The sequence below is a fragment of the Marinobacterium profundum genome, from assembly GCF_001528745.1.
Lineage (GTDB): Bacteria > Pseudomonadota > Gammaproteobacteria > Pseudomonadales > Balneatricaceae > Marinobacterium_A > Marinobacterium_A profundum.
This window is the reverse complement of record NZ_BCNS01000175.1, coordinates 1-57,671: the sequence shown is the minus strand read 5'-3', so window position 1 is coordinate 57,671 and position 57,671 is coordinate 1. Positions and strand designations below refer to the sequence as shown.

Genomic DNA, 57,671 nt, shown 5'->3' with positions numbered 1-57,671 from the left:
TGGGCTGGTCGGCTTGGCCCATCCGCGGGCAGAACGCACTCTCAACTGGGAAGATCACGATCTGCTGAAGGCGCTCGGCTCCCAATTGGCTGCTCTGATCACTCTAAGAGAAACGACCGATCAGCTTGCGGCCAACCATCAGTTCGAAGCCTATTATCGTTTTTCGGCGTTTGTTGTGCATGATATTAAGAACGTGGTGGCTCAACTTTCAATGGTCGTCAAGAATGCCGAGCGGCACAAACACAATCCTGAATTTGTGGACGATGCTCTGGATACTTTGGACAACGCAGTACAGCGAATGAACAGGATGTTGAGCCAACTCAAGCAGCAAGGTGCGCTTGCGGCACACGCCGAAGTCGTCAATGCGCTCGATATAGCCAGGGCTGTCGAGCAAAACCAGAAGAGCCAGCAGCCAAGGGTGGAGTTAGTGATTCCTCAGGGGCTGGATACGGCGTTAAAGCTCAAGGTCGAGCGTGACAAGCTCGTCTCTGTACTTGGTCATCTTGTTCAGAATGCTCAGGAGGCGACCCCCGCGGAGGGTTTTGTCCGTTTGCTGGTAGACAACCAGGATGGTATGGCTATCTTTAGTGTGATGGACAATGGCTGCGGGATGAGCGAGCAGTTCCAACGCGAGCGGCTTTTCAAGCCCTTTGATACCACTAAGGGGCGCGCGGGGATGGGGATCGGCGTTTACGAAACCCGTCAGTTCGTTGTTCAGAACCAGGGATCCCTTAAGGTAAGTAGTGCGCTTGGGCAGGGTAGTGAATTTCGTGTAGCACTGCCAGCGTATAAGGTACATGGGGGGCTGGAATCAGAGATAGGTAAAGCGGTATGAGCAATGGCCGGGAAAGGGACAAGAAACTCCTATTGGTTGTCGAGGATGACATGGGGCTGCAGAAACAGCTCAAATGGGGTTTGGAGCAGTACGAACTGGTGTTCGCGGCCGACCGGGAATCCGCCATAGCGCAATTAAGGCGATACGAACCGGATGTGATCACTCTGGATCTGGGTTTGCCGCCCGATCCTGCCAATGCCTCGGTGGGAATCCAGGTACTGCAGGACATTTTACAGCTTCAGCCTGAGTCTAAGGTCATCGTCCTCACCGGCAATGACGATAAGGTCAATGCGGTGAATTCGATTGGGTTGGGTGCTTATGACTACTGCCAGAAGCCCATGGATCTGGATACGTTGGGTTTAATACTGGAGCGGGCTTTCCTGCTCCACGAGCTGGAAAAGGAGAATCGCAAGCTTACGGCTATTCGATTGCAAAAGTCGCCATTACAGGGTGTGATCGCATCCTCGACGGAGATGCTTGAGGTCTGCAAGCTTGTTGAACGCATCGCGCCAGCCAATATCAGCGCTCTCCTGCTGGGCGAAAGCGGTACCGGCAAGGAGGTTCTGGCCACAGCGATTCATGCCCTGAGCGATCGAGCCAGCCAGCGCTTTGTTGCGATCAACTGCGCTTCCATTCCGGAAAATTTGTTGGAAAGCGAGCTTTTCGGTTACGAGAAAGGTGCCTTTACGGGGGCCGTCAAACAGACTCCGGGAAAGGTTGAAAGCGCGCACCGTGGCACGCTGTTTCTGGACGAAATTGGTGATATGCCAATGCCGCTTCAGTCCAAGCTGCTGCGCTTTCTGCAGGAAAGACGCTTCGAACGACTCGGTGGGCGCCAGGAAATTGAGGTGGACGTGCGGATTATCAGCGCGACGCACCAGAACCTGGAAGAGATGACCCGCGACGGTCGTTTTCGGGAGGATCTTTACTACAGGCTCAGTGAGTTTGTGATCACCATTCCCCCACTACGGGCACGTCCTGGCGATGCTATACTCATTGCTCGCACCTTCTTCAACCGCTACTGCGACGAGCTGGGGCGGCCGTTGAAAGGCTTTAGCGAGGAAGCTTGTCAGGCGGTGGAGGAATACGGCTGGCCTGGAAATGTGCGGCAGTTGGAGAACAGAGTTAAACGCGCGGTGATCATGGCCGATGGTGGCCAAGTCACGGCCAGTGATCTAGGGTTATCACTGGGGGAAGCACAGAATGTCTGGCCCCTGAATCTGAAGCAGGTTCGCGATACTCAGGAGAAGCGAGCGATCGTGAGGGCGCTGGGGTTTACAGACAATAATATTTCCCGGGCCTCAGAGCTGCTCGGTATAACCCGACCCACTTTATATGCGCTGCTAGAAAAGCATGCAATCCAGTGTGACAGGTGACCGGCTTTGTGGTCTGAAGGCCCATGGGCTTGCTAAGGTGTCAGCTTTTATTACAGTGGCAGAGCGCTACTTTATTAAGGTGTTGTTTTTAAAGTGAAATTTATATGGCTTAAATATTGCAAAATAATAAACAGTAAAGATCTAATACTGAAAATTAAGCGTCAGAAGAGCCTCTGCAGGTGACGTGGATTTTCTATTATGGATACCGATGATGGATGCCGATAAGAAACAATCCAAAAAGTCAGACCCAATCCGTCGCCGATTGCTCATCGGGCTTGCCGGTACACCGATTATGGCATCTTTACCCAGCCGGTCAGCGTGGGGGCAGGGGCATGAGTGCACCACTATCTCGGGCATGCTTAGCGGCAATCTTTCCAACCACATGCATGACTGCCCCCCCTTGGGAGATGGCAAGACGCCGGATTACTGGATGACTCATCCCGTCAACTGGCCTGCTGTTTCGGGGCTCGATTTTGGAGTCATGTATAAGCCAAGGCTTACCGGGAACGGGGGGCCACAGAAGGTCAATAAGCCCTGTGATGAGTGCGACATGCAGGGCCGTGTACCATCGAATATCAATTACACCTATGTTGGTGGCACTACTCTCAATAGCTTGATTACACAGGTGCTGGGCACGTCCGGCTCCACTCTCATGTGGCAGAATGATTTTGGTTCCCCGTTAATGGCGTATTTGTTTGGTAGTGACCCTTACGCGAGACAAGTTTGCGCCGCATTACTGAATGCCTTGCACTCAGGTGTCGCTTATCCATATTCGCCCCGCGATATCGCCGAGGCGTTGGTCACTGTTAATGGTGTTTTTATGAAGGAAACCCAGTTGGAGGGAATTTTGTCTACCTTCAACGCAAATAATGTTGAACAGACGGGGCTGAGGCAGCAGTGCTGAAAGTGCTAGGATGGCGATATAGGTCAATACGGAATGGATAAGGTGAAATGGTGCCTTGATTTCAGTTACGCGGAGGCTTCCAAGCACTGGGAAGATGGTGTAGTGGTGTTTCATCCTTTTTCCGGTGATACTTTTGAGCTTAATGAGCTTGCAGACCACCTATTGTGTTGTCTGGATGGCCATCCCCCGCAAACAACCGAGTCGCTGATCGGGCAAGCCGCAGGGTGTGGGGTCGAGGCTGAAACACTGCCGCGGATAGTGGTTGAAACTTTGCAGTCCCTGCAGGAGTGCCAACTGGTGCGAGCACTTTGAGTAATCAGTATCTTTTGGATGCCAACGGGGATAATACATGGCAGTTCGAATTTGGTTCCTTCACGGTCGCACTAACCTCCAGTGTTGATAACGTTAAAAAGTGGACTCCCTTCCTGTATCAGCAGTTTCACAAAGCAGAGCCTCGGCCTGCATTTGTTGACTTTCGAATCCAGATTGAACGGCCAGAGTCATTGCGGCGCTGGGTTCGCCCACAGGTGAATTTTTATCTTGATGGCTTCGCTCCATTCAAGCCTCTGCCGGCTCAACAGGCGGTTCCATTATTCGAATGGGGCTTGAATTGGTGTATCGCCAATCAGTATCACCGGTATCTGCATTTCCATGCGGCCGGTGTCGAAAAAAATGGCATCATGGTGATTCTTCCTGCGCCACCAGGGTCTGGCAAGAGCACGCTGTCAGCGGCTTTGATGCAGCATGGCTGGCGTCTGTTCTCCGATGAAATCCTGATGGTGGAGCCCACAACGGCCCGTGCAATACCTATTGGGCGTCCGGTCAATCTGAAAAATGAGTCAATCGATCTTCTGCAGAAAACATTTCCCCAGGCAGAGTTGACGGAAAAATTTTACGATACAGCCAAGGGTGTGGTCGCACTTATGAAGCCAACGGCAGCTACGGCTTCCCGTGTATCTGAGACAGCGATGCCGACTCATATTATTACTCCCCGTTACGTACCCGGTCGAACTTTGAATGTTCGTGCCTGTCGGAAGCCGGCTGCATTAATGGCGTTAATCGGCAATAGCTTCAACTATCATATTCTTGGGAAATCGGGTTTTGATACGGCTTGCCGGTTGGTGGATCAGTGTGATTGTTTCACGCTGGAGTACAGTCGCTTTGAAGAGGTTTTTGAGTTTTTTGATGGTTTGTGCGAAGGGTCACAGGGTGTTTGAGACGCTGTTAAGTAATCCTTTTCTGGCGAAGGACTACTCAGATGAGCAGTGGGACCAAGCGGTTCGGTTGGGACGATCGGCCAACCTGCTGGCACGGCTATACCAATTATTGGCTGATAGCGACCTACTGAAGGTGGTGCCGCAAAAGGCGCATCATCACCTGGTTTCGGCCTCACTTCAGGCACAGAAGCAACGCATGCAGGTGCAATGGGAAGTAAAACTGCTGGCGAAGGAACTACTGAGTATTGGGGTACGGCCCATTTTATTGAAGGGCGGCGCTTATATCTATGCGAACAAGTCCGCAGGACAGGGCCGCACCCTGGCTGATATTGATGTACTGGTGCGTAAATGTGATTTGTCCAAAGTTGAGCGGCATCTAAAAACAGTCGGTTGGTATTCCGATAAAGTCGATGATTATGACCAGTACTATTATCGAGAATGGACTCATGAAATTCCGCCATTGATTCACTACAAAAGACAGACAGTACTGGATATTCATCACAATATCTTCCCAGTGCTTCGTTTTCGTATTGATATTGAGCGGTTAATGGATAAGGTGTACTTTGATGCTGATGGTGTGGGAACTTTGCAGTTGTACGATATGATTATCCACAGTGCCACGCATCTATTCTTTGAAGGAGAGTTCGAGAGTGGCCTGAGAGATCTTTCGGATATGGATCTCCTCGTTCGAGAGTTGAAGGTGGAGGACTGGCTAAAGCTTAAGCACAGGGCACAGGAACTGCGGCTGGTCAGGCCATTGTTCTACGCTTTAAGGTACTGTCGACATTGCTTGTCCAGCCCGGTACCGGATGATATCTGGACTGCGAGAGATACTGGAACTCCGAACGCTTTACAGCTATATGTGGCAGACCTATTATTCACCCGCGTACTTATACCCCATCATGCTCTGGCTAAAAAGCCGGGGTATAGGCTGGCGAAGTTTTTGCTTTACTGGCGTGGTCACGTGCTAAAAATGCCACTTTCTGTCTTAGTACCGCACCTGCTTCGAAAGTTAACGCGTTCAATTGCAGTCACCAAAGATTAGCGCACTTGGCAGGGAGATTTTCCGGTTTGCGCCGTTCAGTTATCTATCGTAATCTTCCAGCGTCTTGTTGACTTCCTGCTTGAGCTTTTTGTCCAGGGTTTGCAACAACTCCAGCTTATCAGTAACCATGATGCTCAGATATTTGTTAATGAGCGTAATTTTTCTCTGCAGTTCCGATACATCATTCGTAACAGATGCCAGACGTTGATCTGCATTTCCTTCGTTAGAGGTCAGTTGAAGGGGGAGGTTCGATGATAGAGGGGAGAACTCTTCTGCAAGTTCGTCAGCGACGGTAGTGACTGTGTTTTCATCCACCACCGTAAACTCCTCAAGAAAGCAAAGCAGTAACAGGCGATCGCAGAAGACGTTGATCTTTCGTGGTATTCCCTTGGTGTATAGATAAATTTCCTTGAACGCACTATCGCTGAAACTGGGGTTTTCTTTCCAGCCGGCTACCCCAAGGCGCCACAGGATGTACGCTTTGACCTCCGCTTCGCTTAGGGGTTGCAGGTGGAAAGCTGCGATAACGCGTTGCCGAAACTGCTCCATGTTGGGGTCCTGGATAATCGCTCGCAACTCCGGCTGACCGAGCAGAAAGCTCTGCATCAAGGGCGTATCGTTGATCTGAAAATTGGAGAGCATTCGCAACTCTTCAATCGCGCTAGCGGGCAAGTTCTGAGCTTCATCTACCAGTAAGAGGACTCGTTTTTTGGCCTGATGAGTCGATTGCAAAAAGTCCTGAAACTGCTGTAGTAATACCGCCTTTGGCTTGTTTTCCGCAGGTAGTCCGAAGGCGCTACAGATCATGCGCAGCAGGTCATCGGCGTCAAGCCTGGTCGTCACCAGTTGGGCGGTGACGAGATTGTCGCGGTCAATCGTGGTCCAGAGCTTACGCATCAAGGTGGTTTTACCGGTGCCGATCTCGCCGGTAATGACGATAAACCCTTCGCCCTGGTTCAGTCCGTAATGCAGATAGGATAGGGCGCGCTTGTGGCTCTTGCTTGTAAAGAAAAACTCCGTCGCTGGACTCAACTGGAAAGGTTTGGCGGTAAAACCGAAATACGACGTATACATAGGTTAATGCTCGCTAAAAAAGATGGCTGAACCCGAGTGTGATGCGATACTCCTGGAAACCTTGGTTGTCATCTGCAGAGTCCCGTTCGGTGCTCTTTAAGGCGAGGTTGAGAGAACTGTTTGCGCCTAGCTGCCGTACCATGTTCAACGAGAGCGCCCGCTGGTAATCCGCGCTCCCAGAGTCCCCATCCAGGCGAGACCAGGTATAAAGGGTGCTCAGACTTGTTCGTCCTGACACCTGTATCCTCCAGCTGGCACTTGCGCCCATATCTTCCTCGGTACGGGCTTGCACCTGAAATTCTCGCTCCGTTCTGAAAAGGCCCAGGGACCACAGGCTTTTGCCTTTACTTATCACCAGATTGGCGTTCAGGCTTTGTTGGATAAACTGCTCTTCGGAGAGCGTGGGCAACGGCGTGACCAAGGTGATTGCCTGCTCTCCAGGACCAGGCAGAACGGGGGTGTTCCCACTAACCAGCCGGCAGTCGGCAATGCTAAACGAAGCGGTTGACGGGCAGATCAGAGTACCGATTCGGGTGAGTTGCAGCAGCTCCTCACGAACACTGCTGATATTCTTGTTATAGGCTAGCAACCAGTTAGTATGTTTCTGCCGGTGATTGAGAGTTATTCCATAGCCTTGGATGGACTGCAGTCGGCTATTGTAAGACGCACTTAGGGAGGTTCTGGGGCTTGGGTTCCAGCTTAAGTCTGCCCCCCAGAAGCTGCCTGCCTGCGCCTCGGACTGGGTTGGATTGTTGAGGTGGTTGTCGACATAACCATATCGAAGCTTGCCGTCTAGCAGGCGGCTAAATCGATACCCCAGCGCAATGCTCATGCTCTCTGATTGGTTTGTTGCGGAGGTATCGGGTGTAGCCAGATTAGCATCGACATTGAGAGCCCAGTAAACTTTGTTGGGGTTGGACTGGTTGTCGAGGAAAAAATTCGTACTATAACCGTCGCTGTCATCATTGATACCGTCATACCGTACCATATCGTAGGAAAAGTCTGCCCCGAAAGTGGTGTACCGACCCAGCCGCTGTCGCCAGCGGGGGGTGACCTGCAAGGTGAAGGTATCGCTAAAGTTATCGGGGGCGCTCAAAGAGTCGCCTGCACTGGCACTGCGACTGTTGACTAACTGCTGGCTGTAGCTGCTACTGGCATCTAGAAACAGTCGATCGTCGATCAACTCAGCGTTGGCCGATAGACCTAGTTGATGATGGTAGTCATCGCTACCCTGGTCAGATGAATAGTCCAGAAGTTGGAGCCGATAGTCCAGGTTCGCCTGCAGATGAGAGCCTTCTTTAGAGAGGGAAAAACCGGGGCGCACCTCGGTAATCAGACTCGTTTCCTTTGCGCTCGGGCTAAGGTTGAGGTTGCTGGTGTAATGCTCGGTGACCTGTATCCCAGGGGTAAAAGCCCAGTCGCTGGCCTGCGCTGTCGCTATCGGTGTGAGCATGGCTGTGGTTGTTAACCGGATCGCAAGCCAGCGCACCCTGTTATCGCTGAGAAGCGCCGTAATAGCCATAATAATCCTTTTGTCCGGTCCTGGATTTATTCAAGACCAGGCCTATTGCCATCTTTGGCTGGAGCAGGCTCAGTGCCCGTTCCACCTGGCGTTGCGAAGTACGAGCTTCTTCTATGACAATCAATGCCTGTCCTGTCATCTTTGCCAGCACACTGGTTTCACTGGCGCCCAGTAGAGGTGAGGTGTCGAAGATCACTATTCGGTCGCTGTAGCGGCTGGATAGCTCCTTCATAAATAATTTCATTCTTTCACTGGCAATCATTTCAGTCGCATGATGATGGCGAGTACCGGCGGACACAACCTTGAAATTTGGAATACTGGTACTCTGAATGATGTCGCTGACTTCGGCTTTGCCTTTCAGGTAATCCAGTAAACCCAGTGCCTTGTCGGAAATATTCAGCCTGCGACTGAGATTAGGGTTGATCACATCGGCATCTACCAATAATACGCAGCGGTCATGCTCGGTTACCATGCTCAGTGCCAAGTTCAGCGCAGTAAACGTCTTTCCTTCTCCCGCATGACAGCTCGAGACCAGAACGAGGTTGGGGTTAACAAGTTGTTCTGAATTGGCTCCGAAAGCGTTATCTAGTAATGGGCGCTTGATATAGCGATATTCTTCTTTGATTGGGGTGAAGTTTTCGGTGGGCGTGATCAGCCCCATCTGCTCAAGGCGATCTGTATCAATATAGAGCTGTGCAGGGTTGTCCGTCAGGCCAGGGTTGGAGTCGATTGAGTCATCCTCTTGCAATGTGGCGTGGGTGGCGTGAAGAGGAGGTTGCGGCTGTCCGTCGGTTTGCACCGACGGCGGCACCGGTGCCTCTGGCGGAGTGTCGTCGAAAGGGTGGTGGCTATCGACAACACTGATAGTTTCCCGCTTTTTCGCGCCCATCTGCTGACTTTTTTCAAGTGCACGTTCAATTGTGCTCATGAGTCCCCCTAGAAATAGTTGAGAATTCTGTCGGCGAACTGCTGAACCTGGCGGAACCAGGTATTCGGGAGATCGGGAACATAGGCAAGCAACTGTTGATTCGCGTCTGGGAGCATCTGCAAGAAAATTAACATCCCGTAAAACGCTAGCAGTGATCCTGCAATAGCGCCAAAAAGGCGGATTTCCCTGCGTTTTTGGTTCAGAAACTCCTTGTCCTTGATCATGGTGATCACCCCCAATACGGGATAACCGGTGACCTGGAAGAGTTGTTTTGAGTTAAAAAAGACCGGTCTGAGCTGAGAGATGAGAAAGGCAACCGCGATGCCAATGCCGACCGCGCCCGCCAGCACGCCAGACAAAATTAGGGGACGGTTAGGACCTGTGGGGGCTGTAGGCAAGCGTGGCGGTTCGATGATACGAAACTTAATTCCATCTGCACTGGCGTCCGCCTGTTCGGACAGGTGCGCCGACTCGCGACGCGACAGTAGTGCATTATATTGCTGCTGGGTAATAGAATACCCTCGTTGAAGCGATTGAAGCTCTGCTTCTAGCTCCGGGATGGTGTTGGCGTTGTTATGTAGTGAATCCAACTGCTGTTGATAATCAGCCAGGCGCACTTCCAGGGACCGAACGGTGGTTTCTTCATTGGCGTGGGAGAGTTTGAGCTGTTGATAAACCGGGTTTTCGTTCAAGCCTCCGTCTCCTCGTGTAGTCTGAACGGCTTGTAGCGCCTGTTGTCGTTCTTGTCGTTCTTGTGCCCTTTTCGCCTGGAGATCTTTCAGAATAAGTGCTGTCTCTCGAATGCTTGGGTGCTGATCCGTGTATTTCAAGCGCAGCTGATCTAGTTGGTTTTCCAGTGTAGTGATGCGTCCATCGTAACTGGAGACAATATCGTAGGAGAACGGCGTTAATGCTTCATCCATGATACCAAAATTTGGTTCCTCTCCGACTAGCTGTTTTTCCAGCGAACCCAAACGGGTTTTGGCTTCCAGTAGATCCAGCTCTATGGCTCTGGTTTGGCCTTTTAGGCTGTTGATACGGCTATAAAATCCACTATCGGAACTCATCAGCTCATAGTTTCTTTGCTTGAACTCTTTAAGCAGGTTGTCTGCTTCATTCAGACGTGCCTCGTATTCGGCTATCTGCCGGTCCAGAAAGTTGGCTGCGGTTGTATTGTCTTCCCTTGTGTTTCCAAGGGTGTTTTCAACGAGTGTAGTCAAGGTCGCCTCAACGACCTTTTTGGCCTTTTCTGCGGAGTGGCTGGAGTAGGATATAGCATATATGTTTTCCCGGCCCGCCCGGCTCAACTTGAGATTGGCTACCAGCTGAGCAATGATGGCATCGTATTCGGTGTCGTTTTCTGCCTGAATATCGATATCAGCCAAGCGTGTAATTTTTTCCAGGTTGGGACGAGTCAGCAACGTTTTTACAATCAGCTGCACCTGTTGTTCGGAGTTGGTCTGAATGGTCAGGCCCCGCAGTAGCGGTGCCAGCAGAGACTGTGTATCAACGTACACCTTTGCCTGGGCAATGTATTGGTCCGGCATTTTCAGGACAAACGGCCAGCCGATCAGGCAAATAATCCAAAATAGTAGTAAAGCAATCCATTTGTAAATCCAAATCCCGCGTAGGTAGGAGACTACCTGGTCAATAATATCTTGCATGGATAATACTCCGATCGCCTAGAACCACGCTTCCGGGATAATGATAATATCTCCGGGCAGTATATGGACGTTGGCGGAGATATCACCATCCTCAACGAGGTCGTCTATACGGATGCTGTACTGTTGTTGCTTACCGTCCACAATACGTACCACGCTGGCACCGTTGCCGTTGGCAAACTCAGTGAGACCGCCAACTGCAATCATGACATCCAATAGCGTCATATCCTCCCTGTAAGGCAGGGCCTGGGGTTCATCTGCTTCGCCGATAATTCGGACCTGTTCGGAGTAGGGACCTATGAAACCCTGAACTATGACGGTAACGATCGGTTCCTTGATATAGAGGCCAAGGGTCTCCTCGAGTTTTCGCGCGACCTGGGTTGGTGTCAATCCACTTACCGGGACATCTTCAACAAGGGGCGAGGTAATCTTGCCGTCCGGACGCACTGTGACTGTCTGAGATACTTCCGGGCTGCCCCAGACGAAAATATTCAGACTGTCCCCTGGGCCAACCAGATAATTGTACTGGGCGGGGTCTGTAGTAAGAGGGTGTTTTGCAACAGCTGTTGCTAAAGGTGGGTAGGGTTGAGTCGTGCATCCGGTCAGGACGACGAACGAAATGATTACCGCAGTACAAGCCAGCCTCACGGGCCTCATTTCTTTCATAATTCTCTACTCTCCATACTCATGTATACAACTGGAATCTACTCTAAGCCATCACCCATGAAACATAGTCTGCGCCAAGGGTTGCTGCAAGTGTGGACTCTCCTGATGTGTGTAATAGACCGGCTCTGTTAGTCTTATCGCAAAGCCTGATAGGCCAATCGTTTTCCGGGCACATTTTCAAACAGCACACTCCGCATTTAGCGCGTAATCGCCTGCATACAGGTTTTTTGCGTCATACTGTCGGGCAACATTGTCATGACGGCACTTGGCGAGTGGTCGCCTCACCGTTGCGTGTCCGGAATTCACTTTACGTTACTCCAGGCGAGGGGTCGCAACCCAAGAAAGAATGAAATTAACTCAGAGCTCGCACATACCATGGCATAGCTTGGTCAATACCCTCATAAATATGATGCATGGGGGTGTAGCCCAGTTTGGTTTGTGCTTTGCTGATATCTGCCTGGGAGTGGAGTACGTCTCCTGCGCGAAAGTCCCGGTAAACAGGTGCCTTGGTGTAAGTCACGCCGCAGCCTAGCAGGGCGGTTTGCAGGGCATCGAACAGAGTATTCAGGTTGGTTCTGTCTCCCCGTGCCACGTTGTAGACCTCGTTCTTTGCCTCAGCTGGTGCGGTAGCGGCGAGGATATTCAGCTGCACGGTGTTTTCTATAAAACAGAAATCCCGGCTGGTTTCGCCATCGCCGTTGATAAACACATCCTCGTTGTGAATCATTGCTGCCGTCCATTTTGGAATTACCGCAGCATAGGCGCCGTTCGGGTCCTGACGCTTGCCAAAGACGTTAAAGTAGCGCAAACCGATGGTGCTGAAACCATAGGATTTGGCAAACACCTGGGCGTATAGCTCGTTGACGTACTTTGTTACCGCGTAGGGAGACAGTGGCTTGCCAATGTTCTCTTCCACTTTGGGCAGGGTCGGGTGATCGCCATAGGTGGAGCTCGAAGCCGCATAGGTAAAGCTTGTGACCCTGGCATCGCGCGCTGCCACCAGCATGTTCAGGAAACCGGTAATGTTAGTCGCGTTACTCGTGATCGGATCCTCAATGGAGCGGGGAACTGACCCCAAAGCTGCCTGATGCAGCACATAGTTTACTTTCTGTAGCGTCTTGGGGAAGACCATGGCGCAGTGACAGTCTTCAAGGTTGCAGATGTCGCCTTTGATGAATTGAAAGCGAGACCATTGTGTTTGCGAAACCAGGGTCTGGACTTCGTCGAGGTTGCGCTTATGGCCGGTGGAAAAGTTGTCCAGGCCGACAACGTATTGGTCAAGTTCGAGCAGCGTTTCCAATAAGTTTGAGCCAATGAAGCCGGCGACGCCGGTGACCAACCATACTTTTGGGGTAGCTTTAAGTTCGGCTTGCACCTGCTCATAGCGAGTCGCTTTCGTTGGGGGACGTGTTGGCATGGCTGCTCTGGGGGATTGTGTCATGTCATCCTGCATCTGTATTGGACTGCATTCCCTGGGGTGCCCACCGCTGTTTGCATGATTTGCTTTTTGGGCTGGGGGCACAATGTGAATGGGGAACGCTGCCGCATTCCAGTTTTTCTAGGTGTTTATGTTTCATTCTGGTTTCGCCGCGCTTATGCAGGTGCATCTGCAGCTAAAGTGTGGAACTTTGATCATCGGGCTCCTTTGCCAAACAGGATTACTTCAACGGTTTGTACCATGATGATGGTGTCCAACAGGAAGCTGAAATTCTTGACGTAGTAGAGATCGTACTGGAGTTTTTCCAAGGCTTCTTCTTCGTTGCTGCCGTAGGAGTAACAGATCTGAGCCCAGCCGGTCAGTCCCGGTTTGACCTGGTGCCTGGCATCGTAGTAGGGCAGGTTGCGGGAGAGCTTATCGACGAACTCCGGACGTTCCGGGCGCGGGCCGATAAAACTCATCTCACCGTGAAGGATATTAAATAACTGGGGAAGCTCATCGATACGGTACTTTCGAATGAATGCCCCCACGGGAGTCACACGTTGATCGCCCTTTCTGGCCCACACCGCCCCATCGTTTTCTGCGTTGACCTTCATGCTACGGAACTTGAAGATCTCAAATGGCTCGCCCCTGAAGCCAACCCGGGTTTGCTGATAAAGGATGGGGGCTCCGGAGCCGCCTTCGAGTCTGATGAGCAACGCAGTGATCAGCATGATTGGCCAGACCAGTATCAGCAAAAATAGGCTGATAAAAATATCGAAGAGTCGTTTCCCCATTCGTACGACATTGCGGCTGATCCTGTAGCCCCTGCCGCACGCCATCCAGCTCGGAGGCAACAGTTTCAACGGGATTTTTCCGCTCTCGCGCTCGATAAAACTGGCGATGTCTATCACGTGGATCCCGGCCAGTCGGCTTGCAAGGAGCTCTCCCATAGGCAGGCAATCTTCATGCTGATCGGCAGCCAGGATCACCTCTTCTATCTTATGGTGTTGGACAAACTTGAATAGATGCTCGAGATCGACGGTTAATTGGTCCTGTTGTCGAATGCAGCAGGCATCACCTTCAATTTTCACATATCCAAGCAGGTTAAAGCCTTTTCGGTCTGAAGCGCGGCGCAATCCGTCCTGGATGATGCAGGCTCGCTCTCCAGCCCCCAGCACCAAGGCACGGTGCTTGAAGAGGCCAGTGGTGTGGAGCTTGGTAAATCCATAACGCAAGACGCAAATCAATACGAACGACAGGACGAGCGCCAGTATGAGCCCCTGGGGCTGAATATCGCTCATTGGAATCGTATAGAAGAAGATTCCCTCGGCGACGGAGACCAGTGTGAAGCTCAGGAAGATGCGCGCTACCTGTTCACTGGGAGTGCCTCGCTGCCGGGCGTGGTACAGCCCCATGGCGGCCATGCCGAGAAAGCCTATGATCACAAAAGTTATACAGCTCAGGCAGAGCATATGATCAAGAAAACTGTGCATGGAGTTTCGCATGCTCAGGAACAAGCAGGACAACATCACGAACGCTTCGCTAATTGCCAAGAGAGCATAGGAGTGTTTAACGGATATCTTACCTGCCAGTTGTGCAGACATGCCTCAAGCTCCCTGTCGTTATCTGCGGTTGTTTGGGTTGATGACTTCCTGTCAGATTTTTCTTTTTCCGATATTCCTGCAGCGAACTCACAGAGACGTAAGTTCGGTGAATGAAAATCACACTAACGAAATTTTAGATGCGAAATGCCTTACCTTCAAATTTACGATTTGTACGTTTTTTCAGGAAATTTTTACCATGCTTTCAAGACCTGCAGCTCCTATTATAGACGCTTGTGTGCAGTGTCCCTGGGTCCCATTGCCGATTCTCAGACCCCGAGAGTGATAGCCTCAATGTCGATATCCAAGGTCTCGCTACCCAATCAGCACTTCTGTTGCCTGAGGGTGACTCAAAAATTGTTGCGGACTGGCGCTCAAACCATAGGCGCCGGACTGGCGGACGACCACCCAATCGCCCGGTTGCGCTTTTGGCAACATCACTTTTTCGGCAAGGATATCCAGCGGGGTACAGAGTGGCCCGACAATTGTGACCTGTTCTTTTTCCTCCCCCTCAGCGCGGTTGCCGATCAGTACAGGATAATTTTTGCGCAGCACCTGGCCAAAGTTGCCGGAGTTGGCAAGGTGGTGATGCAGGCCTCCGTCGGTGATAAGGTAGACAGTGCCTCGGGATGTTTTACGCTCAAGGACTCTACACACATAGATGCCAGCTTCACCCACCAGGTAGCGCCCTAGTTCCAGAACTAGCGTGGTCTTAGGGGAGACCTGCTGCGTTTGTCTTTGTAGTCGGACCAGTTGTTCGGCGATAGTGGTAAGGTCAAGGGGGGATTCTCCCGGAAAGTATGGGATACCGAATCCTCCCCCGATATTGATAAAGCGCAACCTGAGCGCGAACCGCTGAATAAACTCACAGGCAAGGCATATCGCGGCTTCTTGTGCTTCGCAAATGGCTGTCGGGTTCAAATTCTGGGAGCCGGTATAGAGATGCAGCCCTTCCGGCTCCAGGCCAAGTTCTCGCATACTCTCGAGCAGTTCTGGGAATTGTTCAGTATCAATCCCGAATGGTTTGGCCCCGCCTGTCATGCGCATGCCAGAGGATTTTAGTTCGAACTCCGGGTTTAGCCTGACGGCAATTCGGGGTGCGATCCCCAGTTCGGCACCGGCCCGCGCCGCCTGATCAATTTGAGTGAAAGATTCGGCGTTAAGGACGATGCCGGCGGCGACCGCGGCTTCGATTTCGCGCTGAGTCTTGCCGGGGCCGGCAAAGCTGATCTCGCTGGGTGCTTTACCGCCATTGATCGCCACCAGCATTTCCTGATGTGATGCAACGTCGAAACCATCCACCAGGGGCGCGATGAAATCTACCAATGCCGGCATTGGGTTGGCCTTGAGGGCGTAATGTAGCTCGATGCCAACCGGCAGTCGCCTGCGCAGTTCGGCGATACGTTGCGCTATCAGCTGGCGGTCATACGCGTAAAAGGGGGTTTGGGGCATTTGAGCGGCTAGCCGGGATAGCGGCAGACCGCCTATGTAGAGTTCATTGTGGCGAATATCCAGCCATCGGGTCTTGTGATCTAACGGGGAGTTAACCGTCGGCATGGGTGGGCTCCGAATGATCATTGAATAAATCAGCGTACCGTTGGGCGAGTAATCGACGGTCTATCTTGCCGTTGGGATTGCGTGGCAGTTCGTCTTGTAGGATACATTTATGCGGCACCATAAAATTTGGCAGCTGTTCGCGGCATTGCTGCAGCAGGGCGTCGAGGTCTGACTCCGTGGAATCCGTTGTCGCGGGCACCGTCACTATCAGTAGTATTGCCTGGCCCAGAGTTGCATGGGGCACGCCGACAGCTGCGGCTTCGCGGACAAGACCACTTTGGTAGGCCATTTCCTCAATCTCGTCGGGGCTGACCCGGTAGCCGGAGGTTTTGATCATTTCATCCCTGCGACCGATAAAATAGAGATACCCCTCTTCATCTTGGGTGACCGAATCCCCCGACCAGACCGCCAGTTCCTTAAACACCAGTCCCTCGGCTTGACCGGGCAAGGGCCTGAAGCGCTCGCGAGTTTTCTGTGGGTCGTTCCAGTAGCCTTGACTCACCAGAGGGCCGCGGTGAACCAGTTCCCCGGGCTCATGGGGTTGGCAGGGCGTGCCATCCTCCCTCAATACCAGTACCTCGGCGTTGGGGATTGCTTTGCCTATAGACCCTGGTTTGAAGTCGATCTGGTCCGGAGGCAAATAGGTGGAGCGGAACGCTTCGGTCAAGCCGTACATTAGGAATGGCTGGGCGTTGGGGAAAAGTGTGCGCAGTTTGGCCAGCAAGGGTTGCGGCATATGTCCGCCCGTATTGGCAAAGTAGCGTACTGAGCTTGCTGCATCTTGGCTCCATTCCAGTGAGGCGATCTGGTTCCACAGCGGCGGTACCGCGGTGATTCCGGTTATGCGATGTTGGGTTACCTGGCGTCGCACATCGCTGGGCAGCAGATAGTCCATCAGATAACAGCAGGCACCGGATTCGAATGCCGTCGTGACTTGGCTGAGGCCCGCGTCGAAGCTCAAAGGCAGTACTGCAAGGATACGATCTTGCGGTGAGTTGTCGAGATAGCCCGCAACACTCTGGGCACCGACGATCAGATTACGGTGAGACAGTACTACCCCTTTGGGTTTTCCTGTGCTGCCAGAGGTATAGAGGATGGCTGCCATATCAGCGTCGGTTGCTGAGCCCGGTGACGCGCGGCTGGTCGGCGTGTCCTGGAGCTGATGCCAGGAGTAAACGGAGTAGGGTGCATTCGCTGAGGATGGGTTGTCGTCTACCAGTACCACCTGCTTCAGATCAGTCAGGTGTGCCAGATTTGGGGCCAGTTGTTGCAGCCGTGCGTGGCTGGTGATCAGGATGCGGGCATTGCAGTCGCTGAGTATATGCTGAACCTGTGGTGCTTTCAGGACTGGGTTAATGGGTACGAAGGCCCCCCCCGCCTGCGTGGCGGCGAATATGCTGATGACGGTTTCGTGCTGTTTGGGCAGGTAGATGGCGACTCGTTCATGGCGCTGCAAGCCGAGCTCTCTCAACCCCGCGGCAAGCCGTTGTACTCGGGTAGCGAGTTCGCCGTAACAGGTCTGCTCCTGCTTGTGGGACAACGCCGGTTGTGTTTCGTTTTGCGTGGCCCTGGTTTCGATCAAATGGTGCAGGAGGTAGTGCATGCGCGTACTCATCGTCTGTCCAAAAAATTCAGCGGCTGGTTGCCGTCAGCTCGGGCCAGCTGTCCTTGATAAATCGGGTCAGGGCTGCATCGGCGGTGGGACTGTCCTCATAATCCACCGCCAGCGCGTATGCACTGGCCACTTCATGTGCCCCGCTAAGCTTATTCAGGGCTTGCAGCAGCTTCACCATCAGGGGGTTAGCGACGGGCCGTTTGTAGGCGTAATACCAGTACCAGATTCGCCGCATGCTGCCATCTAGCGTCCGCAGCTCGAGTACATTGACCTTGATTTGGCTGGAGCCGACTGCGACAGTACGACTGGAGCGCCCTGTCGGCGTCCAGGCATTCACGGTAAACCAGCGGTTCAGGCTGTTAATCAGTTCCTTGCCCTGATGTTCGGATTGATAATCGGCGATATAAAGTGCTACAGCGGCGTCGCGATCCAGTCGATAAGTTGCGTGAAAAATACGGTCGGCACCGACAAATTTGGGGCGCCAGTACATTGTTTCGGCGGGTTGTCGAATCCATGGAAGCAAGGAAAGTTGCTGGATTGGCAATGCGGAAAGCTGTGGAGTGTGCTTCATCAACTGACCCCAATTAAAGGTTAGTAGCAAAAGTACTAGCGCGGCTGCTGGAGTCGCATAGGCCAGTGTGCGAGGCCTCTCCACAGTCAAACAGTTTAAGGCGATAGCTTTCTGTGCGGGGTTGAATTTTGGCGCTGGATCTCGCCACCAGCTACCGACCCAGAACATCAGCATCACCACTAGGCCGAAAAACAGCCAACCGTAAATCAGATGATCGACCCCAGTGGCATATTTCATATCCGAGATGTGGGCGATCAGTACGATGAGGTAGGCGCGTATGCCGTTGGCCAGTATAGGTACCAATATGGATGCGGCGATAAAGATCAGACGGCTGCGCAGGCTTCGATAAGTGAGGTGAGCATATAGGGTCCCAAGGGCAATAGAGGCGATTAGGTAGCGCAGCCCGCTGCAGGCTTCAGCAACCTCGAATCGGCCGCTGGGAATTTCGATAAGGAGACCGTTGAAATGTACCGGCACGCCGCTGAGCCTCAGCGCCTGAACCGTAATATCTGCGGTGATCTGCTGCAGGTATGGCGTTAACTGATCGCCAAAGGGGACCGCGAAAATCAGATAAGCCAGGGGGAATGCCAACGCCCGTGCGAGTGGCCTACCCAGGGCGAGGACTACCAGTACAATCAGAACTAAAGTGGTGGCCAACTGTTCCATCGCCAGCGCATCGGCGGCCCGTCCCAGCAACCAGGCAAAACATAATCCCAGTAATGGAATTAGCGCTACCCAATCCGCTCCCATGTCGAGCGATGTCAATTGGGAACGTTTGCGCAAGATCAACCAGAGGCTGATCAGAGGGATCAGCATCCCGTGGGCAAAGGTCTCAGAGCGCCACCAGATCGCGGCCATGGACATCAGGCTGGGCCAGAAGACTGCGGCGTAAACGAGCAGCAGCAGTGTCAGCGTCAACAGTGCTTTGCGTTGTTGACGCCTGAGGCCCAGCGTGTCGCGGTCGATGGCGGGTTCGAACGTGGTCATGCCAAATTTTTCGACAGGTAAGGGCCGAGTTGCTGAGACAGCTTCAACGGCAGGTGCTGCCACAACTTGATAAAGTAGCGGTATTTAGGATTGTTGGGGCTGTTATCCGGTAACTGGGTCGCTCTGACCAAGTGGTACTCATAGCAGAGCGGTTCGGGTTCGAAGCCCCAGTGTCGCTTGTAGTGATAGGGACCGCTGTCAGTTTTGCTGCGCCCGAAGTCGAAGGTCGCAAACCCCTTGGCAGTGACCCGTTGCATCAGGTCCCAGTACATGAAATCCATACTTTTCAGACTGCGTGAATTCGGCATCCCGCCGCCATAGTACGGTAGCACCTCATCACGAAAGTAGAAGCTCATCAGGCTGCTGACAGGCTTACCCTGGTGATGGATGGTGACCACTTCGCAGTCGTGCTTGAAAGCAGCCTGCAGTGCCTGGAAAAAACGCCGTGAAAATACCGGTGTCCCGAGGTTTCTGACGCTGGTGGAGTAGACATGGTAAAACTGATCAAGATCCGTCTCTATGGTTGCGGTATGTTCATTGTTGATCGCCTGTCGGATAACCGCGCGCTGTTTGCGTTTCATCGCCTGCAGATTGCCTTCATCGTTACTCAGAGGACGACGAAAGGTGGCGTGTTTGTGCCTGGTGAGCCAACCAGCGGTTTTAGCCTGGCGGTGTCTGAGTTCGAGGTAGTCGACCCCCAGTGTTTCCGCCAGCGTCTTGGCGTGATCAATAAGCTTGGTAGTCGCCGCATCGCTAATCGACGCCACGCCCCCATAGACGCAAAATGGGGTAGACACTAGTGAATGGCCAAACAGCATGCTTTTAACCTCAACCAGCGGCAAAATGCCACAAATCTGACCATTTTGCTCAGCATAAAGGTAGTAAGGCGTGTGGCCGGTTGTCGACTCGATCACGGATCTCCAGCCAGCCCGATGAAAAAAGGTGGCTTCTTCGCAGGTTTCCACAAACTGATCCCAACAATCTTGTCTCGTCACGTCCAGTGTCTTGATCACAACCATGAAAATCCTTTCACAAATAGCGAGCCTTGGAAACAGATCACATCAGACATAGCAGTGATGTTGATACACAGGTGAGAAAAAGATAGTGCAGGGCGGAGATGTTCGCGAATTTTTTGTTGCTGCAAGTCGGAGGCAAAGATGCGTACTACACTGCGCTGAGTCAAGTGTGAAGTGCAGGAGGAAGGACGCTGCTGATGCCGGATAGCACAGAGTTAGTAAGAGAGACCGCCAATGCTGCGGTTCAGGTCCTCATCAGTGATTCACATGACCTCAGTGCCAGCAACAAGTGGCAACGAGCGTCAGTGCATGGGTGTGAGGTTTACTGTTACGGCCAGCCGCTGCTAAAAGGCAGCAGGGACGCGGCGGCTCCTGAATTGATTGGGCAACTATTTCGCGATCAGGGCGACTGTTTTGTGCACGCACTGAGCGGCCACTACGCACTGGTCATCGATGACAGGCATTCTGGCACCTGCCATCTTTTTGCCGATCGCTTTGCGACCCATCGGCTCTACTACCGATCAGTCTTTAGCGGCCTGATTGTAGCGGACAGCCTTAAAGCACTGCGCGGCGCTGTTACAGAGCCCCTGGCTATCTCCCGGCAGGCGGTGGTTAACTATCTGTACCACCATATGATCCCCAGTCCGAGAACCATCTATGAAGGTGTTTACTGTCTCGGGCCTGCCCAGCGGGTCACTTGGCGTCAGGGTACGTTGTCTCGCGAGACTTGGTGGAAGCCTGCATTTGATCAGCATGCGCCTCAGAGTGAACGGCAGTTGGCTGACGAGCTGTTTGCGCTGATGCAAGCGGTCGTGCCCGATTACTGTGCCAAGGACAATACCGGCTGTTTTCTCAGTGGCGGCCTGGACAGTTCCAGTCTTGCCGGGCTGGCTTCGCAGTCGATCCGAAACCCCGACGCATTCTCCATCGGCTTTCCCATCGCGCGCTACGATGAGATCGGCTATGCCCGCACGGCGGTCAAACACTTCGGCCTCAACGGCCACGAATATTGTATGACTCCGGAAGACGTCTTTGCGACGCTACCGCAGGTGGTTGGCAGTATGGATCAGCCCTTCGGCAACAGTTCGGTCATTCCCACCTATTTCTGCGCACAGCTTGCCAAATCCCACGGGGTCAACCGGTTGATCGCCGGTGACGGCGGCGACGAACTCTTCGCTGGAAACCAGCGCTATGCCACACAGTTGCAGCTGGATCGCTGGCGGCAAAGGCTCACTCCCGTGATTGGAACGCTGGATCTTGCCTTGCTGCGCTCTGGGCTGCCGGACTCTCCCGCGTTACTGGGCAAAGCCAAGAGTTTCGTCCGACAGCTAAAGATGACGGTCCCGGAGAACGTCCAGTATTACAATTTTCTCAATTTGCTTGATCGCAAAGCAATATTTTCGGCCAGTGTAGTCAAGGGCGTCGACCTGTTTGAGCCTGACCGCCAGTGTCAGCAGCTATACGATGCACTACCCAAGGCTGGTCCGCTGGATCGCCTGCTTTACCTCGACTGGAAGCATACCCTGGCGGATAACGATCTGGTCAAGGTCAGCAGCATGTGCCGGCTGGCTGGGGTGGATGTGGTTTATCCAATGCTGGACGATCGTCTGGTGGATTTTTCATTGCGCGTTCCAGCAGATATCAAGTTAACCCGTGGCAACCTGCGCCATCTGTACAAACGCGCGATGGGCGGTTTTCTTCCGGACAAAATTATCCACAAGACCAAGCATGGATTTGGGCTGCCATTTGGGCTCTGGACCAAAGATCAGCCAAAATTGCAAAAAATGGCCTATGAGGCGATTGACTCACTGCAGCGCTACGACCTTTTTGAGAGGACGTTTATTGATGAGGCTATTCACCGTCATAAGAACGGGCACGCCTCGTATTATGGTGAGCTGGTGTGGGTACTGATGGTGTTGGCGTTGTGGCTTGATCGGAATTATTGATTGCAGGGAATTCAAAATATGGATTATGAGACGACTGTAAAAGATCTGCTGATAGCTGTCACGTCCAGAGGCGACATAGCTTCCATGAGTCGTGATGCTCCGCTGCTTGGACATGTGGCCGAACTGGATTCGATGGCCATAGTAACCTTTCTTACCAGCTTGGAGGACGAGTTCGGAATCGCTATCGACGATGATGAAGTCAGTGCTGACAGCTTTGAAACCCTTGGCGCGCTGGTAAGTTTTGTGACAGAGCATTTGGGCAGATGACGTACCAAGGGCATTTTATTACCGGAGGCCAGGCACGCCTTTATTTGGCGACCTTCGGGAACTGCTCCGCCGAGCGCGCTGTGCTTTTTCTGCCTCCTTTTATGGAAGAGATGAATCTCTCCCGTGCAGTGGTGGCCAGGCAGGCCCGAATGTTGGCAGAGGCAGGTTATTTTGTCGTGCTGCTGGATTTTTTTGGTACCGGTGACAGTGAAGGGGAAATTGATGAGGCCACAGTGCCGGTGTGGCTCGATGATATCGCCGCCGCGTTGGCGTGGATCGGGCAAAAGCAACGCTCCTCGGTGACCCTCTGGGGATTGCGACTTGGCGCCTTATTGGCAGCCCACTACGTCGATGATCGTAATGCAGATGTAGTGGACCGTTTACTGCTCTGGAAGCCCGTCATCAATGGTCATCAGTTGATGAGCCAGTTTTTTCGTCTGAAGCAGATGAGCGAGATGATGCAGGGACGAGGAGGCAATCAGATTAACTGGTACAGGCGCTGTCTGGAGGGTGAGCCGGTGGAAGTGGCAGGGTACCTAATGAGTTCAAGTTTGGTCTCCCAAGTCAGCGCTCTCTCTTTGCAGCCTTCGGCCTGTTTGGATGCGGTCACTGTTATCTGGATCGAGGCCGCTAGCGAGAAGGTGCCACTGGTTGTCTCCAGGCTTCACGATCAATGGACAGGTGGCAGGTTAAGTTTGGAGGTGTGCAGCGGTGTGCCGTTTTGGCAAGTGCCGGATTCCTACGATGCGGAGAATCTGAGTGTATTGACGTTGAAATGTCTGCAGGAAGCCGACAGAGTGTGCCATGCCTGAACATGCTGTCTGCTTCACGAGCCAGGGGCAACAGCTGGCGGCTATCCTGCACTCGGTTGACCACTCAAGCGTCGGGGTCGTCATAGTGGTGGGCGGTCCGCAGTATCGGGTCGGGAGTCATCGCCAATTTGTGCACTTGGCGAGGGCGCTGGCAAACCAGGGAGTCCCGGTGCTGCGGTTTGATGTCACCGGGATGGGGGACAGCAGCGGGGATAAGAAGGCATTCGATAATCTGGATGCCGACATCGCAGCTGCGGTCGACTGTTTCCTGCAACATTGTACCGGGGTCGAAAAAGTCGTGCTTTGGGGATTGTGCGATGGCGCTTCAGCGGCACTCATATACGCTCACCGGGATCCGCGCCTGGTCGGCCTCGTACTGCTGAACCCCTGGCTGGAGAATCGCCAAGCAAAGGCCAAGGCTCAAGTCTCCCACTATTACACACGTCGGTTTTTGGATCCGAGTTTGTGGCACAAGTTGATTCGGGGTAAGGGCAACGTTATGGGCAGCGTCTGGGAGTTTGTTTGTACGCTTTGGCAGGTACTGAGCGCCAACAGGGGCGCGACCAAAATAAAAGAATCATATGAAAATTGCTATCAGCAGCGCATGTTCGATGGCTTGAAAAAATACCCGGGAAGGGTGCTTTTCGTGCTAAGCGGCAACGACCTGACGGCTAAGACGTTTTCCCTTCAGCTCACCCAAGACACTGCCTGGGCACAACTCGTCAAAGAGCGATCGGTGTCTCAAGTGTACCTGGAGACTGCGGATCATACTTTTTCGACCCGGCAGGCGAAGGATTGGGTGGCTCGCCAGACTGAGACATTTGTAACGAGCTTCAGGGAGTAGACCACGGACAGGTTCAAACAGACAACGGGAAGACAGCGTCGGCAATGGTTGCAGTCTTTGAACAATGAAAGTGCACGGCAGGAGTTGGAATGGTACTTCCTCAGAACGCACCTTGTGCCTTGGTAGTGGGGCTTTGCAGTCATGGATTGGCTATTGCGCGGTCATTGCAACGCCTGGGAATTGAAGTACACGCCTTTGAAGCCAATTCGTCGATACCGGGGGCGCTGACTAATTCTGCCCGTATCCATTATGTGGAAAGCATAAAGGACGATTCGCTGGTCGATGACCTGCATGCTTTTCGACAACGGATACCATCATCGCGTGACATAGTGTTATTTCCCTCCAACGATAATAATGTACGGGTAATTGCCAGTAATATCGACCGGCTCAGGGGGGCTTATATCCTTAGTTGGGAAGGTTGCGTTGACCAGGTCCAAAAATTTTTGCTGAAAAGCAATATCGAGAGCCGATGCAAGGAGACTGGCCTCAATTACCCGGCTTCGGTGGTGCTGGAAACCAGAGCTGATATAAAAACTCAGTTGGCATTGCTGCAACTGCCATTGATTATCAAGCCTGCAAACCCCCAGTCTGGCTTCAAGGCAATCAAGTGCATGTCCACTGAAGAACTCGAAGCGGTAGTCGACCAATTCCCTGGCGACTATCCTTTTCTCGTCCAGGAGTGGGTTAGCGGTACAGACAAGGATCTCTATTTTTGTGCGCTTTACCTAGAGAATGGCCACCCATTAGTCAGCTTTGAGGGCAACAAGCTGGCATCGTACCCGCCGGCACTGGGGCAGACCACGGTTGCCGTTTCTGTCGACATGCCTGAGCTAACTGACTTAACAAAGGCTTTTTTCAACGGTCTAGGCCTTTGCGGCCCGGTGTCACTGGAGTTCAAAAGGGATGAAGCCGGACGTTACTGGGTTATAGAACCGACGGTTGGACGCACTGATTTTTGGGTGGGTCTTTGCATCCAAGCGGGTTGCGATCTGCCTGCAATCGAGTATCTCAGCTCCACCGGACAGACTGTAGCAATCGCTACAGGGGTTTACACGCCGACAATCTGGTTTGATAGCGAAAGGGACACGTTTGGTCCTGTTAAATACCTTCCTCGGATTGTGTCCGTAAAGGGTAAAATAAAGCGTCCTGTTTTCAGCTTTTTCAGCCGGCGAGATCCAAAGCCTTTTCTACGATGTTCACGCAAGGCGCTTTATCGAATATCGTGCTCCTTAGCCAAGCGTCTGGTGAAAAACCAGAACGAATCCCTCCCCGGAACTGATGTGTCAAGTTATCCGCGTATTGATACCCTGCCCGAGACGTTCCTTAATTTGCTTGAAGGTAAGGAACAGGATTCGATATTTCTGGGGCGTGATTGGTTTGAAAACTTCTGCGATACCGTGGCAATCGGTGCTGGAAATGTTTTCTTCTTGTGCCTTACAGGCAATGATGGTAGCGCGTTAGCAGTACTGCCGATGTGGCGTAATGAGGCACATTTTCATGGTGTGAAAGTACGGAAAATAACTGGATTGTCAAACTACTATTCTCCCATATTTGACGTCATTATTGACAATAACCTAACCACCAGGGAAGATGCTTACAGCCATTTTTTGAAATACCTTTGGAAAGAAGTGCCGGGGTGGGATGTTGTCGACATTTACCCTATTAGTGGCGAATCCAGAAATGATTTAATCAAGATTAATGGGGTTCTAGCTTCAAAATTCGACTATTTTATTACAAAAAATTTCTTTCATGAAAGCTGTGATGATTTTGAAGTTTATTTATCCGGTCGTCCGTCGCGTGTGATTAATACAATCAAAAGAAAATTTAAGAAATTGGATGCGGAGGGTGATTGGGGTATCAGTATTTATACTGATGTCAATGCGATTGAATTGAGAATGAAAGATTACCATAGGGTTTATGAAAATAGTTGGAAGGCCGATGAGCCCTATCCGGGTTTTATTAATGGATTTTCCAGAATGTGTGCTCAAAAAGATAGTCTCAGGTTAGGTATTCTAGAAGTTTCAGGTAAGCCTGTTGCGGTTCAAATGTGGGTTGTAGCTAATAATACAGCTTACATTTATAAATTAGCCTATGACCAAGCTTATAAAAGTGTATCGCCTGGTACGGTACTTACTATGAAAATGATCGAAAGAGTAATAAAGACAGATAAAGTTGAAAAAATTGACTTTCTTACCGGTTTGGATTCTTTTAAAAAGGAATGGATGAGTCAGAGTAAATGTCTATATGGAGTTCAAATTGTTAACCATCGCACCCTTTCAGGTATAGTTGTTTTACTTATCAATGAGTTATCCAAGATGAAGAATTTTCTTGCCAGATTAAAAAGCGCTGCGGAAAATTGAAGCGCGTGTGATAGGAGTCTATTTGTGCGCGATATAATTTTGTTTCTAATAGTCATAGGTACGATACCCTTGATGTTTAAACGCCCGTTCGTGGGAGTTATCATGTGGTGTTGGATCAGTTACATGGCCCCGCACAGGCTGACCTGGGGATTCATGTTCGACTTTCCGGTAGCGATGATGGTGGCCGTTTTCGCGCTTACCGCTTACATGTTGAGCAAAGAACCCAAAAGCATCCCGATGGAGCAACCGGTGATATGGCTGATTCTGTTGTACATCATGATGATTCTATCCTGGTTACTGCATGACAAAACCCCGTTTGTTAACTCATTGGCAATGAAGGTAATGAAGGTGCAGCTGTTTACGTTGGTCATTCTGGCTATGCTGACCACTCGAAAGCGAATTGAGATCGCGCTGTGGGTGGTGGCCTTGAGTATTGGCTATTACGGTATTAAAGGTGGGGTATTTACACTGTTGACGGGCGGTGAATACCGGGTTTGGGGGCCAGAAGGCGGGTTCTTTGAAGAGAACAACGCCATGGCGATTACCAACCTGATGGTGATCCCTGTTTTTATTTACCTCAGTACCACGCTAAAACGTAAATCACTGCGCTATTTGACGCTACTTGGTGCTGGTTTGATGGTGGTCGCCGTGTTTGGATCGCATTCCCGCGGCGCCTTTTTGGCAGTGACTACATGCGCATTTTTCCTTTGGACCAAGAGCAACCGTAAGGCTCTCTCTTTTATACTTATGCTGGCAATGCTACCCGCCATATATAACTTTATGCCTGAAAATTGGCACCAAAGGATGGCAACTATATTTGTTGACGAACAGCAGGGCGAGGAGCGAGATGCATCGGCCAACAGTCGCCTGAATGCTTGGCAGGCGGGCATCAATATGTCGTTTTCTCATCCTTTTTCTCGGGGGTTTAACGCTGAAACCCCAAGTAACTTCAAGATATATGCGCCTAATCCAAATGATTTTGTTGCGTTCCACAGCAACTATATTCAAGTGTTGGGTAAGCACGGCTGGTTGGCTCTGATCTGCTACCTCATGGTGTTCTTCACCACTTGGCGAATGTGCAGCAGAATTACTGCTAAGACCAGACATATTGAGTCTCTACAATGGGCTGGATTGATGTGCCGCTATCTGCAGGTGTCGATCGTGGCTTACATGGTCGGAGGAGGTTTTTTGTCGTTGGCATACTTCGATCTGCCCTATCATTTAGTGGTGACGGTAGTTGCGGTGAACAGTATCGTTCAGCGGGAGCTGGGCAAGAAGGAAGCAAACAGAACAGCAAGTAGCAGCCTAACATGCGCCGTTATGCGGGACGGTAAGCGCCTGATGGTGAACTATGGAAACGATTGAGCGAGCCGCGTTAGCTATTAGCGTTGTCATCCCTTACTATCAGCGAGAGTCAGGGCTGTTAAAGCGGTGTGTCGAGTCTGTTCTGGCCCAACGGGGTAACTTTCCCGTGCAGGTGATCGTTGTTGACGATGGTTCTCCGCTATCTGCAATGGAAGAGTTGGCTGGATTAGATGGGTATGACCCAAGGGTTACAGTTATCTGCCAGGCTAACGCTGGACCCGGGGCAGCACGAAATAATGGCTTGGATCATCTTCCTAGCTCTACTCGATATGTGGCGTTCCTTGATTCTGACGACTATTGGAAAGATGATTTTCTCCTACACGCCATGGAGGCTATGTCTGAGGGGCACGATCTGTTCTTTGCCAATAGTTATCGAGTTGGATTTGAGGATTCAAGGTTCGATTGGCACGCAAAGGATGGACTTAATCTAGTCGCTAATGAGCACCAGCGGCTGCCAACAGACCGAGCCCTTTACCGCTTTGTAGGTAATTTTTTCGACTACGCGCTCGTTCGTAGCAATATTATCAGCACCTCTGCCTTGGTTTACCGCTTGGCAGTGGCGCCTGAACTACGATTCAGTACCACCCTGTTTAATGGCCAGGACAGACTGTTCAAACTGGCACTTTGCCAACACACTGATCGCGTTGCGTTTTATCCCGAAATCCTGGTGGAGGAAGGCAGTGGCGTTAACATCTATGACAATTCCCGGTGGGGAGCGGATCGTTCAATTATATTGGTATCGAATTACATCCGACTGTCCAAGGCGATTATGCTCGAGATAGTGCTGACTCCACAGCAACAAAGGGTAATCGAGAAAAAACTTGACCAATCACGTTCTGACTTTTTTGCCACGCTAATTCATCTCTTGGGGCGGCGAAAACCGGTCGGCTGGAGGCTCATTTTAAGCACTGTTAAAGATGATCCGCGGGTATTGAAGGCGCTTTTTCCATCGCTTTTTCGTGCATTAGACGCACGCCTGAAACAGGTGCGGTCTTGATGATGCCGAAGGATAGCATGTATGACCCAGTCAAATTACCAAGAGAGGCACCGATGTCGTCTGAGCGTCTCTCGGTTTCAGTAGTGATACCTTGCTTTAATGCAGCTAAATATATTGCTGAGACACTCGACTCGCTGCTCCGGCAAATTGTAGTTCCCGATGAGATTATTGTCGTCGACGATGGCTCAGGTGACGACAGTGCAGCGATTGCGGGAGCTTATGGGCCCCCTGTTAGGGTGGTTGAACAGTCTAATGAGGGGGCGGCAGTAGCACGTTACCAAGGGGCCTTAAATGCCCAGATGGATCTTATTTTATTTGTTGATGCCGGCGACTTTTGCCCACCCCATAAAGTTCAGACCCTACGGGATACTTTGATTGCTCACCCCCAATGCATCTGCGCGTTTGCAGAAAGTTGGAATCGCGCCAAGCCGCAACCAAAGCTGGCGCGATTTTCTGGCGAGCCTTTAGATGGAAAGTGTACTGTCGTTGATGACCCCTTCAGGGTGTTGCTGAAGCAAACTTATCCCCTTGCGTCTGCCATGAACATCGCGGTGAGGCGTGAATTTGCAGTACTGGGTAGCAATGTGGGAGCTTGCTTCAAGGCTGGCAACGACCACGCCTTGCAACTGAATTTGGCGCGGTTTGGACCCTTTGTCCACGTAGCACTGATTACCCAAGAATTTGATATTCTGCCTGGTGGTCTATCAACAACCTATGGTGGAAAACTGCAGATGACCTATTCGCTGCTTGCAGCAAATAAAATATACGGTGAAATGAGCCCGAAAGATAAACAGAAATATGAACAGGATTATCGGAGAAAAGTAAGTAGATACTGGCCCATGGTTGTTGGCTATCTTTGGAAAAGGTCAAGACGTACTCTACTCAAAAAAGTGCTAGCCATCGCATTTAGAGATGGTTACTGGTTGGAGTCGGCCAAGTCTGTTTATTGGAACTTTAAGAGGCCATTGAAGGCCCAGAGTAGGTGGTTTTATTATGATTGAACAGCTGAATAGCATGGGCTTCCTATGAGCCAAGTTATCGGTGCGGCGTTCTATGCCATGGGCACACGTTATTTATCTATGCTGATTCAATTGGCATCGGTGATGGCTGTGTCGCGATTGCTAACACCTGAAGAAATTGGTATCTACTCCATTACCGCATCCATATTTGGCCTGGCGTTGTTGATTCGTGACTTCGGGATCGGCTCTTATCTTATTCAAGAGAAAAACGTGGATGGCGAGTTGGCGGCGTCAGCGTTTTCCATGTCGCTTCTCTTGTGTTGGCCATTGGCTTTAGTTGCGTTTATTTGTGGGCCTTACATCGCTGCCTTTTACGAATTAAAAGGTATGTCAGATGTTTTTAATTTTTTAGCAATCAACCTGATCATTATTCCTTTTGGTTCCATTACTCTTTCTTTGCTAAAGAGAGAGATGAAATTCAATAAAATAATGGTTATTGATGTCGGAAGTTCCCTCGCTAGTGCTTCGGTCACTATCTCCTGTGCACTCACTAACTTCGGCTTTATGAGTTTAGCCTATGGTTCAGTAGCCGGCACCCTGGCCACAGTCTGTCTTGCAACCGTCTATAGACCAACGTGGTTACCTGTTTTACCCAGTGTCGGGCGACTTAAAGATATTGCTTCTTTTGGTTGGCGTATTAGTGGATCTAACCTGTTTACTCAGCTGAATACGAGCAGCGCCGATATGATCCTTGGGAAAGTTCAGGGTCCTGAAGTCGCCGTTTTCTTTAATAAGGCTGTATCAGTATTTAAACTTTTTAACCAAATTTTTCAGAACTCATTGCGAGTTGTATTTCAGTCGCATATTGCTGTAGTTAGTAGAGAAAAACGGAGTGTTATCGATACGGTTTACAAACTAAATGGACTGTACCTTCTGGTTGCATGGCCATTTTGTTCTCTACTGTTCTTTCAGGCGGATGCTGTAGTATTTATTCTTTTTGGTAGTCAGTGGAACGCAATTGTTCCTCTGGTTAAAATAATGTGTTTAAGTTATTCAATAAGCAGTATTTTTGTTTTTCACCAAGGCACACTAGCCGGTTTGGGGATGGCTAACTATGTATTAAAGATGACAGCTATATTAAGTGTCGTACAAATATCGGTCATATTTTTTTATAGATCATTTGATTTGACTTTTATATTTTTTGCATTGATATCTGTATCTTGTATCCGTGCACTGATTGTTTGGAATCAAATGGTTAAGCTGATGAATGCTACATTTATAGATATGTTAGTCAGTATGCTATTTCCAGCAAAGTGTGTTTTTGTTTTGTTGGTTCTTAACTATTTTTGTGATCGTCTTCTAAGTTATTCTGTTGGGGTTTTGGTGGAGTTTTTATTTGTATCCTTGATGACTGCCGCCGTATTGTTGCTAATGATTATCTATAGTGATAATCCAATGAGGCCTTTGCTGAAACATGTAATGAAAATTACATTTAGGTGGCCTTGAGTCGTGAATAATTTCGATTATGATGAAGGTTTTTTGATGGATAGGGTGCTTGTTTGTGGTTATTGTGGGGGAGTAAATGTTGGCGATGAAGCTATAGTTTCCACGCTGGCAAATTTTTTGTCTGATCAGTTCGGATACCGTGTAATTATTTTGTCAGGTGATCCAGATCTCAGCCGCCATTACATTGGGGGGCAGTTTGATTACGTCCAATCTTTTTATCCGAGAAAAGCAGGCTCGCAGCCATCCTTTCTTGCGCTCGTACAAGCCGTCAAGTCATGCAAAGCTGTCTTCTTTGCAGGCGGAGGACTGATCCAAGATGTGCACAGTACCAGTCTATTAGAGCACGTTACTTTGGTTAGTGAATTGGCACATAGCTTTGGTATGCCCGTTTTTTCACTGGGTATTGGTGCAGGGCCTATCCACACAACGAAAGGTAAGGCACTGGGGAAGAGGTTTTTGTCTGTGAATAGCTGTATTTATCTTCGAGACGAGTACTCAGCGTCCTATCTACGTGCTCTATATGACGATTTCGATTATGGTTTTTTTAAGGTCCAATTCGATACAATAACGCTCCTAGGCCCTCAAGATCGTGATTTAAATAGCAATAAGCTTATCGGTATTTGTTTTAGGGAATGGAAAGGATTTAATCGGGAGTGGTTGCTTTCCATCTGTGAAAAACTTGTCGATGATGGCTTTAAGTTGGTTTTTATGGCGTATGAAAAAGGTGATACGGAAATATATTTTTTTTTACGAGAGCGCTTAGGCGAAGCTATCATTGTTTCTGATGAGTCTACTCTCGAAAAAAGCCTGAATACGATAGCGAAATTGGATGCGCTGCTGTCGATGCGTCTTCATGCGAATATACTCGCCATGTTGCATTCCATACCTTTCGTAGCCTTATCCTACGATGAAAAATTGAGATCGGTATTAGGGCAGTTCGGCTTTGGCGATAGAGTTCTATCATTAGGCTGTGATGAAGATCAGGTTTTAGACCTTCTGAAACATAAAGGCGAGCTACCAAAGGATGCGCTGTTCAAGTTAAAATTAGATCAGGCGGCTGTTGTTTATGGTTTGGTAGGCAATATGGATTTATACTCAAGCTCCGGTTCAATTATTAGGCATGCATGGGTTTTTTTATCTTGGTGGTGTCATATTTATGCAATACCCGCTATTCGTAAATTTTCTTTGAGATTTCTTTCACGATTTTCCATGTTTATTCCTGAGGGTGTGAAGCGTGATTTAAAACGCCGGTTAGGAATCAAGTGGTAAGCCAAAGGAGATATAAATGAATATCGGTATTGTGACTACTTGGTTTGAGCGAGGTGCCGCCTACGTCTCCAGGCAATTTTTTGACAGGCTGAACGCCAATGAAAGCATAGATGTATTTGTTTATGCCAGGGGGGGCGAGTCTTATGCAAAGGGGAATATGGACTGGGATGCCGGGTATGTGACATGGGGAAAACCACCGAAGTCCTACGCATCTACAGATGTTCATTTAGATGATTTCAAAGAATGGTTAGAAAAAAATAATATAGACTGCGTCCTTTTTAATGAGCAGCTAATATGGGCACCGGTACTGATGTGTCGAGATTTAGATGTAATTTGTGGTACCTATATAGATTACTATACTGAAAAAACAGTCCCAATGTTCTGGATTTATGACTTTATTATTTGTAATACGCAACGACATTACTCAGTCTTTAAAGAACACTCTCAATGTATATATATACCTTGGGGGACTGATATCAATACCTTTAAACTGCCAGAAATATTGGAGTCGAGCGGTGTCGTTCGTTTTTTCCACTCTGCGGGAATGAATCCCTATCGCAAGGGAACCGACCTGGTTATTGAGGCTTTTCGAAACGTCCAAGGACCCGCAAAGCTAATCGTTCATAGTCAGGTTAAGCTAGCTAAAGCTTTTCCCGCACTTAAGGGTATATTGGCTGAACTGACAGCCCAAGGGAGGCTGGAGGTTATAGAAGGGACAGTTTCCGCCCCTGGCCTCTACTACAAAGGTGATGTTTATGTGTACCCGTCTCGCCTTGATGGAATCGGCCTGACCATCGCTGAGGCAGCGTCATCCGGCCTTCCCATCATTGTCCCTGATAATCCACCCATGAGCGAGTTTGTAATTGATGGCAGCAATGGGAGAGCTGTACGCGTAGATAAGCTGTGGAGCCGTTGGGATGGATACTATTGGCCTCAGTGCGAGGTAGATCGACAAGAGTTGACCGATGCAATGCAGTACTACGTTGACAAATACCCCTACATGGCAGAGTTTAAGCGTATATCAAGACAGGTGGCTGAGGAAAATTTTAACTGGTTTAAAAACACTGAAAAACTGGCGGATACGTTTCTAGATTTTAAACGACTGTCTGATTCTACTGTGTGGGACTACCGAGCGTTGGCGGAAAAAAATGATCTGAATAGAGTGCGTAATGCAATGAAGGGCCGAATCGATAGAATGAGAGATTCATTAAAATATTTTCTTCAAAAATGACTTGAAGAAGAGCACATATGTTTTGGTTTCATTGATATTAATAATGTATTTTAGAACTCGTGCGTATTCTGGGGGCGTAGCCGCTTTGCACACTACATTCACGCTGGAGCTATGCGCTGATCGGATCCCGATCCATCAATCGGGACGGTGGCAAGCGGAGTGACTTTTTGTAATGGCCCCCTCCTCTCAAAATGAGTCGATGGGCACAGTGCAACAACCGCTCTAGGATGGCGGCCCCCAGCGTGGCTGAGTCTATGTAGTCCTGCCCGTATTCCGTCGGCAGTTGGCTGGCGATGAGGGTAGAGCCGCGGCCATAGAAATCAGGATTGATCGGAATACTCAACTCGTCTACAGCATCGATGCTATAATTGTTTGCGTTAAGTCGTGTGCTACAGATTACTTTTTTATGGGTCCAATTTTGAGAAGTCGATTATTTATAATCTGTTTGGATTTTTATCAATTTAACGGTTTTTAATTTTGAAAAGTCTGGGGTGGATAAAATGAGAAAATGGTTATTATTATTGTTGTTTCCCCTATCTCCGCTGGCCTACTCTGCGAACTGCGGTAGCGTTTTTGATGTTCAATACGGCCCCTATGATTATACTTCGGTATCAGATAGTTCTACCCTTAGAGTAGTAGAAAGACGTCATTTTACAAAAAAAGTTGAAATGCTTATTTCTGGCGAGTCATCCTCGGAAATAATGGATGATTTACACTACACTTTGAATAAATTCCCTAATCATTTTCGAGCACTATTGGCACTAATTAACTACGAATCAATGAAAGAGGGTGGGTTGCCTCAAACAGGTGCGCCTTTTTACCAAAGTGTTGAATGTTACTTCTCGCGTGCCTTTCAATTTAAACCGAAAAGTTGGCAACTTCATAATATTTACGGCATTCATTTCTATAAGCGCGGAGATTATCAGCGGGCCATTGAAGAATTTTTGGTTGCTGAGGGTATAAACTCAACTGCTGAAATAAATTATAATCTTGGTTTGTCTTATTTTAAAATTGAAAGCTTTGATAACGCTAAGTTATATGCCAGTAAAGCATATAAAAACGGCTATCCGCTCCGTGGATTAAAAAATATGCTGCATAGAAAAGGAATAGAAATTATTTTAGCAGACTGAACTATTATTTTATTGGTTTTTTAGAATTTTTTCTATAGAAGGGATTGCTGGAGAAGGCGAAATCGATAATACTTCTCTATTTTCGAACAAGAGATTATCTCCTGCCTCGAGTCCGCGAATTTCCCCAACTCCTACATTGTTGAAGATGGCTAACTGTGCGGGAGCGTCTCTTATTGATATCAGGTTTGATACGGCCTTGTCCGAGATAAACAGGTTACCGACGATTTCTATAGAGCCCTGGGGGTGAAGTTTGCCTTCGACACCCCAGCTCAGCAGGTCGTGATTTTCGCTGAAGGGACCTTCGATGAAAATGTTGTTTTTCAGGATAAGTACGCCGCCCTGGGAAACATCGACCAAGCGACTGTCTCGGCTTTGCGCCGCCGCGACTACTGATCCGGTAATTTCGGTGTAGAAGGAGCGGGACTTTATTTCGTGAGCTCCGTTACGGTTGTTGAGAAAGCGAGAGTTGCGGATGATCAGGCGGGTTGGAGACAGGCTGTAGACTCCGTGGGAGAAAGACTCGGAGCCCAAGTGTTCGAACAGGCTGTCCTCGATGACGATATCGCCGCCTTTACGCGAGCCGAGGATGCCGCCTTGGGCGTGGTGGAAATAGACATTTCGTAACGTTACGCCCTTGCCTTCCAGACGGATGCATTTGCCGTTACCGTCCCGTACGCTGATGGAATGGCATTCCAGTCCCTCAATGGTTGTATTGTTGCCCTTGAGTACCAACGCGGCCTTGCCTTCGACGGCACGGCCATAGAGCACGGCGCCTTTTTCTGCCCGAATGGTGACGTTATGGGCAGTTAACACTGCCGCCTGCCGGTAATGACCGGCACTTATCTCAATAAGGTTGTTGTCTTTGGCTCGCTTGAAGGCGGTGGCGATGTTGGGCATCGGTTGGCTATTTAGCATTATTTGGCCTGGTTTCGCGTCGGCAGGCACCGTGGCGACCGAATCATCAATGGCAAACTGAATGTCCGGCTTTGCAAGGTTCGTGGCCAGCGTTTGCCAATGCTGTTCTTCACCGAAAAGGCGGTTACTCAGGTAAGCGCTGAATGAAAGCACTAGAAGGAGAGAGACTGCGATTCGTGGGCGTGCCAAGATCGGCCGGTTATGTTTGGGTGCGGGGAGGCGTAGCTGCAATGCCTGCCAGGCTCCGAGCAGCACCACGCTTTGCCAGGCAATGGAAACAAACGACCAGCGCAGCATCCGTTCAGAATCGCCAAGGCGGGTATTGCGGTCGGGACCGAGAATAAAATCGAGTGCTGAGAAGGTGGCGCCGTATTTCTGGATCTCAGTTGCCAGGGCGAACTGGACAAGTACCCATCCGACCATGGTGCTGGCAGCCATCACCACGACAATTTTTAACGGTCGATGTCGGGCGCTGTTATTGAGCACTTTTATCCCCAGTGCCGCAGCGAGGGCAAACAGAAAGACGGTAGCGGCCAGCAGTGGTGGACTGGCGATCAGCTCGGTTAAATTGTCGGTGGATGCGGCGGCAAAACTGTAGTAGAAGCAGGTGCCGTACAGCAGCAGTGAAACGGATGCGGTGCGTAGTTTGCGGCTGTTCTTGTCGTTCGCGACAGTGGGCAGTAAGCGAAACAACAGGTAGCACAGAGGGACCTGGAATAGCCCCAGCAACGCCATGAACCGCAGTCCGGGCTCTACAAATTCGATCAACAGGCGAATATTTGAAACGCCTATCACTCGAAAAATAACCGGCAGGACTCCTTCTTCCAACTGTAACCGGTCTAAAAAGCGCAGGGACATAACGGTGCCAGTGATGTCCTGTAGGCTGTCCTGGGAAACGGCTACCCAAAGCAGGATGTAGATGGTACTGCCGGCCAGGAAATGGTTTTTGATCAAGTACCAGAAGCCTACAGCAGTGGCGTTTTGCTGGTGCTTCCAGATCCATACTGGAGCTATACCTATACCGGCCAATGTGAGATAAAAACAGGCTAGGTCTATTAAGGAACCATCGTTGCGGAACAGCTGCGCCAGGTTGTAGGGTATTCCCGGCAGCGCTAGCAGTCCCTTGATGGCGATTACAAAACCGGCAAATGTGATCGCTACAGCGAGTAGCAGGGAACGATTGTGACGCCACAGGGGGGAGAGCGATGGAGGAGAGGGTGTGATCACCTCTGCAGTGTGTTCCGTATGCGGCGGTTGTCGGGCCAAAAAATCTCCAATGTGGCGGACTGCGGCATAAGCGATCCATACCAGCAAAGGGTCACCAATTTCTGCGGTTTTGGACGGAATCCAAATTTGCAGGATCTCCAGCAGCAGGACTGCGGTGGAGAGTAGAATAGCCGCTCGCTGCGCCTTCAGCCCCGCTTCAATGGCGATCCATATCAGCGCTGAGAAAACATAAAGCTTGGCCAGCAGACTGGCGACGTTGGTATGCATCTGCCCCTGTAGCAAGCCAGAGAAGGGGATCAGACTGAAAGGTCCGGTCTCCGGCGCAAATGATCCGAGAGAAGAGAAGCCGATGGTGCCAGCCAGCAGCGCAAGTTGCAGCCGCAGTCCCTTGGGGCTGTCAACATCCAGAAACCTTAATACTAGCCAGGCCAGCAAGGGTGCAGACAGATCACCCAGCTCCAGGCTGTTTTTATAGATAAGCAATTTAGCGACGAGTATGAATGCCCAGATAATCAGCAAGCCGCGCTGGCGCAGGTTGGTGCGTTGCCAGAAAAGCAGGCGTACAGCGACCACCCATAGGGCCGATTTCGCCAGTAGTTGACCGAAGGCGAAGGGTTCGTTGAACAGCGGTTTGAGGCTGTTTTTTATCGACTGCAGATCGATTGTCGGCACGAAGGGCGACAACTCGGAAAGAAAATAGAGCGCACCAATGCCGATCGGTAGCGCAGCCAAAGCCAACGAATGGAAATGCGGCACAAACCGCAGATAGCGGGCACAGTACCACCCAAGGGTGCAGCCCAGTAGGTTCAGAATCACATCCATAAAGCTTGGGTCCCTTTCCGGTAACAACAGCTGCAGCAGTTGCAGTACCAACGGAAAAAGCCCGGCTTGAACTATGAACGACAGTGGCAGTGTCGCTGGCTCGGAAGTCATCGACTGCGCCGTTGCTCGAGCGTAGCTGAGAGCCCCCAGCGGCGCAAATAGCAAAAGATTGCCGAGCAGATCGCCGATACCCGGTATGCGCAGGCTGATAATGGTGTGGTCTGGCTGTTGGAGGCTGGTCAGCGTAAAGTTGAAAGGGTAGAGGGAGCCGTAGGTGATCAGCAGGGCTGTGAGCCAGAACAATGCGCGCATGTTAATCGTCGCTTCTCAGGGCTGCTGCAACCGTCATCAATTGCGCGCCGCAAGTCGGGATACTAGGTTGGAAATTAGACGCGCGTGAAAGCGCAGCGGTTGGTTGTCCCAAGGGGTAAAACGGCTGAGATTATGCGGATTCGACGCTTTGTGCGTATAGCCCGCATCGGTGGATACAGCGTAACGGAACCCCAGTTGACGGACGACGGCAAGACTCGCACCATCCATGTCTTTACCGAAGCGGCCATTGGGGTAGGCGAATCCCACAACCGGCTTTCCAGTCCACTGCTCCAGCAGCATTTTGTTTTGTTGTATCTCTTGATGCTGTTCCTGCGGGGACATTCCTTTGAGTATCGGATGATGGTGGGTATGCCCGCCAATCTCGACGCCGGCTGCAGCCAGCTGGGAGATCTCTTCCGGCCGCATCATTTTACGTTGCTCGGGAATGTTGCCGTTAGCGTGGTAGAGAGTGTTGACGGTTTGCACTCGCTCTGCAATAGGAAGGTATTTAAGCTGTGTGATTGTGTAGTTTGCGAGGGATCGACGGGTAGCGATGTTACCTAGCTCTGGTTTCGCCAGGCCAATAGCTTCGAGGTTGATGCGTTCGTTTTTAAGGTTGGCAAACAGCTCGAGAATTCGGTCGTTCCACATGTTCTCGCCATTACTGAAACCGGAGGCGACAAAGACGGTAGCTGGAATTTGGTGGCGCTTAAGGATCGGTACGCCTACCTCCAGATTGTTCAGATAACCGTCGTCCAGCGTGACGCAAATTGCGTGATCAGGCAACGTATCGGCTTCCAGGCGGTCCAGTGCTTCAATCAGAGAGAGCGGTTGAAAATGGCGCCTGAGCAGCGCCATCTGCCAGTCGAATTTGACCCGATCCGGCTCCCATGGGCGCATGGGATCGGGGCTTTCCAATACTTGATGGTAGTTAAGAATGCTGAGCTTGTTTCGAGTGAGCGGGTGAGAAAACAGAGTCAACAGGCGGTGAAGCATTAACGTATCCCTTGTCTACTGGCTATCCTACGACGGTACGCACGAGCTCTCCGACGTTCAAAACTGGCCCCGTCTAGCTTGTTTCGGGGCGGTCTGGTTCGACAAGCACCTTGAGTATAGGTGATCTAATTTAGTCCGTAACCCGTCCGGAGTTTTCCAGGCAGTGCTCAACGTCGACGATATATGCTCAGTGAGGAGTCAAACTCCCGGACTCCCTGCTTGAGTAGGTTGTTGGAGGGGCGGCAGGCTACACCGTAAAGCGATTGCCGTAGCCACTCGCGCGCACTTTGTTGTTGGGGGGGCGCGTCGATTAACCCTTCAGGCTGATTATAAAAAGTCACCGTACAGCGGCGATTTTCGGGCTGAGTGGTTAACTCTAATCCGGCGGCTTCCACCCTCAAGCGGGTTGTTTGCTGTTGGCTGGGGAGGGGGGCTGGCGCCAATTTACGCCAGTCGGTAATGCCTGTTTGGTGGTAATAAATAACCAGCGAGCGAGTTGCCCAGAACGAACTGGCCGGGCCGCTGTAAGGATCCAGCCAGACGGGGTCGTCGTCAAAAACCCCTTGAGTTGGACGGCCAAGGCGCACGCCTCCGTTTTCGATAAAAAAGCGCCAGCAGCTATCGAGTGCTGTCTGGGCCATTGCGGCAGGGTAACGCTGCGGATGCCATTCGCTGGCAATCAACAACGGGGACGGTGCCGCCATGCGATAGCAGAGACTGCGACCAAACAGAACCACTCCTTGGTCGGTGAACAGGTACTGGTACCAGGCGCAGAAATCATCACCTGCTTGATGTATGAAGGTCCGGTCAAAGTCCGGATCGATCTGGTCGAGCCAGTACAGGCTGTATTGGAAGGCCCAGGCATTGTAGAGGTCGATGGCTCCGTGCTCGCCGTCTGCAAAACAGCCATTACCGCGATAGAATGATTTGATCCGCCGGTAGCGGTCGGCGCTCCTGAACGAGTGTCCTGTATCCAACGACTCGCAAACCTTGTCGACGAGAACCACAAACAGGTGCCAATTGTTATCGACGGTCTGCTTGCCCACAACTTGTCGAAGCCAGGCCAGTATTTTGTGTTGCTGGTTATGGTCAAACGTTGTCCAGAGACTGTCGCGGATCATCCATAACGCCAAAGCAATATCTCCCGCTTCGCAAATCAGAGTGCTTCTGCTATTGATCTCGCCCCAGTAACCGGGGTGCATAGGATCGGTGCCGTTGCTAAGAGCGCATACAACCTGCTGGTCCATTGCCTGGCGCAGTTGGGGGTCGGCATAGGGGCTTGAACGGTAGGCGGACCAGAGCGGTAGCAGTCGCGTTACCCCCTCTATAGCGTCACTGCGCGCGCCATAAATGCTGCCTTCTCCAGGGTAATAGGCGAGGGTGCCCGAGACGTGGAGGTAATGTTGGTGTGCATTCCAGAAGTAGCGCAGCAACTGCTCAAGACGATCCATCGGCACGGAGGCATGATTCTGAAACTCGCTTACCAGCGTTTCATCCTGTTGGTCGAAATTCGGACGACGGTTGACTCGGCGGTGCCAGCGTTGTTTTTGCATCCGAAAGATCAGGGCGAGATCCTGACCGTTAATCATGTCGGCGATCGATCCTTGTATAGGTTGAGCAGACAGCGAACGATGAATTTATAACTGTCGGCGCGCAGCGGTGAGCAGCGGCGCGCGATATTGAAAGAGCTCAACGCGAGACGATACCAGCCGGCCAAAAACAGCTCATAACCATATTCAAACCAGACCATGTGGAAAAGCTGGTTCAGTCGCTCCTGAGAGATATTCCGCCCATCCTGACTGCTCGTTCCGTGGATGCGCAGATTGTGTTCCATGATTTCGGCACGATAGTTACGCGGGTGCGGACGATGGGAAATGCTTTCCTGATTCTTGCGGTAATAGGCGTAGTTGTTTTCTAGTTGGGCGATGCGAGTATGGTGGGCCAATTGAAGCCAAAAATCATAATCCTGACCGCGGCGAAAATCCGGGTTGAAGCGGACATGCTCTAACACCTCTGCACGCACCAGCGCGGCGATGATATGGTACCAGGAGCACTCGAACAGGGTGTGGTAGACCCAGCCGGACATTGTTTCGTCGACCTTTGGGGGCTTGCTGTCATCAACAGCGACGGCTGAAGCGAGTTTGAAATGCTGGTTTACATGCTGAAAACGGCCGGTAGCCACGCCGTAGTCCGGGTGTTGCTCAAGGAAACGTACCTGTTGCATTAGGCGCTCGGGCGCCCAAAGATCATCACCGTCATTAAAAGCGATGTAGCGCCCGCGGGCATTGGCGATACCGGTGTTGCGGGCGACAGCGGAGCCGGCGTTGTCCTGATAGTGGTAGATGACTTGATCGCCAAAGCTCTCGACCACCTGACGTGAGTGATCGGTGCTGCCATCGTCGGTGACGATAATCTCTTTGTTGGGGTAACTTTGGTTTATAACGCTTTGAATGCACTCCCCGATGTACTTCTCTCCGTTGTACACGGGAATGATGATCGAAACTAAGGGAAGGTCGTTCTGCATCCTGTCATCTCTTCCTGAATCGTGTGTAATGATTGTAACTGGTTGTCGGAGGCCTTCTATATCAACTGTACAACAGTACAGAAGATAAAGTTCCAAGAACACCAAAATCGATACACATGCGGCGGCTGATGCCTTGGTGTTATTGGCAATCCAATTAAGGCCTAATAGCCTGTCGGGCTTAACACTGGCCTACTGCGGAAAAGCCGCCTCTTTTCGGTAAAGAGGCGGCATCTTATGTCCTATTTTTAAAACCACTATTCACTAGCTACATTCCTGTAGCTTGCCGGGTGGGTTTATAACGCTAATATGTACTGAATAGACTACTATTCATTCCTATTGGTCTTTAGATGGCCTGTGTTTGTACAGCAATGTTTTATCATCCACAAATAGAATTATCCCCAATTCGGGGATTGCGGCAGGAACCGGCATCTCGTACGTTCCCCAAGGGGGGTGAAAGTCATGTACGCGCCGGTATTGGTCTGTTTGGCTGTTGAACTCATACAGCGAGCGCGGGTCTAGGATAAATATCAGATAGAGCCCGGTGTTGGGGTCCACCACTACCTGGCCATCCCGGATTGTCATATCGAATGGCAGATCTTTCTGCCGGTTAAGTTGACCATTGCGCGTAAGCGTCACCACGGCTCGACTGTCGTTGCCGGCGATAAAGATCATCTCATCCAGTTTAGGGTTGTAACGCGCAATGGAGTGATAACCGGAAAAGGGCAGAGTAGTAAACGGCTCCCAGATGCCGCTCTGGGGTCTAAGCAAGTTAAGAGGAAAATTTTCTTTGCTTTTGTCTGGACGGTTTTTGTGTGCCAACAAACCTAGTCCGGGGAAGTATTCGATACTCATTTTGCTTCCCCCTCTGATTCGGGACCAAGTGCCATCCTGCAGATTATAGGCATAGGTGTAGCCCGCGAAAGATACATAGAAAATGCCGTTCTCTGGATCCAGTGCATTGCGCCCGTAAACGTGTCCGAACCCTGTCTTGCGGGTGTCTTCAAAGGCGCCCGGTTCCGGGGTATTCCAGCCAAAGGGGCCGGGAAGGACGCGCCATTCATTGCTGTCCTCGGAGTAGGCAATAAATTTGTTCTGTTTGCGAAAACCCATAAACAGGAACTGACCGGTTTTGGGATCCCACTGACCATCATCCGTCCAGCCGGCAATGTGATGCCACAATTCCTTGCCCGAATCCCGATGACCAACAAACACTTGCATAAGCCTGTGAGGGCGTTTGGCCTTGAGTTCAGCCCACTCTCCCGGCTGCATATCATGAGCCAGTTTGGAAAGTGCCGACTCCCTGGTGGCGGACTGCAGGCCGCTATCGAAGGCTAAACTTCCTAAGAGCAAGCTGCTGATGACTAGAGTTAACAAGCTACGTGTGTTCATCGGAAACCTTCTACTCATAGGACTCTGAGTTGTCGTTATCTGGTCAATGAACCGGATCTCGGCGGTGTGTCCGGCATCGGATTCAAATCGGCCGCCTGACGGCTTTTGAACATGGAATTGTGTTGAGGCTCTATCTCGATGGTGGTATCACCTATTGGCTGTTTCAGCAGGTTATTGGCGCCTTTGCTGACAATAGTGTTGTTGCTCAGTGAGAGGTGCTCGATGCCGGTGCGCCAAGTGAACAAACGGTTGTTGTCGGCATCGGGTGTTTCCCGGTCAAAGACGATCACGCTATTCCGTATGTCGATATTGCCATCCAGCAAACCGTGACGGCAATTCTTTGGTGGCTCCACACCGACTGAAATCAGGTCCTGATTGTCGGTCAGTGAGCTGCTTTGCAGTACCGAATTGTTCACCTTGAGGCTGCCCCCGCAAGAAAGATCAATCACACGACTGTGCTTGCTTTGTAAACCCAGTAACAGACTGTCGGTGATCGTCGTAGCTTTGGCGCGCGATTTTAGCAAGTGACCCAGATGCAAGGATCTTTGCAGTCTGGAGTTAGTGATATCCAGGGAGTCTATGGCGCCCGCATAAATGATGTGGCTTAAGCCTTGTCGTTTGTAGTAGCCAATATCCTCAAAAACACTGTCCTTGATAGAAAGGCTGCCGCCGCGGTTGTCAGTCATGACACCGAGGGCGGTTTTTCGAATCGAGACGTTTTCCAGGCTGACATTGAAATTGATGCCGGTTATGCGGATGCCTGCTCTATTACCGGTTTGCGCCGCACCGACGTCGGCGTTGCCTACAAAGTTACGTATTGTGACTGGTTCGTTGTTGTTGGAGATAATGTTCAGTAACCCCTTCCCGCCGGAGACTCCCATCAGTTCCACCCCCTCGAAATCCAACGTCAGGGGTTTATCGATTCGCAGACCAAAAGCGTAAAGACCCGCCGGTAATTTTAATGTCGAATGCTTTTCTGCCCGGTCTATCATTTTCTGGATATTGATAGCTGATAGCTGGCGGCCGAGTTCTGGATCGGTTGGGTGTTTGTATATCCAAAGGCCGTGGTTGTAACTGGAAATACCGGAAAAATAGTTGTTGCCCAAGTGAACCCACTTGTCGTACACGCGTGCTCGCGAGCCTCCGTAAGGCCCATTCTCAAGCCAGTTGATGGTGCGCCATACCGGAGATGGATCATCAGGATCGAGCATGAAAATGCGGGTAGTGCCATCCCACATGACAAGACTGCCATCTTTAGCAATTGCCAAGGACTTAGCGGTTGTCATCGGCAGCTTTAGGTCCTGCACAGTTCTGCCGGAGGAGTCGACGGCAACCAAGGTGTACAAGTAGACGCTCCATATCCATTTTCGGTGTGAATCATAGACAGCGTTTCCTCCGCGACTCTTGTGATCATCATGGAAGAGTTGTGGCTCCTGCAATTGCCCGTCCTTGTTCTGGTCAACCTTAAACAGCTGTTCATGGCTGCCCAATATCAGCGTGCCGTCCGGTAGCTGAACACTTCTGGCCTTGGGCCAGTAATAGTCACCTATACGTCTCCAGTTCAATGGGGCCAGGCCATTGCGGGTTTCTGATTCCGAGGGATTGAATTCATACTGGTGGGGTTTGTTTCCATCGTCCAAAAAGGTGTCTTGGGTAGCATTGTTTCCGTCTATGACTCTGGCCCCATTCGCTGGATGGCTGGCTAGCAAAATGATGGTTCCGGTCGCGCGGTTGAACAGGAGTCCATCGTTGATGTAAGAGGCCGGCGGTACGGAGCGCACATCGGGAATCCAAAAGGAGCGCTTTGAGCCTGTCCAGTGATCCAGAGGGCTTGGATTGGTGAGCCTTTTCCAGGTCCCGTCCGTTAACGAAAAACGGTAGACCTCGTTGCCGCCGTAATCGTGTCCGCCGCCGCCCATGAAATAAAATGTCTGCTCGTCGCTATCCCAGGCGGCGCTGCTCCAGGCTATGAGTACGGCCTTGGGTCCTACTGAGTGTTGAATGCGAGGCTGTTTGACTGGCCAGACATTGGCAATACCGGGCTTATCCCCGCTTGCGCGGAGCTCACACCAGCCTCCGCTCACGTCCTTTAATATCTTCATGCAGTCGGCCAGGTTTCTGCTGGTTCGGACCTCGCTGTCCTGAGCTGGCTGTGCCTTGTGGCCATGTAATTCGTCACTGCTAACCATTTTCATTGCGAGTAGTAGAACGAAGACCACACAGCCGCCGAGCAAAGTGTGTCTCATGCCGCTTATGCTCCAGATGCTTACTTCTGTGTATCCATGGCAGAGTGTAGTTGCCTAGACTGGAATTACCGCATAGCTCTGGCAAATTCTGACTCGTAAGCGGGGTGTTTCCGAGACGGTATTCCGGGACTTTCTCAATTAGTTAAGAGTCGGGGTCCATCGCCCGGAATTCGTGGTGTAGATAGTCAGACTAAGCTTGTGGAGTCAAATTTCAACAGTCGGCAATGTTGCCCCAGCTGTTCTTTTTGTCACAGTCGTCATCGTACCGGAATCCCGATGAGCCTATCTGGCCGCTCGGCCTTTAGATCGGGGAAGGAAGTGCCTTTGGATGTTCTGATTGAGGCCTAGCTTTTTAATATGGCTGTAGGGGGGAGACCCGAAAGGGTATAACTCAACAATGAGCCATCGACTGGTGGGCACGCTCTGCTTTGGCCATCCTACAATGGTATATTGAATCGAAAGAGCCAAAACAGTAATGAACTACATTCATGACAACTTTGCCAGTTTAAAGGGTCTTGTGAGGCTGCTGCTCACAGAGATGGGAGCTCGTGTGGGCTTGGACGAGGAATACCGGCAGGTCGATTTCGCCAGGGTAGAGCGGCTGGTGTTTGTCTGTCTCGGGAATATCTGCCGAAGTCCTTTTGGTGAATATGTGGCACGCTCTCATGGCATTCCCAGCGCAGGTTTCGGCTTGTCGACCACCAGCGGTGTGCCGGCTTTCGACCTCGGAGTGGAAACGGCGCTTGAACGAGGGGTAGACATGCGTTCCCACCTGACCACGGATAGTGCCGATTTCAGTATTCGGGACACTGACTTGTTGCTGGTGATGGAGTTGCGCCACGCACGCCGATTACAAGGTATGCTGTGCAAAAGCAATGCGCAAATTGCGCTTCTTGGACATTGGGCTCGGCCCAGACGGCTGCATATCCATGATCCTCATATACACGGCAAAGCCTACTTCAATTGCTGTTATGCCATTATCGAGAATGCCACTGAGAACCTGATCGAAGAGTACCTGGCTCACCGACCGGTTGCCCGGGTGGTGGAGGTAAGTTAGCGGCGCATTAATTTGCGCGCTATTGCGGCCCAGTCAGCCAGCAGGGGCTTGGGATCCGACAGGCTGAAGATGTAGTAGCGCATCTTGGGATTGAAGTAACCGCCTATGAAACCAACTACCTCCTTGAATGGGCTGAACCTAAGGCTTTTGTCCCTGATTTTGTGCGGCTGAAAGAGTATTCGAAGCAAGCGCTTGAGCTCGATCAGGGTGTTGCGACACTGAATGTCATCTCGCATCGGCTCAAGTGTCGAGGGCACCTTTCCAAGGCCCAGTACCTGGTAGCTGTACCAACCAAAGGGGGCATTGGAATGGTACGCAAGTGGCAGGCTCCCCCAGAATCGTCCATTGATCTCCATTAGCACGGCGCGATCGTTGTGTTCATCGTACCGGTATTCCACCATCGCAGGGCCTTCCCAATCGAGCTTTTGTAACAAGGCAATCGATTTATCCTGCAATGCACGGTGTTGCTCCAATGGTACACCTGCACAGAGCGACGAGAATCCGCCTTCGGGAGGCCATTCGTGGATGCGCCTATGTTGGAAGCGCAACAGAGCCTTTCCCCTGTGCATAAAGAAAAACTGGCCCAAGCCGTAACCCGGACAGTAGGCCTGAATCATCGGGAACTGGCCCAGCGGCACGTAACGCCTGAGTTGCTTGGCCAGCTCCTCGGCGTTGTGGCAGTAGATAATTTTTTCGATCGCAAGGCCGAGACGTTGGCTATCCTGCATCACCTCGTGGGGGTTGCTCCACTTCAAGATCACCGGGTATATGAGCGAGCGAGCGAGAGTGGGAAGTTCCGTCAGGTCTTTGATCGTGTGGCTTTCGGGCGAGAGGATGCCAGCTTCGGCTGCTACGCAGGCGGTACCTTGCTTGTCGAGCACCCTGGCGATAGTGTCCTTACTGGGAATCAGTGGTGTCAATCCATCCAGTCGGTCGCGACAACGATTGAGAAACAGAATATCAGTCTCGGACACGCAAAGCAGGAAGCGGGCGCCTGTGATTCTGGCGATCCGGTTGAGAAATTCTATCTGCTCTGCTTCCGTGCCCCTTGGCCAGAGAAAGCCCTCCTGCACATAGCGAGACCGTAGCCCGATGGAACCTTTCGAGCGGCCGATGGCGACCACGTGACAGTTCCGTCGACCGAACTCCCGTATCAGAGACAGGCCGATCTGGGTATCGGTGCCGAGAATAATGATTTTGTCTTGCGTATCTTTCATAGCTGGGGATATCGAACCTTTAGTGTGAGTCAGTAGACCCATACCCAATCGTTGATCCGGTTGTGGAGTTTGCGACCGATACTGAATATCGAGGGGATCTGCACGAATGGTTGCTCCAGCTCCGATTCAAGCCAGGCTTCCCGCTGGTCGGTAAAATTGACGGCGACGAAGTCCTGGTCGTACTGGTTGATGAACCGGCACAATTTTTCCAGACGACTCTGGTTGACACGGTTACGTGTCACCCGGGTGTATCTGAAGTCCGACTTCTTGATGAATTCAAACGGATGGGTCAGCATTATCACCTGTTCAACGCCAGCTCTGCGTGCGGCCCAAAGCAAATGCCGCATCTCCGGCCAGGAGCAGCTGGTGATCTGCAGAGACTTCTTGTGAGCGCCAAAGAGGTTTCTGTCCCGGTAGGTAAACACCGGCAGTTCCATGGCACCCTGTATTCGACGACGACCGGAGTCCAGTTGCAGCTCTGGCTCGACAGGCTGGAAAATGCCTAGGGCTATATTGGATGCCATGGGGATACCGACTTCAGCCATGGCACGGTAGACGTTGTAATCGGTGCGCAGGCTGCCAGTGCGCAGCGCCAGTGGGCGATGGCCGGCCCAGCGCTCAAAGATATCGGCGCAGACGGTGATGACGCGGACTATCTCCTCGTATCTGCGCCCGTCACAGTTATCGTGGCGGGGGAACGGCTCGCGGCTCTGGCCAAAGCTCAGCCAGACCGGATGGATATGCAGCTGGATGTCCTGGCTGGCTTGCTGTAACTGCTTCACTATGCTGCGCATCGGTTCGTCGCCGAAGTAAAAGTAGTTGGCGCACTCGACAAAAAAGGTGGCCGTAAGCTCGTAGCGGGCAAGGGTGTCGAGGAGAAAATACAGACCCTGCCGTTTGTTCCGGCTATCGCCATAGATGACCGGCTCGGCCAAGGGGGCATAACGTGCTGGATCTTGAAAGTGGCCTGCAATGCTGAATTCAGTATCAACCGTGATACAGATCTGTGTCCGTGTCTGCATGGTCAGGGACTCTGTTCGGTTGCGCCGGCGAGAAACGGGGGGGCGGTGCACCGATTTACAATGTACTTGAACTTGCCATTTTGTTCCACGGGGATGGTTGCAGTGTGCTGAATTGCGATTTCGGCATCGTCACCGACTACATCAAGAAGTTTTGCCCGCAGGTCAGACAGTTCGGGCTGCGCGCCGTCGCGACACACCAGCTTGAGTTCGAACTGTCTGGGGCTGTGCTGGATGAATTGAAATTGAACGACAGCCTCGTCTTCCCGGACAATGTTACCGATAAAGGCGCCGTGAATTGCAGAGCCGTCCGTGGCGCGGAGCAGGTCATTTGCACGACCGATCACGTCCATCAGGATGGGCAGCTGGCGTCCACAGGTGCAGGGTTCAGTGGAAATACGTCCGATATCGCCAGTACGGTAACGGATCATCGGGAAGGCTAGAGTCGACATATGCGTGACGACAATCTCACCCGATGTGCCGGCGGGAACGGGGTTCTGCTGGTCGTCAAGGATCTCGACGATGATGTCCTCGGCGCTGAGGTGCAGCCGCCCTGCGGGGCATTCATGGGCGATAAAGCCCGCGTCGCGACTGCCATAGCCATTCGCTACGGGGGCTTTAAATACCTGCTCTATCACCTGCCGCTGATGGTCGTAGAGTTTTTCCGCCGTGCAAAATATAACTTTGAGAGAGCCTGCGTCATAGCGACGTCCCTGCTGCAGGGCGGCCTCGGCCAGTAGAGATAGAATCGAAGGGTAACCGTAGATCATGGCGGGGTTGTAGTTCTGGAGGCGGTCAAATAGGCTCAGCAGCGCATCGCCCCTGAGGTTTTTAGCGGGGAAGAGGCGGGATCGTATCAGGCTGTCTCGCGTCTGCCTGGCCAGGCCCTGAGCACCGAGCTCGATGTCCGAGCCCCAGACAACGGCTTCGGGGTCTCCGATATCCACGCCCCACCAGCGGGTTGCTCGCCATTTGGCGGCGATATCGTGGCTGAGCCGCTCCTTGCCGACGGCAAACTCCAGCGGGTGGCCGCTGGACCCGGAGGTTTTCATAAACCTCGCAGGCTGATTGGAATGGGAGAGCAGGCGGTCTCGATTTGCACGAATCAGCTCTTTGGTCAGGCAAGGGAGACGCAGGAGAACCTGAGGGTCGCCAAAGCTGGAAGGCGAGAGTCCGCAGGCTCTGAATTGCTCGGCATAATAAGGATTACTGGCATTCACGTCGGTCAGGAAGTGCTGTAGCCGCGTGTGACAACGGGTCTGCAGCACATCCCGGGTAAGCCACTGGCTTTGTTCCAGAGCCTTTCTTAGCCCCACACTTCCGTGGCCCTTCAGCCTTTCATGCAGGGGGAACAGGCAATCGGCGACCAGTCGGGTGTATAGGGTTCGCGTCATGACTCAGGTGCGCCTAAGGTTCTGATGATGGTTTCTGTTCCTGTTTAGCGCTGCGGACTGTCCCTGGTAAAGCAGGTGATAGCGTTCGGCCATGGTTGTAAGGCTGAAATGCTGCTCGGCTCGAATGCGGCTGTTAGCACCCTGCGTGCGCAGTCGCTGCGGGTCCTTGATATACAGCCAAAGTGCCTCGGTAAGTTCTTCGACGTTATCGTTTGCGGTGATCTCGCCATTGAAACCGGGTTGTACCAACTCTCTCGCGCCGCCGACATCGGTGGTGATGACCGGAAGGCCCGCAGCCATGGACTCTAGAATGGTGTTTGATATCCCTTCGGCGAAGGAGGGTTGTACGTAGAGTGATAGGCCGGACATGACTTCTGGAATATTATCGCTGGCACCGGGAAGGGAAACCTGATCCTCAATGTCGAGGGATTTGACCAGCGCGGCGAGTTGCTGGCGACAGGGGCCATCACCAACGATGGTGAGACGTAACAGATCCCTGCGATTACCTGCCTTGTCGAGCAACCGTTCAAAGGCTCGAATCAGCAGCGAGTGATTCTTGACCTTCGCCAGGCGTCCAATTGAGCCGATGACCCATACAAACTCAGTCAATGGGACTTGTGCGGCAGGGGACCTGGGTTGAAATCGGCTGATATCGACACCGTTGCAGATACGTTCGATGCGCTTGGAGGAGATACCTACCCGGCCTGTGAGATAGCGTTCGGTTTCAGCGGAAAGGGCGACATAGCGGCTGATGAGAGGGCTGAACAGTTTGCGGATTAACGCTGGCTTTCTGCGGATCTTGGCTTCCTCAGAATCCCAGCCGTGTTCACCGTGTATCCGAACGGGCACGCGGGCCAGCCAGGCGATTGCCTGGCACTCGAGGGTATTCAGGTTCCGGGTATGGACGATGTCGGGGCGAAGCTCTCGAAGCAGGCTGTAAAGTCGCTTCAGGTAGCCGATATCCTTACCGGGCGCTTTGTTCAGCGTGTGGATGGAAACGCCATCGGCCTGAATCCTGCCGAAGAACTCGGGATTGTAACCCGACAGGCAGAGGATGGAGTGACGATACCCAGGACTGGGAAGGCAGTTGAGAACATTAACGATGCCGTTTTCCAAGCCACCGATGTCAAACCGGAATACGATATGGCAGATATGCATCAATGGGTCCCTTCGCTCCTTTAAGCTAAAAAGGATTCTCAGTATCTAGAGGTTAGTCTGAATGCTGACTTTTCATAGCCAAACCGGTCAAAGTTTAAGCATCCGACGGCCTCTCATCTACACACGCTACTATTAATCTGTCGGGTTACTGTCAAAAGTGTTCATTTTTTCGTTTCAATGGCTTGCTGGTAGCTGTGCAACAGGTCCTTTTTCACGGAATCCCAATGAAACCGTCGGCTAAAACTCAGCCCGGTGGATTTCAATCGGTTTCGCAGATCATCATCTTCGAGTACACGAAGGGTGGCGGCGGCCAGCGCACTGCTGTCTTCCAGATCGACCAATAGCGCCGTTTCCCCGTCAGTGACCAGCTTTGGGATACCGCCGGCACGGGTGGATACTACTGGCAGAGCGCTACCAAGTGCTTCGATAATGGAGTTGGGCGAGTTATCTACCCTGCTCGGGTTGAGCAGAAGATCGGCTTGGCGGTACAGCTCGGCCACCTCCTGACGCGCCAGTCGACCGCGGAACTCCACTCGATCAGCCACCCCCAAGTCCTCCGCCTGGCGCTTGAGTGAAGCCCGCTCAGGGCCTGAGCCAGCGATTACTAGCCTAACCCCTGGAAAGCGCGCTTGCACAGCAGGGAGTGCCTGCAAGGCCAAATCGATGCCATAGATCAATTCGAGGTTCCGGGTAATGAGCAGAATAGGCCCGGCTGAGGTGGGTGAGGCCCTGGGCTTTGCCGGGTTGGCTGGGAAAAAACGGGACGGGTCCAGTGTATTGGGGATGATGCGTGTCGATAGCTGGTGCCCGGCGAATACTTCGGCAAGAAAACCAGAGGGCACCACGCAGGCGCTGGCCCGACGCAGCGTTGGTCGGATCCAGCGCCAGTCGCGCTTGAAGAAAGCCGCAGCATTACCACCACGGTAGTTGACGATGATTGGCGTTCCTCTCAGATATGCGATCCAGATCGCGGGAGTTGCGAACAGATACCAGGACCAGCCCGAGTTGGCCATTAGGTGTACCACGTCGGCGCGCCCGAGCCTGCACCAAAGCGCTCGAAGGTAGGGCAGTAGGCGAAACAGCGCCCGCAGTCCTCGCCAGCGTCCTATCCAGGCCGGGCGGTAGGGCGCGTTAACGGCGACCAGTGCGACCTGGGCTCCCTCCTGTTCAAGCAGGTGGCAGAGTTCTGCTGTCTGGCTTGCCATTCCTCCGGCGGGCGGAGGGACCGGGCCAATTACACAGATTCGCAGGGCATTAAACGCCATCAGTTGTGCAAGCTCCCGCGATAGCCGCGTAAATGGGGTGGTATCGACCTACACTTGCGACCCAGTTTCGCTCCTGTTCGACAAACTCACGCCCTCGAGCCACTAGACTTTCGTCGGAGGTAGTATGCAGAAACATCGATTCGAGGGCGCTTGCCAAGGCAGCCGGATTGTTTGCGGCGAAAAGGTAGCCGTTCTCCCCGTGGGTTATCAGTTCCTTGTGCCCGCCTACGTCGGACGCCAGTACCGGCTTGCCCTGTGCCATGGCCTCCATGGGTTTGAGTGGAGTCACCAGTTCGGTCAGGCGCATGGATTTACGAGGATAGACCAGCGCATCGAGCACACTGTAATAGCGGGGGACATCCTGATGGGGCACTCGTCCTGTGAATATGATTTGATCCTTGACATCGAGGTCGCAGGCCAGCTGTTTGAGAGCGTTTTCCTGGGGGCCTCCACCTACCAGAAGTACCCGCAGGTGTGGTAGGGTGGCGCGTAGTTTTGCGACTGCTTGAATCAATATATCCAGGCCTTCATATTCGTAGAATGAGCCGATAAAGCCGATTACAGGCTGGTCACTCAGGCTATGCAGCTGAAGAATGTCCGCAGATTTCCCGATCAGCAGTGGAAACTGCTCCAGATCGACTGCGTTGGGAATGGTCGTGATACGTTGTGCTGGTACCCCCCTGGCAATAATATCTTGCCGCAGGCCGTGGCAGATACAGGTCACTGCGTCGGCCCGTTTGAGTACATGGGTTTCAAGAGCGCGGGTGAGACGGTAGCGCATTCCGCCTTCGGAACTGGTGCCGAGATTGACGGCGGCGTCTTCCCAAAATGCCCGTACCTCGTACACCAGTGGCAGGCTGGCTTTGCGCGCGGCGTGCAGAGCAGCAACCCCGTTGAGGGCGGGCGAGTGAGCGTGGATGATATCCGGCCGTTCTTGAGCGATAACCTCTGCGATTCTGCGGCTCAAGAGCGGAATGATGGCTAATTGATTGGCAAAGGGTATAGCCTGTATCCAACCGGGTACGCCTTCACAGCGGTAAAAGTCCAGACCTTCCACCTGCTCTTTTGACTTGTCGGTGCGCCCCTGTTTTGGGCTGGTCAGATGGCAGGTTTGCAGTCCCTGAGCGCGCTGGTTTTCCAAGATTGCGCGACTTCTAAACGTATAGCCGCTGTGCAAGGGGATGGAATGGTCAAAAATGTGCAGTATCTTCATGCAGCGGCTGCCTGATCACCGGCCATTGAGCGCCTGATACTGGCCTCGAACATCAGCAGCGCCCAAAGCGTAACGCTGTGGTCGCTCGTCCCGCGAATGTGTTCGTCGGCTAGGCGGTTCAGCGTCTTTTGATTGAAAATTCCCAGGGTTTGCAGATGCCCGCGAAGGATGCGTTGACGCAGGGTGTCGGCCAGGGGGCCACGCATCCAGCGGGCGACGGGCACGCCAAATCCCATTTTGGGTCGGTAGAGCACATTGCTAGGTAGGTGAGGCTCCAGCGCGCGCTTGAAAATGTACTTGCCTTCACGGCGCTGTAGTTTCAGGTTTGCGGGAATGCGGTTGGCCCAGCCCAAAAACTCGTGGTCGAGGAGTGGCACCCGAACTTCCAGGCTGTGGGCCATACTTGCACGATCCACCTTAGTGAGGATGTCACCGGGCAGGTAGGTCTTCATATCCAGATACTGGATCAGAGACAGTGGGTCGTCGCCATCAAACTGCTGTTTGTGACCTTCGAACACTTCCAGCGGGCGGTAGCCGTTCAGGCGTTTGTTAAATTCGGGCGTGAACAGCTGCTTGAATATCAACTCGGGCGTGAAGGATACGGTATGTAGGTAGGCGGCCAGTGCCTCGCGCTGCAGTGCCTGGAAAGTCGATTTGGCACGCAGATACTTCGGCGCCCGATCCAGTTTAGGGTAGTAGTTGCCCAGCAGGCCAAATACCGGCTTGCGAATCGCCGACGGGACCAGTCCGCGTATCCGTTCTTCAAGCATATGCCAGCGGTAACGGCGGTAGCCCGCGAACAGCTCATCGCCGCCGTCGCCGGACAGGCAGACGGTAACCCGCTTTTTAGCCTGTTCACAGACGCGGTAGGTCGGGATCGCAGAGCTGTCGGCGTAGGGTTCGTCATAGAGGCCTGACAGGGTGTCGAGCAAACCGAAATCGTCCACCGCCACCTGGTGCTCCTGGTGATTGGTCTGGTAGCGCTCGGCCACCTGGCGCGCGAACTCAGTTTCATTGAAGCTGGGCACGTCGAAACCGATGGAGCAGGTGTTAACCGGCTGCTCCATTAGTCCGGCCATCAGGGCAACCACGGCGCTGGAGTCGACCCCGCCAGAGAGGAAGGCGCCGATCGGTACTTCGGAAACAAGGCGTATTCCCACCGCCTCGCGCAGCCGTTCGATCAGCTCCTCATCAAGTTGCTTTTGGTCACGCACCTGCAAGGGGTCAGCGAAGCTGGCGTCCCAGTACTGCTCGATAGTGGGTTGAGTCTGGCCCCGTTTCAGCAGCAGGGTATGGCCCGGTGGCAGTTTATGGACACCGGAAAATATCGATTTGGGGTCGGGTATGTAGCCAAAAGTGAAGTAGTCGGCAATAGCGCGGGCGTCGAGCTGGTGGTCGAGCTGTGGAAGGCACTGCAGTGCCTTGAGCTCGGAGGCAAAGGCCAGCTGGCGGCCATTAATCAGACTGTAGTAGAGCGGTTTGATCCCCAGGCGGTCGCGGGCGATGAAGAGTTGCTCGCTGTCCTTGTCCCAGATGGCAAAGGCGAACATGCCGCGCAGTCTATTGACGCAGGCCTTGCCCCAAGCCTTCCAGGCCTGCAGGATTACCTCGGTGTCCGAATGGGTGCGAAATCCAGCGCCGAGACCTATGAGTTCTTCTCGCAGGGATGCAAAGTTGTAGATCTCGCCGTTGAAAACGATGACCGCGTTGTCCTCGGCGTTGACCAGCGGCTGCTGGCCGCTGGCGATGTCGATGATGGACAGACGCCTGTGGGCCAACCCCAGAGGTCCGGCAATGTAGGTGTCGCCGGCGTCCGGCCCGCGGTGAGTCTGGATGTCGTTCATTTGTTGAAGCTGTCCGGCATCGACCGGTTGAAGATCTAGGTTAAGCAGTCCAGCGATTCCGCACATAAAGGGTCTTCCTATCCCGAGGCTACGTTCGAAGCGTGGTAAGGGTTTCGATAACTTGCCACCATGGCATCAAGGCCGCCGGTGCCGAAGCGATATACCACATGGGCGATATGGCGCTGGGTGCTCATGTCGTGGCGCCTTCTAGCAAGGTGGATAGCGGGCCCAATGTTTTATCCCAGCCGAATTGATTCACTACCCAAGCTCGGTTGGCAGTGGTATTTGCGGGGTGTTCGCGCTCCAACAGGCGGTTGCAGGCGTTGATAAAGTCGTCAGGCGAATCGGCGATCTCAAGACAGAGTTCGGGGTGGTGATGAATTCCCTCCATGGCCATGGAGGTGGCTACGATCGGTTTGCCCATAGCCATGGCTTCAAGCACCTTGTTCTGAATCCCTCGAGCGATCTGCAGCGGGGCTACTACCAGTTCTGCGTGATGCAAATAAGGCCGTACATCCAGTACGCGGCCGGTGACATGGACGCCTGGCAAGCGTTCGAGCGCACAGGTTGCTGCTGTGGGGTTGCCGCCGACGATATAAAAGTGCAAATCAGGGTACAGCTGTTTCAATCTGGGCCACACCTGCTTACAAAACCAGTCTGTGGCGTCGACGTTGGCCCAGTAATCCATGGCCCCGGTAAACACCAGATAGGGGGTCTGGCAACAAGTTTCCGGGGCCTCAAAGCCTGCAGCTGGATTGAAGTAACGGGTATCTACGCCGTTGAGCAGATGAACCACCTTGGATACAAGCGAGGCTGGCAGCTGGTTGCTGAACAGGCGTGCCTCTTCGTTGGAGACGAACACGCAGGTGTCAAAAACTTCGGCAATCTGGTTTTCATAAAGGCGCAGTGTGCGGTGCTCGCGCTGGTAAACCCAACGGGCGAGCCCCTGCTTTTTGTCTGCGTACTGAGCCCATTTGTCGGAATCCACATCCACAAAATCGATCACTCGTTTCAAGTGGGAGAAACGTTCCCCTTCCAGGTACTGCGCCATCGATGAGGAGAACACAAGCGCGCGCTCGATGGCGTGCTGATCGATTGTTTGCGTGACCCACTGCTGCATCTGTGAAGTCTGATAGTAGGGGAGTGTAATGGGCCTGCCGCTGCTCAAGGCCTTGAGCCCCTTGAGATAACGTGAGGACTTTTTTAGCGGTACGCAGTTAAGCGATTCGCAAAAGGGTACGAGTTTATCGGCGTACTGCCAGTCCTGCGCGTCATCGACAAAACAGCCAAGGTGCACCTTGTACTGACTGGCAAGCGCCTTTAGCAGGTGATAGGAGCGGATCTTATCGCCTTTATTGGGTGGATAAGGAATGCGGTGGACCAGAAAAACAATATGCTCCATGTACGCTTAATCCTGTGGCTGATGCCTGAGACTAAAATCCATAGCGCTGCAGCTTGTGTAGCTTACGAAGAGGCCGTACCACATTATTATCCTGTTTAGTTTCGAGAGCTATGTGAATGTCAGGCTGGCAGACCCTGCGCCGACGACGCTTGGAGTGAGCCGCACAGGCAGTCTAGGTCATGGGCTATCGGTGTGCAAAAATGCAATTGTCCTCCATGCTTGGGCGTGGTTGGACAGGGTCCGGGTAACTCGTACATCAGGGAGTATCTGTGTGGAAATCAACGTCAAAAGATCGATGGCTAACAGCCAGCGTCAGCGGCTGGCACATACCATCGGTGCCCTGGGCGCGGCACTGGCCTATATGGTGCTACTGCATCGGGTATCGTCAATTCCGGGCAAGGTAGAATCGCCAGGGGCTGTGGAATTTGTCTACCTCACTCTGACGCCTACCATGCAGAACCTGCTGCATATCCCTGCTTTCGCGGTATTGGCTGTGCTTTTTAGTCATGCACTGCCGAAAACGGCGGGATGGGCAGTGGCGACATTACTGATAACAGCGGGGTACGGCGCTTACGATGAGTGGTTCCAGTTGGGGGTTCCCGGGCGCTACGGCAGTCTGACCGATTGGGTGCTGGACCTGCTTGGTGCGCTTTTTGGTGTTGCTCTCTACCGTTACCTGTCCGCACGCACGCAAAAAAGTTGCGGCTAGGAGGCTGTCCGAGAATGCTGGCCGTAGCGAGAGCCGACTGATTTGAGCGGGTTTTTGCGGTGTTTTAAGGCGAATAGTGGTTCTATTTAACGCAAAACAGCACAAAAAACAGCCAAACTCAGGTGGCTCGCAGTAGGTTGAGTATTGTCGGACAGCCTCCTAGGCATAATGAATTATTTGGCGGACATCGAACGCGGGCTGCGCTTTCAACGGCATTGTTGAGGTAGCTCCCAATATTTAGGGAGGAGGCGTCAGAATGGGGGTACTTGCTTTTGGGGTAT

The 57,671-nt window shown here is 52.0% G+C and carries 46 protein-coding genes (1 of these 46 running past the window's edge); 20 read left to right on the top strand and 26 right to left on the bottom strand.

Annotated features, from left to right (window positions below; all coding sequences use genetic code 11):
- The 6 genes from prsK to MPRO_RS20945 all read left to right on the top strand — a co-directional run.
- Positions 1-835, top strand: the end of a protein-coding gene (gene prsK / locus MPRO_RS20970; RefSeq protein WP_158651908.1) for an XrtA/PEP-CTERM system histidine kinase PrsK. The gene continues 1,307 nt to the left of window position 1, outside the view; the window shows 835 of its 2,142 coding nt (coding positions 1,308-2,142); its start codon lies off the left edge, out of view; it ends in the stop codon at positions 833-835.
- On the top strand, positions 832-2,211 hold the full coding sequence (gene prsR, locus MPRO_RS20965) for a PEP-CTERM-box response regulator transcription factor (RefSeq protein WP_067297901.1): 1,380 nt from the start codon (positions 832-834) through the stop codon (positions 2,209-2,211). Before prsK ends, prsR begins: the two co-directional genes overlap by 4 nt.
- A 208-nt stretch (positions 2,212-2,419) precedes the next feature.
- The gene (locus MPRO_RS20960; RefSeq protein ID WP_158651907.1) at positions 2,420-3,115 is read left to right on the top strand and encodes a hypothetical protein; all 696 of its coding nucleotides are present in this window, start codon (positions 2,420-2,422) and stop codon (positions 3,113-3,115) included.
- A 33-nt stretch (positions 3,116-3,148) separates the two neighbouring features.
- On the top strand, positions 3,149-3,427 hold the full coding sequence (locus MPRO_RS20955) for an HPr-rel-A system PqqD family peptide chaperone (RefSeq protein WP_067297894.1): 279 nt from the start codon (positions 3,149-3,151) through the stop codon (positions 3,425-3,427).
- On the top strand, positions 3,424-4,332 hold the full coding sequence (locus tag MPRO_RS20950) for an HprK-related kinase A (RefSeq protein WP_067297891.1): 909 nt from the start codon (positions 3,424-3,426) through the stop codon (positions 4,330-4,332). The genes MPRO_RS20955 and MPRO_RS20950 overlap by 4 nt, the downstream gene beginning before the upstream one ends.
- Positions 4,325-5,377 (top strand): nucleotidyltransferase domain-containing protein, encoded by a 1,053-nt coding sequence (locus tag MPRO_RS20945; protein ID WP_158651906.1) that lies wholly within the window; start codon positions 4,325-4,327, stop codon positions 5,375-5,377. Before MPRO_RS20950 ends, MPRO_RS20945 begins: the two co-directional genes overlap by 8 nt.
- 39 nt (positions 5,378-5,416) lie before the next feature.
- On the opposite strand, the gene MPRO_RS20940 is transcribed toward MPRO_RS20945, so the two are convergent.
- The 11 genes from MPRO_RS20940 to MPRO_RS20890 all read right to left on the bottom strand — a co-directional run bounded on the left by MPRO_RS20940 (position 5,417) and on the right by MPRO_RS20890 (position 19,974).
- Positions 5,417-6,451 (bottom strand): XrtA/PEP-CTERM system-associated ATPase, encoded by a 1,035-nt coding sequence (locus MPRO_RS20940; protein ID WP_067297885.1) that lies wholly within the window; start codon positions 6,449-6,451, stop codon positions 5,417-5,419.
- Positions 6,452-6,464: 13 nt separating this feature from the next.
- On the bottom strand, positions 6,465-7,973 hold the full coding sequence (locus tag MPRO_RS20935; RefSeq protein ID WP_067297883.1) for a TIGR03016 family PEP-CTERM system-associated outer membrane protein: 1,509 nt from the start codon (positions 7,971-7,973) through the stop codon (positions 6,465-6,467).
- The gene (locus tag MPRO_RS20930; RefSeq protein ID WP_067297880.1) at positions 7,945-8,901 is read right to left on the bottom strand and encodes an AAA family ATPase; all 957 of its coding nucleotides are present in this window, start codon (positions 8,899-8,901) and stop codon (positions 7,945-7,947) included. Before MPRO_RS20930 ends, MPRO_RS20935 begins: the two co-directional genes overlap by 29 nt.
- Positions 8,902-8,909: 8 nt before the next feature.
- Positions 8,910-10,565: an XrtA system polysaccharide chain length determinant gene (locus MPRO_RS20925; protein WP_067297877.1), complete on the bottom strand. Its 1,656-nt coding sequence runs from the start codon at positions 10,563-10,565 to the stop codon at positions 8,910-8,912.
- 18 nt (positions 10,566-10,583) lie between these two features.
- Positions 10,584-11,228: an XrtA/PEP-CTERM system exopolysaccharide export protein gene (locus tag MPRO_RS20920; RefSeq protein WP_245635164.1), complete on the bottom strand. Its 645-nt coding sequence runs from the start codon at positions 11,226-11,228 to the stop codon at positions 10,584-10,586.
- A gap of 352 nt (positions 11,229-11,580) precedes the next feature.
- Positions 11,581-12,645 (bottom strand): NAD-dependent epimerase/dehydratase family protein, encoded by a 1,065-nt coding sequence (locus MPRO_RS20915; RefSeq protein ID WP_067297875.1) that lies wholly within the window; start codon positions 12,643-12,645, stop codon positions 11,581-11,583.
- A gap of 215 nt (positions 12,646-12,860) precedes the next feature.
- On the bottom strand, positions 12,861-14,252 hold the full coding sequence (locus MPRO_RS20910; RefSeq protein ID WP_067297872.1) for a TIGR03013 family XrtA/PEP-CTERM system glycosyltransferase: 1,392 nt from the start codon (positions 14,250-14,252) through the stop codon (positions 12,861-12,863).
- A gap of 312 nt (positions 14,253-14,564) precedes the next feature.
- Positions 14,565-15,806: a pyridoxal-dependent decarboxylase, exosortase A system-associated gene (locus MPRO_RS20905; RefSeq protein WP_067297869.1), complete on the bottom strand. Its 1,242-nt coding sequence runs from the start codon at positions 15,804-15,806 to the stop codon at positions 14,565-14,567.
- Positions 15,793-17,421: an acyl-CoA ligase (AMP-forming), exosortase A system-associated gene (locus tag MPRO_RS20900; protein WP_245635163.1), complete on the bottom strand. Its 1,629-nt coding sequence runs from the start codon at positions 17,419-17,421 to the stop codon at positions 15,793-15,795. Before MPRO_RS20900 ends, MPRO_RS20905 begins: the two co-directional genes overlap by 14 nt.
- A 16-nt stretch (positions 17,422-17,437) precedes the next feature.
- Positions 17,438-18,979 carry an exosortase A gene (gene xrtA / locus MPRO_RS20895; RefSeq protein ID WP_067297863.1) on the bottom strand — a complete coding sequence of 514 codons (1,542 nt, stop codon included), beginning with the start codon at positions 18,977-18,979 and terminating at the stop codon, positions 17,438-17,440.
- Entirely contained in the window at positions 18,976-19,974 is a 999-nt protein-coding gene (locus tag MPRO_RS20890; RefSeq protein ID WP_245635162.1) for a FemAB family XrtA/PEP-CTERM system-associated protein, read from the bottom strand. The genes xrtA and MPRO_RS20890 overlap by 4 nt, the downstream gene beginning before the upstream one ends.
- 218 nt (positions 19,975-20,192) lie before the next feature.
- Between MPRO_RS20890 and MPRO_RS20885 the strand changes: the two genes are divergently transcribed.
- From MPRO_RS20885 to MPRO_RS20835, 11 genes are all read left to right on the top strand, one after another.
- A complete protein-coding gene (locus tag MPRO_RS20885; protein WP_067297853.1) occupies positions 20,193-21,941 on the top strand; it encodes an asparagine synthetase B family protein in 1,749 nt (582 codons plus the stop codon).
- A gap of 18 nt (positions 21,942-21,959) precedes the next feature.
- Positions 21,960-22,208, top strand: a complete 249-nt coding sequence (locus tag MPRO_RS20880) for an acyl carrier protein (RefSeq protein WP_067297850.1) — start codon at positions 21,960-21,962, stop codon at positions 22,206-22,208.
- Entirely contained in the window at positions 22,205-23,020 is an 816-nt protein-coding gene (locus MPRO_RS20875) for a hydrolase 2, exosortase A system-associated (RefSeq protein ID WP_067297847.1), read from the top strand. The genes MPRO_RS20880 and MPRO_RS20875 overlap by 4 nt, the downstream gene beginning before the upstream one ends.
- Positions 23,013-23,864 (top strand): hydrolase 1, exosortase A system-associated, encoded by an 852-nt coding sequence (locus tag MPRO_RS20870; RefSeq protein ID WP_067297844.1) that lies wholly within the window; start codon positions 23,013-23,015, stop codon positions 23,862-23,864. Before MPRO_RS20875 ends, MPRO_RS20870 begins: the two co-directional genes overlap by 8 nt.
- An 89-nt stretch (positions 23,865-23,953) precedes the next feature.
- Positions 23,954-26,224, top strand: coding sequence for a GNAT family N-acetyltransferase (locus MPRO_RS20865; RefSeq protein WP_067297841.1), 2,271 nt, complete (start codon positions 23,954-23,956; stop codon positions 26,222-26,224).
- Between the two features lie 24 nt (positions 26,225-26,248).
- Positions 26,249-27,589, top strand: a complete 1,341-nt coding sequence (locus MPRO_RS20860; RefSeq protein ID WP_067297838.1) for a putative O-glycosylation ligase, exosortase A system-associated — start codon at positions 26,249-26,251, stop codon at positions 27,587-27,589.
- Complete coding sequence (locus MPRO_RS20855; protein WP_067297836.1) at positions 27,576-28,586, top strand: glycosyltransferase family 2 protein; 1,011 nt, start codon at positions 27,576-27,578, stop codon at positions 28,584-28,586. The genes MPRO_RS20860 and MPRO_RS20855 overlap by 14 nt, the downstream gene beginning before the upstream one ends.
- Positions 28,586-29,587 carry a glycosyltransferase family 2 protein gene (locus MPRO_RS20850; RefSeq protein WP_067297833.1) on the top strand — a complete coding sequence of 334 codons (1,002 nt, stop codon included), beginning with the start codon at positions 28,586-28,588 and terminating at the stop codon, positions 29,585-29,587. Before MPRO_RS20855 ends, MPRO_RS20850 begins: the two co-directional genes overlap by 1 nt.
- 24 nt (positions 29,588-29,611) lie before the next feature.
- Complete coding sequence (locus tag MPRO_RS20845; RefSeq protein ID WP_067297827.1) at positions 29,612-31,051, top strand: oligosaccharide flippase family protein; 1,440 nt, start codon at positions 29,612-29,614, stop codon at positions 31,049-31,051.
- A gap of 3 nt (positions 31,052-31,054) precedes the next feature.
- Complete coding sequence (locus MPRO_RS20840; protein WP_158651905.1) at positions 31,055-32,320, top strand: polysaccharide pyruvyl transferase family protein; 1,266 nt, start codon at positions 31,055-31,057, stop codon at positions 32,318-32,320.
- Positions 32,321-32,336: 16 nt separating this feature from the next.
- Positions 32,337-33,551, top strand: coding sequence for a glycosyltransferase family 4 protein (locus MPRO_RS20835; RefSeq protein WP_067297818.1), 1,215 nt, complete (start codon positions 32,337-32,339; stop codon positions 33,549-33,551).
- A gap of 109 nt (positions 33,552-33,660) precedes the next feature.
- On the opposite strand, the gene MPRO_RS26725 is transcribed toward MPRO_RS20835, so the two are convergent.
- Complete coding sequence (locus MPRO_RS26725; RefSeq protein ID WP_500778576.1) at positions 33,661-33,894, bottom strand: ATP-binding protein; 234 nt, start codon at positions 33,892-33,894, stop codon at positions 33,661-33,663.
- A 157-nt stretch (positions 33,895-34,051) separates the two neighbouring features.
- On the opposite strand from MPRO_RS26725, the gene MPRO_RS20830 reads away from it, so the two are divergent.
- A complete protein-coding gene (locus tag MPRO_RS20830) occupies positions 34,052-34,681 on the top strand; it encodes a tetratricopeptide repeat protein (protein ID WP_158651904.1) in 630 nt (209 codons plus the stop codon).
- Between the two features lie 9 nt (positions 34,682-34,690).
- Here MPRO_RS20830 and MPRO_RS20825 read toward each other — a convergent pair whose 3' ends face one another.
- From MPRO_RS20825 to MPRO_RS20800, 6 genes are all read right to left on the bottom strand, one after another.
- Positions 34,691-37,957 (bottom strand): right-handed parallel beta-helix repeat-containing protein, encoded by a 3,267-nt coding sequence (locus tag MPRO_RS20825; protein WP_067297812.1) that lies wholly within the window; start codon positions 37,955-37,957, stop codon positions 34,691-34,693.
- A gap of 36 nt (positions 37,958-37,993) precedes the next feature.
- Positions 37,994-38,953 carry a polysaccharide deacetylase family protein gene (locus MPRO_RS20820; protein ID WP_067297808.1) on the bottom strand — a complete coding sequence of 320 codons (960 nt, stop codon included), beginning with the start codon at positions 38,951-38,953 and terminating at the stop codon, positions 37,994-37,996.
- A gap of 167 nt (positions 38,954-39,120) precedes the next feature.
- Entirely contained in the window at positions 39,121-40,542 is a 1,422-nt protein-coding gene (locus MPRO_RS20815; RefSeq protein ID WP_067297805.1) for a DUF2264 domain-containing protein, read from the bottom strand.
- Positions 40,539-41,477 (bottom strand): glycosyltransferase family 2 protein, encoded by a 939-nt coding sequence (locus tag MPRO_RS20810; protein WP_067297803.1) that lies wholly within the window; start codon positions 41,475-41,477, stop codon positions 40,539-40,541. The genes MPRO_RS20815 and MPRO_RS20810 overlap by 4 nt, the downstream gene beginning before the upstream one ends.
- Positions 41,478-41,810: 333 nt before the next feature.
- A complete protein-coding gene (locus MPRO_RS20805) occupies positions 41,811-42,866 on the bottom strand; it encodes a hypothetical protein (RefSeq protein WP_067297795.1) in 1,056 nt (351 codons plus the stop codon).
- A 35-nt stretch (positions 42,867-42,901) separates the two neighbouring features.
- Positions 42,902-45,112, bottom strand: a complete 2,211-nt coding sequence (locus MPRO_RS20800) for a right-handed parallel beta-helix repeat-containing protein (RefSeq protein WP_067297792.1) — start codon at positions 45,110-45,112, stop codon at positions 42,902-42,904.
- Between the two features lie 475 nt (positions 45,113-45,587).
- On the opposite strand from MPRO_RS20800, the gene MPRO_RS20795 reads away from it, so the two are divergent.
- On the top strand, positions 45,588-46,169 hold the full coding sequence (locus tag MPRO_RS20795; protein WP_067297790.1) for an arsenate reductase/protein-tyrosine-phosphatase family protein: 582 nt from the start codon (positions 45,588-45,590) through the stop codon (positions 46,167-46,169).
- Here the strand turns inward: MPRO_RS20795 and MPRO_RS20790 are convergent.
- From MPRO_RS20790 to MPRO_RS20755, 8 genes are all read right to left on the bottom strand, one after another.
- Entirely contained in the window at positions 46,166-47,386 is a 1,221-nt protein-coding gene (locus MPRO_RS20790) for a carboxylate--amine ligase (RefSeq protein WP_158651903.1), read from the bottom strand. The two genes, MPRO_RS20795 and MPRO_RS20790, sit on opposite strands and share 4 nt — an antisense overlap.
- A 29-nt stretch (positions 47,387-47,415) precedes the next feature.
- Positions 47,416-48,408 carry a polysaccharide deacetylase family protein gene (locus MPRO_RS20785; RefSeq protein ID WP_067297787.1) on the bottom strand — a complete coding sequence of 331 codons (993 nt, stop codon included), beginning with the start codon at positions 48,406-48,408 and terminating at the stop codon, positions 47,416-47,418.
- Between the two features lie 2 nt (positions 48,409-48,410).
- On the bottom strand, positions 48,411-49,799 hold the full coding sequence (locus MPRO_RS20780; RefSeq protein ID WP_082709016.1) for a phenylacetate--CoA ligase family protein: 1,389 nt from the start codon (positions 49,797-49,799) through the stop codon (positions 48,411-48,413).
- A 3-nt stretch (positions 49,800-49,802) separates the two neighbouring features.
- The gene (locus MPRO_RS20775) at positions 49,803-50,957 is read right to left on the bottom strand and encodes a TIGR03088 family PEP-CTERM/XrtA system glycosyltransferase (RefSeq protein ID WP_067297780.1); all 1,155 of its coding nucleotides are present in this window, start codon (positions 50,955-50,957) and stop codon (positions 49,803-49,805) included.
- A gap of 161 nt (positions 50,958-51,118) precedes the next feature.
- Positions 51,119-52,162 (bottom strand): glycosyltransferase family 4 protein, encoded by a 1,044-nt coding sequence (locus MPRO_RS20770; RefSeq protein WP_369406750.1) that lies wholly within the window; start codon positions 52,160-52,162, stop codon positions 51,119-51,121.
- A 49-nt stretch (positions 52,163-52,211) separates the two neighbouring features.
- Complete coding sequence (locus MPRO_RS20765; RefSeq protein ID WP_067297774.1) at positions 52,212-53,435, bottom strand: TIGR04063 family PEP-CTERM/XrtA system glycosyltransferase; 1,224 nt, start codon at positions 53,433-53,435, stop codon at positions 52,212-52,214.
- On the bottom strand, positions 53,432-55,345 hold the full coding sequence (locus MPRO_RS20760; protein WP_067297772.1) for an XrtA/PEP-CTERM system amidotransferase: 1,914 nt from the start codon (positions 55,343-55,345) through the stop codon (positions 53,432-53,434). Before MPRO_RS20760 ends, MPRO_RS20765 begins: the two co-directional genes overlap by 4 nt.
- Before the next feature lie 124 nt (positions 55,346-55,469).
- A complete protein-coding gene (locus MPRO_RS20755) occupies positions 55,470-56,681 on the bottom strand; it encodes a TIGR03087 family PEP-CTERM/XrtA system glycosyltransferase (protein WP_067297769.1) in 1,212 nt (403 codons plus the stop codon).
- Between the two features lie 271 nt (positions 56,682-56,952).
- Here MPRO_RS20755 and MPRO_RS20750 point away from each other — a divergent pair, with 271 nt between their 5' ends.
- Entirely contained in the window at positions 56,953-57,390 is a 438-nt protein-coding gene (locus MPRO_RS20750) for a VanZ family protein (protein WP_067297766.1), read from the top strand.
- Positions 57,391-57,671: the final 281 nt, after the last annotated feature.

Excerpts from the sequence above, each read along its gene's own strand:
- MPRO_RS20955 (WP_067297894.1), top strand. The coding sequence starts at position 3,149 with ATGGATAAGGTGAAATGGTGCCTTGATTTCAGTTACGCGGAGGCTTCC.
- MPRO_RS20785 (WP_067297787.1), bottom strand. The coding sequence starts at position 48,408 with ATGCAGACACGGACACAGATCTGTATCACGGTTGATACTGAATTCAGC.
- MPRO_RS20820 (WP_067297808.1), bottom strand. The coding sequence starts at position 38,953 with ATGCTTCACCGCCTGTTGACTCTGTTTTCTCACCCGCTCACTCGAAAC.
- MPRO_RS20805 (WP_067297795.1), bottom strand. The coding sequence starts at position 42,866 with ATGAACACACGTAGCTTGTTAACTCTAGTCATCAGCAGCTTGCTCTTA.
- MPRO_RS20770 (WP_369406750.1), bottom strand. The coding sequence starts at position 52,162 with ATGGCAAGCCAGACAGCAGAACTCTGCCACCTGCTTGAACAGGAGGGA.
- MPRO_RS20905 (WP_067297869.1), bottom strand. The coding sequence starts at position 15,806 with ATGCCGACGGTTAACTCCCCGTTAGATCACAAGACCCGATGGCTGGAT.
- prsR (WP_067297901.1), top strand. The coding sequence starts at position 832 with ATGAGCAATGGCCGGGAAAGGGACAAGAAACTCCTATTGGTTGTCGAG.
- MPRO_RS20925 (WP_067297877.1), bottom strand. The coding sequence starts at position 10,565 with ATGCAAGATATTATTGACCAGGTAGTCTCCTACCTACGCGGGATTTGG.
- MPRO_RS20885 (WP_067297853.1), top strand. The coding sequence starts at position 20,193 with ATGCCGGATAGCACAGAGTTAGTAAGAGAGACCGCCAATGCTGCGGTT.
- MPRO_RS20825 (WP_067297812.1), bottom strand. The coding sequence starts at position 37,957 with ATGCGCGCATTGTTCTGGCTCACAGCCCTGCTGATCACCTACGGCTCC.
- MPRO_RS20755 (WP_067297769.1), bottom strand. The coding sequence starts at position 56,681 with ATGGAGCATATTGTTTTTCTGGTCCACCGCATTCCTTATCCACCCAAT.
- MPRO_RS20810 (WP_067297803.1), bottom strand. The coding sequence starts at position 41,477 with ATGCAGAACGACCTTCCCTTAGTTTCGATCATCATTCCCGTGTACAAC.
- MPRO_RS20940 (WP_067297885.1), bottom strand. The coding sequence starts at position 6,451 with ATGTATACGTCGTATTTCGGTTTTACCGCCAAACCTTTCCAGTTGAGT.
- MPRO_RS20915 (WP_067297875.1), bottom strand. The coding sequence starts at position 12,645 with ATGCCAACACGTCCCCCAACGAAAGCGACTCGCTATGAGCAGGTGCAA.
- MPRO_RS20900 (WP_245635163.1), bottom strand. The coding sequence starts at position 17,421 with ATGAGTACGCGCATGCACTACCTCCTGCACCATTTGATCGAAACCAGG.
- MPRO_RS20850 (WP_067297833.1), top strand. The coding sequence starts at position 28,586 with ATGATGCCGAAGGATAGCATGTATGACCCAGTCAAATTACCAAGAGAG.
- MPRO_RS20870 (WP_067297844.1), top strand. The coding sequence starts at position 23,013 with ATGCCTGAACATGCTGTCTGCTTCACGAGCCAGGGGCAACAGCTGGCG.
- MPRO_RS20865 (WP_067297841.1), top strand. The coding sequence starts at position 23,954 with ATGGTACTTCCTCAGAACGCACCTTGTGCCTTGGTAGTGGGGCTTTGC.
- MPRO_RS20790 (WP_158651903.1), bottom strand. The coding sequence starts at position 47,386 with ATGAAAGATACGCAAGACAAAATCATTATTCTCGGCACCGATACCCAG.
- MPRO_RS20780 (WP_082709016.1), bottom strand. The coding sequence starts at position 49,799 with ATGACGCGAACCCTATACACCCGACTGGTCGCCGATTGCCTGTTCCCC.
- MPRO_RS20910 (WP_067297872.1), bottom strand. The coding sequence starts at position 14,252 with ATGTCTGCACAACTGGCAGGTAAGATATCCGTTAAACACTCCTATGCT.
- MPRO_RS20920 (WP_245635164.1), bottom strand. The coding sequence starts at position 11,228 with ATGAAAGAAATGAGGCCCGTGAGGCTGGCTTGTACTGCGGTAATCATT.
- MPRO_RS20800 (WP_067297792.1), bottom strand. The coding sequence starts at position 45,112 with ATGAGACACACTTTGCTCGGCGGCTGTGTGGTCTTCGTTCTACTACTC.
- MPRO_RS20930 (WP_067297880.1), bottom strand. The coding sequence starts at position 8,901 with ATGAGCACAATTGAACGTGCACTTGAAAAAAGTCAGCAGATGGGCGCG.
- MPRO_RS20815 (WP_067297805.1), bottom strand. The coding sequence starts at position 40,542 with ATGATTAACGGTCAGGATCTCGCCCTGATCTTTCGGATGCAAAAACAA.
- MPRO_RS20845 (WP_067297827.1), top strand. The coding sequence starts at position 29,612 with ATGAGCCAAGTTATCGGTGCGGCGTTCTATGCCATGGGCACACGTTAT.
- MPRO_RS20765 (WP_067297774.1), bottom strand. The coding sequence starts at position 53,435 with ATGAAGATACTGCACATTTTTGACCATTCCATCCCCTTGCACAGCGGC.
- MPRO_RS20775 (WP_067297780.1), bottom strand. The coding sequence starts at position 50,957 with ATGCATATCTGCCATATCGTATTCCGGTTTGACATCGGTGGCTTGGAA.
- MPRO_RS20875 (WP_067297847.1), top strand. The coding sequence starts at position 22,205 with ATGACGTACCAAGGGCATTTTATTACCGGAGGCCAGGCACGCCTTTAT.
- MPRO_RS20855 (WP_067297836.1), top strand. The coding sequence starts at position 27,576 with ATGGAAACGATTGAGCGAGCCGCGTTAGCTATTAGCGTTGTCATCCCT.
- MPRO_RS20795 (WP_067297790.1), top strand. The coding sequence starts at position 45,588 with ATGAACTACATTCATGACAACTTTGCCAGTTTAAAGGGTCTTGTGAGG.
- MPRO_RS20880 (WP_067297850.1), top strand. The coding sequence starts at position 21,960 with ATGGATTATGAGACGACTGTAAAAGATCTGCTGATAGCTGTCACGTCC.
- MPRO_RS20960 (WP_158651907.1), top strand. The coding sequence starts at position 2,420 with ATGATGGATGCCGATAAGAAACAATCCAAAAAGTCAGACCCAATCCGT.
- MPRO_RS20835 (WP_067297818.1), top strand. The coding sequence starts at position 32,337 with ATGAATATCGGTATTGTGACTACTTGGTTTGAGCGAGGTGCCGCCTAC.
- MPRO_RS20760 (WP_067297772.1), bottom strand. The coding sequence starts at position 55,345 with ATGTGCGGAATCGCTGGACTGCTTAACCTAGATCTTCAACCGGTCGAT.
- MPRO_RS20830 (WP_158651904.1), top strand. The coding sequence starts at position 34,052 with ATGAGAAAATGGTTATTATTATTGTTGTTTCCCCTATCTCCGCTGGCC.
- MPRO_RS20935 (WP_067297883.1), bottom strand. The coding sequence starts at position 7,973 with ATGGCTATTACGGCGCTTCTCAGCGATAACAGGGTGCGCTGGCTTGCG.
- xrtA (WP_067297863.1), bottom strand. The coding sequence starts at position 18,979 with ATGACCACGTTCGAACCCGCCATCGACCGCGACACGCTGGGCCTCAGG.